Annotated in this window: 45 protein-coding genes, 1 tRNA gene and 1 pseudogene (1 of these 47 running past the window's edge); 35 read left to right on the plus strand and 12 right to left on the minus strand. The window is 37.8% G+C overall.

Annotated features, from left to right (window positions below; all coding sequences use genetic code 11):
* The 13 genes and pseudogenes from ACFIMI_RS05810 to ACFIMI_RS05870 form a co-directional block, all read left to right on the plus strand.
* Positions 1 to 65: pseudogene (locus ACFIMI_RS05810) on the plus strand (elongation factor Tu); the annotation flags it as partial.
* Between the two features lie 47 nt (positions 66 to 112).
* Positions 113 to 188 (plus strand) — tRNA-Trp (locus tag ACFIMI_RS05815).
* Between the two features lie 199 nt (positions 189 to 387).
* Complete coding sequence (gene secE / locus ACFIMI_RS05820) at positions 388 to 600, plus strand: preprotein translocase subunit SecE (RefSeq protein WP_273790652.1); 213 nt, start codon at positions 388 to 390, stop codon at positions 598 to 600.
* Positions 601 to 620: 20 nt separating this feature from the next.
* The gene (gene nusG / locus ACFIMI_RS05825) at positions 621 to 1151 is read left to right on the plus strand and encodes a transcription termination/antitermination protein NusG (RefSeq protein ID WP_273790740.1); all 531 of its coding nucleotides are present in this window, start codon (positions 621 to 623) and stop codon (positions 1149 to 1151) included.
* A 150-nt stretch (positions 1152 to 1301) separates the two neighbouring features.
* Positions 1302 to 1730 (plus strand): 50S ribosomal protein L11, encoded by a 429-nt coding sequence (gene rplK, locus ACFIMI_RS05830; protein WP_273723157.1) that lies wholly within the window; start codon positions 1302 to 1304, stop codon positions 1728 to 1730.
* A 4-nt stretch (positions 1731 to 1734) separates the two neighbouring features.
* Entirely contained in the window at positions 1735 to 2439 is a 705-nt protein-coding gene (rplA, locus tag ACFIMI_RS05835; RefSeq protein ID WP_375613460.1) for a 50S ribosomal protein L1, read from the plus strand.
* Positions 2440 to 2793: 354 nt separating this feature from the next.
* Positions 2794 to 3312, plus strand: a complete 519-nt coding sequence (rplJ, locus tag ACFIMI_RS05840; protein WP_012755027.1) for a 50S ribosomal protein L10 — start codon at positions 2794 to 2796, stop codon at positions 3310 to 3312.
* A 101-nt stretch (positions 3313 to 3413) separates the two neighbouring features.
* Positions 3414 to 3785 carry a 50S ribosomal protein L7/L12 gene (gene rplL / locus ACFIMI_RS05845; protein WP_273790654.1) on the plus strand — a complete coding sequence of 124 codons (372 nt, stop codon included), beginning with the start codon at positions 3414 to 3416 and terminating at the stop codon, positions 3783 to 3785.
* A 289-nt stretch (positions 3786 to 4074) separates the two neighbouring features.
* The gene (gene rpoB, locus ACFIMI_RS05850) at positions 4075 to 8223 is read left to right on the plus strand and encodes a DNA-directed RNA polymerase subunit beta (RefSeq protein WP_375612113.1); all 4149 of its coding nucleotides are present in this window, start codon (positions 4075 to 4077) and stop codon (positions 8221 to 8223) included.
* Between the two features lie 172 nt (positions 8224 to 8395).
* Positions 8396 to 12607, plus strand: coding sequence for a DNA-directed RNA polymerase subunit beta' (gene rpoC, locus ACFIMI_RS05855; protein WP_375638422.1), 4212 nt, complete (start codon positions 8396 to 8398; stop codon positions 12605 to 12607).
* A gap of 714 nt (positions 12608 to 13321) precedes the next feature.
* The gene (locus tag ACFIMI_RS05860) at positions 13322 to 13525 is read left to right on the plus strand and encodes a hypothetical protein (protein ID WP_375638423.1); all 204 of its coding nucleotides are present in this window, start codon (positions 13322 to 13324) and stop codon (positions 13523 to 13525) included.
* Between the two features lie 205 nt (positions 13526 to 13730).
* Positions 13731 to 14420 (plus strand): nitroreductase, encoded by a 690-nt coding sequence (locus ACFIMI_RS05865; protein ID WP_375612167.1) that lies wholly within the window; start codon positions 13731 to 13733, stop codon positions 14418 to 14420.
* A gap of 340 nt (positions 14421 to 14760) precedes the next feature.
* Positions 14761 to 16152, plus strand: coding sequence for an L-serine ammonia-lyase (locus tag ACFIMI_RS05870; RefSeq protein WP_375692341.1), 1392 nt, complete (start codon positions 14761 to 14763; stop codon positions 16150 to 16152).
* Positions 16153 to 17982: 1830 nt separating this feature from the next.
* Here ACFIMI_RS05870 and ACFIMI_RS05875 read toward each other — a convergent pair.
* Complete coding sequence (locus ACFIMI_RS05875; RefSeq protein WP_375612117.1) at positions 17983 to 18261, minus strand: hypothetical protein; 279 nt, start codon at positions 18259 to 18261, stop codon at positions 17983 to 17985.
* 32 nt (positions 18262 to 18293) lie between these two features.
* Positions 18294 to 19643, minus strand: a complete 1350-nt coding sequence (locus ACFIMI_RS05880; protein WP_375613466.1) for a D-alanyl-D-alanine carboxypeptidase — start codon at positions 19641 to 19643, stop codon at positions 18294 to 18296.
* A gap of 234 nt (positions 19644 to 19877) precedes the next feature.
* Between ACFIMI_RS05880 and clpS the strand changes: the two genes are divergently transcribed.
* Positions 19878 to 20249 carry an ATP-dependent Clp protease adapter ClpS gene (clpS, locus tag ACFIMI_RS05885; RefSeq protein ID WP_375613467.1) on the plus strand — a complete coding sequence of 124 codons (372 nt, stop codon included), beginning with the start codon at positions 19878 to 19880 and terminating at the stop codon, positions 20247 to 20249.
* 6 nt (positions 20250 to 20255) lie between these two features.
* Positions 20256 to 22607 carry an ATP-dependent Clp protease ATP-binding subunit ClpA gene (gene clpA, locus ACFIMI_RS05890; RefSeq protein ID WP_375613468.1) on the plus strand — a complete coding sequence of 784 codons (2352 nt, stop codon included), beginning with the start codon at positions 20256 to 20258 and terminating at the stop codon, positions 22605 to 22607.
* Between the two features lie 7 nt (positions 22608 to 22614).
* Here the strand turns inward: clpA and ACFIMI_RS05895 are convergent, their stop codons facing one another.
* Positions 22615 to 23037: an HIT family protein gene (locus ACFIMI_RS05895; RefSeq protein ID WP_375607220.1), complete on the minus strand. Its 423-nt coding sequence runs from the start codon at positions 23035 to 23037 to the stop codon at positions 22615 to 22617.
* A 134-nt stretch (positions 23038 to 23171) separates the two neighbouring features.
* A complete protein-coding gene (locus ACFIMI_RS05900) occupies positions 23172 to 23633 on the minus strand; it encodes a RidA family protein (protein WP_375607219.1) in 462 nt (153 codons plus the stop codon).
* Between the two features lie 145 nt (positions 23634 to 23778).
* On the opposite strand from ACFIMI_RS05900, the gene ACFIMI_RS05905 reads away from it, so the two are divergent.
* The 13 genes from ACFIMI_RS05905 (at position 23779) to lpxB (ending at position 37866) form a co-directional block, all read left to right on the plus strand.
* Positions 23779 to 24615, plus strand: a complete 837-nt coding sequence (locus ACFIMI_RS05905) for a cell envelope integrity EipB family protein (RefSeq protein WP_273790664.1) — start codon at positions 23779 to 23781, stop codon at positions 24613 to 24615.
* A gap of 167 nt (positions 24616 to 24782) precedes the next feature.
* Positions 24783 to 25562, plus strand: a complete 780-nt coding sequence (rpsB, locus tag ACFIMI_RS05910; RefSeq protein WP_273788135.1) for a 30S ribosomal protein S2 — start codon at positions 24783 to 24785, stop codon at positions 25560 to 25562.
* Positions 25563 to 25664: 102 nt separating this feature from the next.
* Positions 25665 to 26588 (plus strand): translation elongation factor Ts, encoded by a 924-nt coding sequence (gene tsf / locus ACFIMI_RS05915; protein WP_375612122.1) that lies wholly within the window; start codon positions 25665 to 25667, stop codon positions 26586 to 26588.
* Between the two features lie 156 nt (positions 26589 to 26744).
* On the plus strand, positions 26745 to 27464 hold the full coding sequence (gene pyrH, locus ACFIMI_RS05920; protein WP_273790666.1) for a UMP kinase: 720 nt from the start codon (positions 26745 to 26747) through the stop codon (positions 27462 to 27464).
* A gap of 37 nt (positions 27465 to 27501) precedes the next feature.
* The gene (gene frr / locus ACFIMI_RS05925) at positions 27502 to 28062 is read left to right on the plus strand and encodes a ribosome recycling factor (protein ID WP_273790667.1); all 561 of its coding nucleotides are present in this window, start codon (positions 27502 to 27504) and stop codon (positions 28060 to 28062) included.
* Between the two features lie 731 nt (positions 28063 to 28793).
* Complete coding sequence (locus ACFIMI_RS05930; RefSeq protein WP_375613469.1) at positions 28794 to 29609, plus strand: phosphatidate cytidylyltransferase; 816 nt, start codon at positions 28794 to 28796, stop codon at positions 29607 to 29609.
* A gap of 15 nt (positions 29610 to 29624) precedes the next feature.
* The gene (locus ACFIMI_RS05935) at positions 29625 to 30773 is read left to right on the plus strand and encodes an RIP metalloprotease (RefSeq protein ID WP_375613470.1); all 1149 of its coding nucleotides are present in this window, start codon (positions 29625 to 29627) and stop codon (positions 30771 to 30773) included.
* Positions 30774 to 30975: 202 nt separating this feature from the next.
* On the plus strand, positions 30976 to 33372 hold the full coding sequence (gene bamA / locus ACFIMI_RS05940) for an outer membrane protein assembly factor BamA (RefSeq protein ID WP_375613471.1): 2397 nt from the start codon (positions 30976 to 30978) through the stop codon (positions 33370 to 33372).
* 65 nt (positions 33373 to 33437) lie between these two features.
* A complete protein-coding gene (lpxD, locus tag ACFIMI_RS05945; RefSeq protein ID WP_375612127.1) occupies positions 33438 to 34484 on the plus strand; it encodes a UDP-3-O-(3-hydroxymyristoyl)glucosamine N-acyltransferase in 1047 nt (348 codons plus the stop codon).
* A 1-nt stretch (position 34485) separates the two neighbouring features.
* Positions 34486 to 34953 carry a 3-hydroxyacyl-ACP dehydratase FabZ gene (gene fabZ, locus ACFIMI_RS05950; RefSeq protein WP_375629629.1) on the plus strand — a complete coding sequence of 156 codons (468 nt, stop codon included), beginning with the start codon at positions 34486 to 34488 and terminating at the stop codon, positions 34951 to 34953.
* Between the two features lie 24 nt (positions 34954 to 34977).
* Entirely contained in the window at positions 34978 to 35802 is an 825-nt protein-coding gene (gene lpxA, locus ACFIMI_RS05955; protein WP_375609506.1) for an acyl-ACP--UDP-N-acetylglucosamine O-acyltransferase, read from the plus strand.
* A gap of 2 nt (positions 35803 to 35804) precedes the next feature.
* Entirely contained in the window at positions 35805 to 36677 is an 873-nt protein-coding gene (locus tag ACFIMI_RS05960; RefSeq protein ID WP_375692342.1) for an LpxI family protein, read from the plus strand.
* Positions 36670 to 37866, plus strand: a complete 1197-nt coding sequence (lpxB, locus tag ACFIMI_RS05965; RefSeq protein ID WP_375692343.1) for a lipid-A-disaccharide synthase — start codon at positions 36670 to 36672, stop codon at positions 37864 to 37866. The genes ACFIMI_RS05960 and lpxB overlap by 8 nt, the downstream gene beginning before the upstream one ends.
* 20 nt (positions 37867 to 37886) lie before the next feature.
* Here lpxB and ACFIMI_RS05970 read toward each other — a convergent pair whose 3' ends face one another.
* The 7 genes from ACFIMI_RS05970 to gltX (ACFIMI_RS06000) form a co-directional block, all read right to left on the minus strand.
* A complete protein-coding gene (locus ACFIMI_RS05970; RefSeq protein ID WP_375613474.1) occupies positions 37887 to 38660 on the minus strand; it encodes an amino acid ABC transporter ATP-binding protein in 774 nt (257 codons plus the stop codon).
* 79 nt (positions 38661 to 38739) lie between these two features.
* The gene (locus tag ACFIMI_RS05975) at positions 38740 to 39447 is read right to left on the minus strand and encodes an ABC transporter permease (RefSeq protein ID WP_375612132.1); all 708 of its coding nucleotides are present in this window, start codon (positions 39445 to 39447) and stop codon (positions 38740 to 38742) included.
* Positions 39444 to 40166, minus strand: coding sequence for an ABC transporter permease (locus tag ACFIMI_RS05980; RefSeq protein ID WP_375612133.1), 723 nt, complete (start codon positions 40164 to 40166; stop codon positions 39444 to 39446). The genes ACFIMI_RS05975 and ACFIMI_RS05980 overlap by 4 nt, the downstream gene beginning before the upstream one ends.
* 79 nt (positions 40167 to 40245) lie before the next feature.
* Positions 40246 to 40998 carry a transporter substrate-binding domain-containing protein gene (locus ACFIMI_RS05985; RefSeq protein WP_375612134.1) on the minus strand — a complete coding sequence of 251 codons (753 nt, stop codon included), beginning with the start codon at positions 40996 to 40998 and terminating at the stop codon, positions 40246 to 40248.
* A 464-nt stretch (positions 40999 to 41462) separates the two neighbouring features.
* Positions 41463 to 42215: a transporter substrate-binding domain-containing protein gene (locus tag ACFIMI_RS05990; RefSeq protein WP_375612135.1), complete on the minus strand. Its 753-nt coding sequence runs from the start codon at positions 42213 to 42215 to the stop codon at positions 41463 to 41465.
* A gap of 707 nt (positions 42216 to 42922) precedes the next feature.
* Entirely contained in the window at positions 42923 to 44218 is a 1296-nt protein-coding gene (gltA, locus tag ACFIMI_RS05995) for a citrate synthase (RefSeq protein WP_375612136.1), read from the minus strand.
* Between the two features lie 261 nt (positions 44219 to 44479).
* Entirely contained in the window at positions 44480 to 45910 is a 1431-nt protein-coding gene (gene gltX / locus ACFIMI_RS06000) for a glutamate--tRNA ligase (RefSeq protein WP_375613476.1), read from the minus strand.
* A gap of 111 nt (positions 45911 to 46021) precedes the next feature.
* On the opposite strand from gltX (ACFIMI_RS06000), the gene ACFIMI_RS06005 reads away from it, so the two are divergent.
* From ACFIMI_RS06005 to gltX (ACFIMI_RS06035), 7 genes are all read left to right on the plus strand, one after another.
* A complete protein-coding gene (locus ACFIMI_RS06005; RefSeq protein ID WP_375613477.1) occupies positions 46022 to 48280 on the plus strand; it encodes a ComEC/Rec2 family competence protein in 2259 nt (752 codons plus the stop codon).
* A gap of 482 nt (positions 48281 to 48762) precedes the next feature.
* A complete protein-coding gene (gene rpiA, locus ACFIMI_RS06010) occupies positions 48763 to 49467 on the plus strand; it encodes a ribose-5-phosphate isomerase RpiA (RefSeq protein ID WP_375613478.1) in 705 nt (234 codons plus the stop codon).
* Between the two features lie 106 nt (positions 49468 to 49573).
* Complete coding sequence (locus tag ACFIMI_RS06015; RefSeq protein ID WP_375612140.1) at positions 49574 to 50143, plus strand: DUF2059 domain-containing protein; 570 nt, start codon at positions 49574 to 49576, stop codon at positions 50141 to 50143.
* Between the two features lie 203 nt (positions 50144 to 50346).
* On the plus strand, positions 50347 to 51738 hold the full coding sequence (gene gor, locus ACFIMI_RS06020) for a glutathione-disulfide reductase (protein WP_375692344.1): 1392 nt from the start codon (positions 50347 to 50349) through the stop codon (positions 51736 to 51738).
* Between the two features lie 68 nt (positions 51739 to 51806).
* Positions 51807 to 53186, plus strand: coding sequence for a class II 3-deoxy-7-phosphoheptulonate synthase (locus tag ACFIMI_RS06025; RefSeq protein WP_375620795.1), 1380 nt, complete (start codon positions 51807 to 51809; stop codon positions 53184 to 53186).
* 119 nt (positions 53187 to 53305) lie between these two features.
* Positions 53306 to 54967: an NAD+ synthase gene (locus tag ACFIMI_RS06030; protein ID WP_375629641.1), complete on the plus strand. Its 1662-nt coding sequence runs from the start codon at positions 53306 to 53308 to the stop codon at positions 54965 to 54967.
* Positions 54968 to 54977: 10 nt separating this feature from the next.
* Positions 54978 to 56351 carry a glutamate--tRNA ligase gene (gene gltX / locus ACFIMI_RS06035; protein WP_273790689.1) on the plus strand — a complete coding sequence of 458 codons (1374 nt, stop codon included), beginning with the start codon at positions 54978 to 54980 and terminating at the stop codon, positions 56349 to 56351.
* A gap of 59 nt (positions 56352 to 56410) precedes the next feature.
* On the opposite strand, the gene ACFIMI_RS06040 is transcribed toward gltX (ACFIMI_RS06035), so the two are convergent.
* A protein-coding gene (locus ACFIMI_RS06040) for a DEAD/DEAH box helicase (protein ID WP_375620798.1) crosses the window boundary here: on the minus strand, positions 56411 to 57671 show its 3' portion. The gene runs 143 nt beyond the window's last position; only the last 1261 of its 1404 coding nucleotides appear in the window; its start codon lies beyond the right edge, outside the window; its stop codon occupies positions 56411 to 56413.

Below are 57671 nucleotides of genomic sequence, written 5' to 3' on the forward strand. Positions count from 1 at the left end.
GTTTTGCTATTCGTGAAGGTGGTCGTACTGTTGGTGCCGGTATCGTCTCTAAGATCATTGAATAAATAATGCTTGTTAAAGGGGTGTTAAAAGTGTTTTAGTTTTGAGAGTTAGGGGTATAGCTCAGTTGGTAGAGCGGCGGTCTCCAAAACCGCAGGTCGCGGGTTCAAGTCCTGCTGCCCCTGCCAAAGGGGGATTTTACATATAAGGGAGTGGATTTTGCTGCCTTTTTCGCTTTTTTTGATATGGGGCTTGTTTTTTTGTGTGTGAAACGGTATTGAATAGAAAGTAAAGAAATTGCATAAGTCTGAAAGTTGGCTTTTGCATTTTTTCCTGTTTATTTTGTTCTATAAAACACAATAGGACTAGAGAGAGTATAGTGTGACGATGGCATCTAAAACCAATCCGATTACCTTTTTGAAGCAGGTTTATGCAGAAACAATTAAAGTGAAATGGCCTACACGTCGTGAGACGGTTATTTCTACTATTATGGTTTTGTTGGTAACTGCATTGGCTTCAGCTTTCTTTTTTATTGTGGATCAGGTTATGCATTTTGGTGTTTGGCGGGTTATTGATCTTCTGAAATATCTTTTTAGTTGAGAATGTAAGGAAGTGTGACTGTGGCAGCTCGTTGGTATATTGTTCAGGCATATTCAAATTTTGAAAAGAAAGTAGCGGAAGCTATTGATAAGGAGGCAAAGCAAAAGGGACTTGATCATCTTTTTGAAAAGATTTTTGTTCCAACAGAGCGTGTTGTAGAGGTTCGTCGTGGACGCAAAGTTGATACTGAGCGAAAATTTTTTCCTGGTTATGTTCTTGTTCGTGCTGAGTTAACAGATGAAGTTTATCATCTTATTAAGAATACGCCTAAAGTGACAGGTTTTTTAGGGTCGGATGCGCGTCCTGTTCCTATTTCTGATCGAGAGGTTGAGCAAATTCTCAAACAAGTTCAGGAAAGGGTTGAGTCTCCAAAGTCCTCTGTATTGTTTGAGGTTGGAGAGCAAGTTCGCGTTGCTGATGGTCCTTTTGTTTCGTTTAATGGAATTGTTCAAGAGGTTGAAGAAGAGCGCTCTCGTCTTAAGGTTGAAGTGCTTATTTTTGGGCGTCCTACGCCTGTTGATTTGGAATTTGGTCAGGTTGAAAAACTCTGATTAAACTTAGAGTAGTTTTAATTACTTTAAGGAAGGAGTGGGAGGTGATTTATAGCTTTTGTCGGCTTAATGATCCGAACCACGTGACTGCAAGCGGGTAACGGGCAAGATGAATTGTCAGTATACCAGTGAAATTAAAGGCAGATTGTTATGGCAAAAAAAAGTATAGGTCAGCTTAAGTTGCAGGTTCCTGCAGGAGCTGCTACTCCATCTCCACCAATTGGTCCAGCTCTTGGGCAGCGTGGTATTAATATCATGGAATTTTGTAAGGCGTTTAATGCAGCGACACAAGAAATGGAAAAGGGGGCACCGATTCCAGTTGTTATTACGTATTACCAAGATAAGTCTTTCACCTTTTCTCTCAAGACGCCTCCTGTATCATTCTTTTTAAAGAAGGAAGCAAACCTGAAATCTGGCTCAAAAGAGCCTGGTAAAGTGTCTGTAGGAAGCATTTCTCGCGATAAAATTCGTTCGATTGCGGAATCAAAGATGAAAGATCTTAATGCGAATGACATTGAGGCAGCAATGCGTATGGTTGAAGGTTCTGCTCGCTCGATGGGCTTGGAAGTGGTGGGCTAATATTATGGCAAAAGTAGCAAAAAGAATAAAAAATATCCGAAAGGATATTGATTTTAATGAACTCTACGCTTTAAAAGATGCCGTTTCAATGGTTAAGGAGCGTGCCGTTGCTAAGTTTGATGAAACAATCGAAATTTCAATGAACTTGGGTGTTGATCCTCGTCATGCTGATCAAATGGTTCGAGGCGTTGCTCATTTGCCTAATGGAACAGGGAGAAATATTCGTGTTGCCGTTTTTGCTCGTGGGGATAAGGCTGAGGAAGCTAAGGCGGCAGGAGCTGATATTGTGGGTGCCGAAGATTTATTTGAAAGCGTTAATAGAGGGACTATAGATTTTGATCGTTGTATTGCAACGCCAGACATGATGCCTCTTGTTGGTCGTCTTGGTAAGATTCTTGGTCCACGGAGTTTGATGCCGAATCCGAAAGTTGGTACTGTAACACTTGATGTCGCCGGTGCTGTCAAAGCTTCTAAAGGTGGTGCTGTTGAGTTTCGTGTGGAAAAAGCTGGTATTGTGCATGCTGGTATTGGTAAGGCTTCTTTTGGTGTTGAAAAAATCGTAGAAAATATAAAAGCCTTTGCAAGTGCAGTTATTAAAGCTAAACCGCAAGGTGCAAAAGGTGAGTATATTAAGCGCGTTGCTGTTTCGTCGACTATGGGAATTGGTGTTAAAGTTGATCCAGCAACGGTTCGTTCAGAGCTAGTATAAGCTGATTTATAATTTTGTTTTGGGGTATGGGAATATCAAAATTGTATTTAAAATGCTGATTTTGATCAGCTCGCTATCTAAGCTTTATAGGGCTTAGGTTGTACCGGGAGAAATTCCGGAATATCCTGTCCGAGATTGTAGGTGATGCTTTTAAGTATCTTAATCAAAAAAACCTGCATGAGACTGGGGTAAAAACTGAGAGTTAAAAGACTTAAAGGGTTTGAGCCAAGGTTGCCTTTGAACGCTGTGCGTGAAAAAGGGGACAGGATCCTCATCGGTGACATGAAGTATTTTATGTTATCAAAGGTAACCAACAGGTTTGTTTTAAGCAAATCTGTTAAATGGAGAGAGACAGTGAATAGAGCGGAAAAACGCGAATTTGTTACATGGCTTAACGAGGCTTTTCGGAAGTCTGGTTCTGTTGTTGTTGCACATTATTCCGGTCTGACAGTTTCACAGATGAATGATCTGCGTTCGAAAATGGGTGAAGCTGGCGGTGCCGTTAAGGTCGCCAAAAACCGTCTTGCTAAAATCGCTCTTCAGGGCACGGAATCTGAATCGATAGTGGGTTTGTTTACTGGACAAACACTTATTGCTTATTCAGAAGATCCAATCACAGCACCGAAAGTTGCTGTTGATTTTGCGAAAAGCAATGACAAATTTGTCATACTTGGCGGTTCAATGGGTGCAACAAGTTTAACTGTAGATGCTGTGAAGTCATTGGCTTCATTGCCTTCATTAAACGAGTTGCGTGCAAAACTTGTGGGTATGATTTCTACCCCTGCGACCCGTATTGCACAGGTTGTTAATGCCCCTGCTGGTCAGGTTGCACGTGTCATTGGAGCATATGCTCAGGAGGATAAGGCGGCTTAAGGCTGTTTGTATTCACGTTTATGGAAGAGCTTTAATGCTTTTCTGTTTTTTTGAATAAGATTTAATAATGGTTCAAATCTTTTAATTGAAGGAATTTAAAAATGGCTGATCTAGAGAAGATCGTAGAAGACCTTTCTAATCTAACCCTTTTGGAAGCCGCTGAGCTTTCTAAGTTACTTGAAGAAAAGTGGGGAGTTTCGGCTGCTGCTCCTGTAGCTGTCGCTGCTGTTGCTGGTGCTGCTGCTCCAGCTGCTGAAGAAAAAACAGAATTTGATGTTATTCTTGTTGAAGGTGGCGCACAAAAAATTAATGTTATTAAGGAAGTTCGTGCTCTTACTGGACTTGGTCTTAAAGAAGCTAAAGATCTGGTTGAAGGTGCACCTAAGCCTATTAAAGAGGCTGCTTCTAAAGAAGAAGCAGAAAAAATTAAATCTCAACTTGAAGCTGCCGGTGCTAAGGTGGAACTTAAGTAAATTTAATTTTATCGGCGGGCATTTATGTTCGCCGATTTTCTTTCTCTTAATACAAAGAGGGAAAATAATGAGTAAAAAACTTTTCCCAATGGTTTCGTAACAGGAATGGGATAGGTTTGGATTACTTACCCCTTCATCATAGAGTCAAAGAGATAAATGGCTTATGTTGGTGGGGAAAGTTAATGATGCTCATTATTGAGTGTCAAGTGAACTGGTCTGCATATGCAGGTTAATGGTATAAGGCTTTCAAGGTTGGTCTACCTTGAAGAGTAAAGATCAAGGAGCGACGATGGCTCAGACTCACGCAATGATGTCTCAATTCAATGGTCGTAAGCGCGTACGGAAATTTTTTGGTAAGATTCCTGAAGTAGCAGAAATGCCGAATCTTATTGAGGTTCAAAAAGCCTCATACGATCAATTTCTCATGGTTGAGGAACCGAAAGGTGGGCGACCAGATGAAGGTTTGCAAGCTGTTTTTAAATCGGTTTTTCCTATTTCAGATTTTTCCGGTACAGCTATGCTTGAGTTTGTAGGTTATGAATTTGATTTACCAAAATTTGATGTTGAAGAGTGCCGTCAACGTGATTTAACTTATGCTGCCCCATTAAAGGTCATATTGCGTTTGATTGTTTTTGATGTTGATGAGGATACTGGCTCCAAAGATATCAAAGACATTAAAGAGCAAGGCGTTTATATGGGCGATATGCCTTTAATGACGACGAATGGTACCTTTATTGTTAATGGTACGGAGCGTGTTATTGTTTCTCAGATGCATCGTTCTCCTGGTGTCTTTTTTGACCATGATAAAGGAAAGTCCCATTCATCAGGAAAGCTTCTTTTTGCTGCTCGTGTTATTCCGTATCGTGGTTCTTGGCTTGATATTGAGTTTGATGCTAAGGACATCATTTATGCGCGTATTGATCGACGGCGCAAGATTCCTGTTACTAGTCTTTTGATGGCATTAGGTATGGATGCGTCGGATATTTTATCGACGTTTTATGATAAAGTGACTTATGAGCGTGATGGAGAAGGATGGCGAGTTCCTTATTCTGTGGATCGCTTTAAAGGAATGAAGCTCATTTCTGACCTTATAGATGCAGATAGTGGTGAAGTCGTTGCGGAGGCTGGTAAAAAATTAACAGTTCGTACTGCGAAGTCTTTGGTAGAAAAAGGACTTAAAGCGGTTAAAGTTAGTGAAGATGATTTATTAGGTTGTTATCTAGCCGAAGATATCGTCAATTACGAAACAGGTGAAATCTACCTTGAAGCTGGTGATGAAATTGACGAAAAAGTATTAAAAGTTCTGCTCGATGTTAGTGCTGATCAAGTCAATATTCTTGATATTGATCACATGAATATTGGCGCTTACATCCGCAATACTTTGAAGGTGGATAAAAATGAAAGTCGGCAGGATGCGTTATTTGATATTTACCGGGTGATGCGTCCAGGTGAACCTCCAACAATCGATACAGCAGAAGCAATGTTCCATTCATTGTTTTTTGATCCAGAGCGTTATGATCTTTCAGCTGTCGGGCGTGTTAAGATGAATTTACGTATGGATCTTGATTGTCCAGACACAGTTCGCATTTTACGCCAAGAGGATATTCTTGCTGTTGTTAAGATGTTGGTTGAATTGCGTGATGGACGTGGTGAAATTGATGATATTGATAATCTTGGCAACCGTCGCGTTCGTTCCGTCGGGGAGTTGATGGAAAATCAATATCGCATTGGTCTTCTTCGTATGGAACGTGCGATAAAAGAGCGTATGTCATCGGTTGAAATTGATACAGTTATGCCACAGGATTTGATCAATGCAAAGCCTGCGGCAGCAGCAGTCCGTGAATTTTTTGGGTCTTCACAATTGTCGCAGTTTATGGATCAAACCAATCCATTGTCAGAAATTACCCATAAGCGCCGTCTTTCTGCTCTTGGTCCAGGTGGTTTGACTCGTGAACGTGCGGGTTTTGAAGTCCGTGACGTACATCCTACGCATTATGGTCGTATTTGTCCGATTGAAACACCAGAAGGCCCCAATATTGGTCTGATTAACTCCTTAGCAACATTTGCGCGAGTTAACAAATATGGCTTTATTGAAAGCCCATATCGAAAAATTATTGATGGAAAAGTCACAAAAGAAGTTATTTATCTTTCAGCGATGGAAGAAGCAAAGCATTATGTCGCTCAGGCTAATTCTTCATTAGATAACGAAGGTCGTTTTATAGAAGAGTTTGTTGTTTGCCGTCATGCTGGTGAAGTTTTAATGGCGCCGCGTGATCATGTTGATTTGATGGATGTTTCACCAAAACAGTTGGTTTCAGTTGCAGCAGCGCTTATTCCTTTTTTGGAAAATGATGATGCGAATCGTGCGCTTATGGGATCGAACATGCAGCGTCAAGCAGTTCCTCTTGTACGCGCTGAAGCGCCATTTGTTGGGACGGGAATGGAATCTATTGTTGCGCGCGATTCAGGAGCTGCTGTGAGTGCAAAACGTAGTGGTGTTGTTGATCAAGTCGATGCTACCCGTATTGTTATCCGTGCAACAGAAGATTTAGATCCTTCAAAATCAGGCGTTGATATTTACCGCTTACAGAAATTTCAGCGTTCTAATCAGTCCACTTGTATTAATCAGCGTCCTCTTGTACATGTCGGTGATAGGGTAGAGAAAGGTGATATCATTGCAGATGGTCCATCCACGGATCTTGGTGATTTGGCTCTTGGGCGGAATGTTCTCGTAGCCTTTATGCCTTGGAATGGATACAATTATGAAGATTCTATTTTGTTATCCGAGCGCATTGTTGCTGATGATGTGTTTACTTCAATTCATATCGAGGAATTTGAAGTTGCGGCACGCGATACAAAACTTGGACCTGAGGAAATTACGCGCGACATTCCTAATGTTGCGGAAGAAGCGTTAAGAAATCTTGATGAAGCTGGCATTATTTATATTGGTGCTGAAGTTCAACCAGGTGATATTTTAGTTGGAAAGATTACCCCGAAAGGTGAAAGTCCCATGACGCCGGAAGAAAAGCTTCTGCGTGCAATTTTTGGGGAAAAGGCATCCGATGTTCGTGATACTTCTATGCGTATGCCTCCTGGGACTTTTGGTACTGTTGTTGAAGTTCGCGTTTTTAATCGCCATGGCGTGGAAAAAGATGAACGTGCGATGGCAATTGAGCGTGAAGAAATTGAGCGTTTAGCAAAAGACCGTGATGATGAACAGTCTATTCTTGATCGCAATGTTTATGCGCGCCTCACCGATATGTTGACAGGTAAAGTTGCTGTAGAAGGTCCGAAAGGCTTTTCGGGTAGTAAAAAGCTTGATAGTACAGTAATGGGGCATTATCCGCGATCCCAGTGGTGGCAATTTGCTGTTGAGGATGAAAAGCTTCAAAATGAAATTGAAGCTTTGCGCAAGCAATATGATGAATCAAAAGAAGCATTACAACGTCGCTTTATGGATAAGGTTGAAAAGGTCCAAAGAGGTGATGAAATGCCTCCTGGTGTCATGAAAATGGTGAAAGTTTTTGTGGCTGTGAAGCGCAAAATCCAACCAGGTGACAAGATGGCGGGACGTCACGGGAATAAGGGTGTTGTTTCACGTATTCTTCCCGTAGAGGATATGCCATTTCTTGAAGATGGGACCCATGCTGATATCGTCTTGAATCCGCTGGGTGTGCCTAGTCGTATGAATGTTGGACAAATTCTTGAAACGCATCTTGGTTGGGCATGTGCGGGGATGGGCAAGAAGATTGGTGCTTTGTTAGAGTTATATCAAGAGACTGGGGATATATTGCCGTTGCGTCAGCGTATTGAAAATCTTATGCCTGATGATAATCATAATGAACCAGTTCGTCAGTATGATAATGAAAGCCTTTACAAATTGGCATTGCAGATGAAGAAAGGGGTTTCAATTGCAACGCCTGTTTTTGATGGAGCACATGAGTCTGATATTAACATGATGCTGGAAGACGCAGGCTTAGATAGTTCAGGGCAGGTTACGCTTTATGATGGTCGTACTGGGGAGCCTTTTGATCGTCCAGTAACGGTGGGATATATTTACATGTTGAAATTGCATCACCTTGTTGATGATAAGATTCATGCGCGTTCTATTGGTCCCTATTCACTTGTTACGCAGCAGCCATTAGGAGGTAAGGCACAATTTGGTGGTCAGCGTTTTGGTGAAATGGAGGTATGGGCGCTTGAAGCTTATGGTGCTGCATACACTTTGCAGGAGATGCTAACAGTAAAATCAGATGATGTGGCTGGTCGAACAAAAGTCTATGAGGCAATTGTGCGTGGTGATGATACATTTGAGGCAGGTATACCCGAAAGCTTTAATGTGTTGGTAAAAGAAATGCGCTCACTTGCTCTTAATGTGGAGCTTGATGATGCGCGTGAACTTATTGCACAGCGGGCATTGTCTGATACGGCAGAATAATAATTCAAGGAGCGCACTAGAAAAGGGCTGCGCTCTTATTACTTTAAGAGGCTCAATAACCTTATTAAGGCTATACAGGTCATTTTTAAAAGTAAATGTATTTTAAAGAAGATCTGTTATAAAATAAATGAGATATTACAACAGGTTCTAAGAATCTTTGAAGGAGAACAGCATGAACCACGAGGTCATGAATCTTTTCAATCCTCAAGCGCCAGCGCAGACATTTGACTCTATTCGTATTTCTATTGCGAGTCCTGAGAAAATTTTGTCCTGGTCGTATGGTGAGATTAAGAAGCCTGAGACTATTAATTATCGGACTTTTAAACCAGAACGTGATGGTCTTTTTTGTGCACGTATATTTGGCCCTATTAAGGACTATGAATGTCTATGTGGCAAATATAAACGCATGAAGTATAAGGGCATTATTTGTGAAAAATGTGGTGTAGAGGTTACTCTTTCGCGCGTACGTCGTGAGCGTATGGGGCATATTGAACTTGCGGCACCCGTTGCGCATATATGGTTTCTTAAATCATTACCAGGCCGTATTTCTACACTTTTAGATTTAACTTTAAAAGATATTGAACGGGTTCTTTATTTTGAGAATTATATTGTAACCGAACCAGGGTTAACATCTCTTAAGCTCCATCAGCTTCTTTCTGAAGAAGAATATATGCTTGCTATTGATGAATTTGGAGAAGATCAGTTTACAGCTATGATTGGCGCTGAAGCTATTTACGAGCTTTTAGCTAGTATGGAGTTAGATAAAATCGCTAATGATTTGCGTCTTGAATTAGCTGAAACAACTTCAGAGTTAAAGCAGAAAAAATTGATTAAACGACTTAAAATCGTTGAAAATTTTCTTGAATCTGGAAATAAGCCAGAGTGGATGATTATGAAAACAATTCCGGTTATTCCACCGGATTTGCGTCCATTGGTTCCGCTTGATGGTGGGCGTTTTGCGACATCAGATCTGAATGATCTTTATCGGCGTGTTATCAATCGTAATAACCGCTTGAAGCGGCTGATTGAATTGCGAGCTCCTGGAATTATCGTACGCAATGAAAAGCGTATGGTACAAGAAGCTGTTGATGCATTGTTTGATAATGGACGGCGTGGGCGTGTGATTACTGGAGCCAATAAACGTCCTCTTAAGTCTTTATCAGATATGTTGAAGGGCAAGCAAGGGCGTTTTCGTCAGAACTTACTTGGGAAGCGTGTTGATTACTCGGGGCGTTCTGTTATCGTGACGGGTCCTGAATTAAAATTACATCAATGTGGTCTTCCCAAAAAAATGGCTCTTGAATTATTTAAGCCTTTTATTTATGCGCGGCTTGATGCAAAAGGCTATTCATCAACGGTAAAGCAGGCAAAGAAGCTTGTTGAAAAAGAACATCCAGAAGTTTGGGATATCTTGGATGAGGTTATTCGTGAACACCCTGTTTTGCTCAATCGTGCACCAACATTGCACCGTTTGGGAATTCAAGCTTTTGAGCCTATCTTGATTGAGGGAAAAGCTATACAGCTACATCCATTGGTGTGTACTGCTTTTAATGCGGATTTTGATGGTGATCAGATGGCGGTTCATGTTCCGCTTTCTCTTGAAGCACAACTTGAAGCCCGTGTTTTGATGATGTCCACCAATAATATTCTTCATCCGGCCAATGGTGCTCCCATTATTGTTCCCTCACAGGATATGGTTCTTGGTCTTTATTATCTTTCAATTGTTTCTGAAAAAGAACCAGGTGAAGGAATGGCCTTTTCTGATATAGGTGAGCTTCATTATGCCTTGGAAAATAAGGTTATAACGCTTCATACGAAGATTAAAGGCCGTGTTAAGAATATGGGGAAGGATGGAAAAGAAGTCTCTAAACTTTATGATACGACACCTGGTCGTTTGATTATCGGTGAGCTTTTGCCAAAAAGTGCGGATATCTCATTTGATATTGTCAATCAAGAGATGACGAAAAAGAACATTTCTAAAATGATTGATCATGTTTATCGGCACTGTGGACAAAAAGAGACGGTTATTTTTTGTGACCGTATTATGCAGCTTGGCTTTTCTTATGCTTGTCGTGCAGGAATTTCATTCGGTAAGGACGATATGGTTATTCCTGATAGTAAGTCGCGTTTAGTCGCAGAAACAGAAGCTTTGGCTAAGGAGTACGAACAGCAATATAATGATGGTTTGATTACACAAGGTGAAAAATACAATAAGGTTGTAGATGCTTGGGGTAAATGTACAGATCGCGTCGCTGATGAAATGATGAAACGTATTCAAGCTGTGGATTTTGATCCTAAAACAGGTCGTCAACGGCCGATGAATTCTATCTATATGATGTCGCACTCTGGTGCTCGTGGTTCTGCTAACCAGATGAGACAATTGGCCGGTATGCGTGGATTAATGGCAAAACCATCGGGTGAAATTATTGAAACACCCATTATTTCAAATTTTAAAGAAGGTCTAACTGTTAATGAATACTTCAATTCCACGCATGGTGCACGTAAAGGACTTGCTGATACTGCGTTAAAGACGGCGAACTCTGGTTATTTAACACGGCGTCTTGTTGATGTTGCACAGGATGCTATTATTTCAGCAGTTGATTGTGGTACCGCAAAAGGGCTTACCATGCAGCCGATTGTTGATGCAGGACAAATTGTTGCCTCCCTTGGGCAAAGAATTCTTGGTCGTACAGCGCTTGTTGATATTCTACATCCTGTCTCTGGAGAGGTTATCCTTGAAGGTGGAGCAATGATTGAGGAAGCTGATGTCGCGAAGATTGAAGCAGCTGGGATTCAATCTGTTCAAATTCGTTCTGCATTAACATGTGAAACACGTCTTGGTGTTTGTGCAAAATGCTATGGTCGTGATTTGGCGCGTGGAACACCTGTTAATCAGGGAGAAGCGGTTGGTGTTATTGCTGCTCAATCCATTGGTGAGCCGGGAACACAGCTTACTATGCGTACTTTTCACTTAGGAGGAACTGCGCAGGTTGTTGATTCATCGTATTTAGAGGCATCTTATGAAGGTAAGGTGGAGATTCGTAATCGTAATGTAGTTCGTAACTCTGAAGGCCATTTGGTTGTTATGGGGCGTAATATGGCTATCCTTATCAAGGATGAGTTAGGAAAAGAGCGCGTTGTACATCGTGTTAGCTATGGTGCTCATATTTTTGTTGATGATGGTGATGTGGTTAAACGTGGCCAACGTATAGCAGAATGGGATCCTTATACACGTCCAATTTTAACGGAAGTTGAAGGCTATGTGGGTTTTGAAGATATGATTGATGGTTTATCTGTCACTGAAACAGCTGATGAATCTACGGGTATTACGAAGCGTTTGGTGATTGATTGGCGCGCTAATCCACGTGGTGCGGATCTTAAACCAGCTATTATTATTCACACGGATAAAGAAGGTGAATCCATTGCTAAATTGTATAAGGGAGGTGAAGCCCGTTATATGATGTCAGTGGAAACTATTCTTTCTGTTGAGCTTGGTGCTCATGTTAAGGCTGGTGATGTTATTGCTCGTTTGCCAATGGAAAGTGCCAAGACGAAAGATATTACGGGTGGTCTTCCTCGTGTGGCTGAGCTTTTTGAAGCGCGTCGTCCAAAGGATCATGCGATTATTGCTGAAGTTAGTGGTACAATTCGATTTGGCCGTGGTTATAAGAATAAACGTCGTATCATTATTGAACCAAATGATAAAACTCTTGAGGCAGTAGAATACTTGATTCCAAAAGGTAAGTTGTTCCACTTCCAAGAAGGCGATCAAATTGAAAAGGGAGATTATATCCTTGATGGTAATCCAGCACCTCATGACATCTTGGCGATTAAGGGGGTTGAAGCTTTGGCATCTTATCTTGTTAATGAGATTCAGGAGGTTTATCGTCTGCAGGGAGTTCTTATTAATGATAAGCACATTGAAGTGATTGTTCGTCAAATGTTGCAAAAAGTTGAAATTACTGAATCTGGAGATTCTGGTTATATTCCAGGTGATAATGTTGATCGTATTGAACTTGATGAAATCAATGATAATTTGATTGCAGAAGGGAAGAAACCTGCATCTGGTAATCCCATTCTTCTTGGAATTACAAAAGCTTCTCTTCAAACACCTTCTTTCATTTCGGCGGCATCGTTTCAGGAAACAACACGTGTTCTTACTGAAGCAGCAGTTTCTGGTAAAATTGATACTTTGCAAGGACTTAAAGAGAACGTTATTGTCGGTCGTCTTATTCCAGCAGGTACGGGTGGTACAATTTCTCAAATCCGTCGTATTGCTGCAGTTCGTGATGATTTGATTGTAGATGAGCAGCGTAAGTCTAGTAATAACGAAGTGGCTAAGGCTATGTTGACAAATATGACAACTGGGGCCGTTACTGAATAATTTAAATACAACACCACATAATATAAAAACGTCTGAATAGAAAGTTCAGACGTTTTTTATTTCGAAATGCAGAAGTTGTATATTTTCTTGAAAAATATCAAAAATTATAAGGCGATAGTTATTTTAAACATCTTTAGTAGCTTATTATTTTGTAATGATGCTTATCTTTTTTGTTACTTTATTTTAAAGTTTCTTAATTTCTAAAAGCAGTATAGAATTTTTCCAAAATATGTGAAACTCAAAAATCATATTCAAGGAAAAGAGTTGATTATCTACAAATCAAATAAGATTGATTTTGAACTTTAGGAAAATTTTTGATTGATATCTTCTATAAAAATTTAAAAGGACTTATGATGAAAGATCAAGAGTCTTTTCTATAATCTAAAAAATAATTGATTCTCTACTATACAATGTTTGTGAATGTATTTTCTTCTAAATTAGAATGCAGAAAAGTAGAGATTAAGGTGCTCACTAAGTTTTATAAAAAATAGACATATTTCTTATAACAATGTGATCTATGCAGACAGAATAATAAAATGTACGAATATTATTCAATTGGAAAATTAACACGTGAGTTTTCAATAATAGCTCGAACTTTGCTATGAAGAAGAGGGACTTCTTATCCCTTTTCGGTGTGGAAGTACACGGCTTTATACATAAACGGATCGTCATAAGTTAAAACAAATCCTGTATGCTAACAGAGTAAAATTTTCGTTGTCTGAAATATCTGATATGTTGACAATGGTTGGAAAACCACCTGATGATGAGAAAAAGCTTAAGAAATTAATTGCAGGAATTCATAAAAAACAAACTGATTTAAAGCAGATGCAGCATGATGTTGATGATCTTCTACAGGATTTAGAACGAATTGAAGAGAGTTTTTTTGAGAGCTTAGCGGAGTTGGGGGGTAGTCATTGATTATAAATTTATTTTGTCTTCTTTTAGACTAATTTCTTTCTCTTAAAAGAAATAGATTATACCGTCTCTAAGGGGAATATTTACCACTGCGTGAAATGTGTAAGTCATTTAAAGAAATAGAGTGTTTGAAAAAGCTGCAAAGGTATTTTCGCAGTATATTATTCTTGATAAGAAAAAACTATTTTTCATAAAGAAAGTAAAAACAATGACAGTTTCTCCTATGAGTGTTTTTCAATCTATATTGTCACGAAAGTCAATTCGCGCTTTTACTGATCAGCCAGTTAGTTTGGAAACAATCAAAGAAATCTTAAAACTTGCAGCACGTGCACCATCTGGAACAAATATTCAGCCATGGCAAGTAATTGTGCTTACAGGAAGTGTATTACAGAAAGTAGGGCAAGAGCTTTCACAACTTGTGCTTTCAGGTGTAAAAGGAGAGCGTGAATATAGTTATTATCCACGTCAGTGGCGTGAGCCCTATATTTCAAGGCGTCGAAAAGTTGGTTTGGATCTTTATCAGAGTCTTGGAATTCAAAAAGGTGATGAAGAAAAAATACTTCATCAAAAGGCGCGAAATTTTTTATTTTTTGATGCACCTGTAGGACTCTTATTTACAATGGATCACGACATGGAAATGGGGAGTTGGCTTGATTTGGGTATGTTTATGCAGACCATTATGTTAGCTGCACGTGGATTTGGATTAGATACCTGTCCTCAAGCTGCTTTTGCTGATTATCATAAACAGATTCGTACGCTTTTATCTATTCCTTCTGATCGCCATATTATCTGTGGTATGGCACTTGGTTATCGCGATATGAGTGCTCCAGAAAACAATTTTGAGACAGAACGAGAATCGTTAGAAAAATTTGTACGTTTCATTGAAACATACCCATAAAATATTTTATACAATTAAGCATATGTTTTGAAGAACTTAGTGCATTATGAAAAATATTTCCGATAAGATTTCTCATCCTTATTGAATTTTAATATTGCATATTAACACTTATTTTACTACGTTTGGAACATTGGGAGTGGTGACTCTAGGGGCATTGTCCGTTTTAAAGGTTGGCTAATGGAAAACACTATAGAAAGAAAGTGTTGGGTGGTAGCAAGGCGAGCGACATTCGTGTTTATTGTTGTCATTTTTTTAGTTTATCTCGCAATTTGATTTTAAACGGAAGAAACGTTATGAAAAAGCATATATGCTCAAGCTGTACTATAGTTTAAGGTGATACGTGTTTCTATCTGTTTTTGAACTTTTTAAAATTGGGATTGGTCCTTCTAGCTCACATACGATGGGACCAATGACTGCTGCTAATATGTTTTTGCAAAAGATAGGAGATTTTTCTCAGTCGTCTGATGTTCAAGTTTCTCGTATACGTGTTTATCTTTATGGTTCTTTAGCTTTCACGGGTATTGGTCATGCAACAGATAGAGCTATCATATTAGGACTTTTAGGAGAAAAAGCTTCTACTGTTGATCCTGATAGCATGGGGTTTTTGTTAGAAAAAGTTATACGTGAAAAAAAAGTGCAACCAGAAGGTCATCCCGCTTATCAGTTTGATGTGCAACGTGATCTTATTTTTGAACGAAAGCAAATCCTCCCTGGACATACAAATGGACTAGCCTTTGAAGGACTTGATACTGATGGGAATGTTCTGTTGCGGCAGATTTATTATTCTATCGGTGGTGGCTTTGTTGTGACTGAGGATGAATTAAGCCATATGAATGATAATATACAACCAGAAGCATTTGAGGTACCATATCCATTCGATTCTGCTTGTACAATGTTATCAATGGCAGAAAAATCAGGGCTTTCAATTGCTGAAATGAAGCGCTTAAATGAAGAAACAAAGATAGAGCGTTCTTCTCTTGATGTAGGGCTTGATGAAATTTTTTCAGCGATGACAAATTGCATTGATAGAGGTCTTTCACAAGAAGGTGAGTTGCCTGGTGGATTGCGTGTTTTAAGGCGCGCTAAAAAGCTGCATGAAACGCTTTTGGAAAAACAAAAGAAAAATTACAATTATCCACTTTGGGCAAATGATTGGCTTTCGGTATATGCTATAGCAGTCAATGAGGAAAATGCAGCAGGTGGTCGTGTTGTTACAGCACCAACAAATGGAGCAGCCGGTGTCGTCCCAGCCGTTTTGCGTTATTATCTTCAGTTTAATGATGATTCAGATCGAGAGGGAATACATAATTTTCTATTAACGGCAGCAGCTATAGGTGGTGTTATTAAACATAATGCCTCTATTTCTGGTGCAGAAGTTGGGTGTCAAGGTGAAGTTGGAACGGCATCTTCAATGGCCGCAGCAGGGTTGACCGCAGCGTTAGGTGGAACACCAGCTCAAATTGAAAATGCGGCAGAAATTGCGCTTGAACATCACTTGGGAATGACATGTGATCCTGTTGCAGGTCTTGTACAAGTGCCTTGTATTGAGCGTAATGCAATGGGAGCTGTTAAGGCGGTAACGGCTTCTTCTCTTGCATTATATGGTAATGGAGATCATTTTGTTTCTCTTGATGCTTGTATAGAAACAATGCGCCAGACTGGTCATGATATGAGTGAACGCTATAAAGAGACAAGTAAAGGTGGTCTTGCAGTCAATACGATATCTTGTTAAGAGCTGGAACATTTTTCAATCCATAACTGGACTTTTTGGAGAGAGATCGTATTTCCTAATAAAGCTTATGTTTTTTGTTCCTTATAAATCAAAATTCCACTTTAGTGCAGCAGTAGTTTGAAATAAATCTGAGATGATTCAGTGTTTTCTTAACGAATAATAGGTGTTGCATGCAAGCTTGGAGGGGAGAGTGTTGTACATCTGTTTGATTTGTCTCTAAAGTGGGGAAAAGTGTAATTTGGAAAAAATAAGAAAGCGTAAAGTAAAATTAGTGATCAATCTGCCATTATTTTTAGCTGGGTTTTATGGCTTTAAAAAGTTTCCATAGCCATATATCTTTTAAGTAATGGAAGATTATGCCTGAGTATCCAAGGAAAATTTGTTTTAAGTCTGAATAATTATGATGAAGAAAGTAGAATTTTAAAGGTTTTAATTTTTTAAAAGTGAAGTTTTTTCTACCTAGTATGGTAAAAAATGCCTTGAAAAAAAACACTAATTTACAATAATTAAGAGATATATTGGAAATATCTTTTTTATTTATAAATTTTGTACCGACAAAAAAATTAAAATAAATAATAACGTATACATTAAGAAATATTTATAAAAATTCTCATGAGAATAGAATGCACACGATAGAACATTGTCGTGTTACGCGTTCGTGAGTTCGTTTTAAAAAAATATCTCTCAGGCCTCCCCCCAAGCTCATTTCGCGATGGTACCTGTGAATGATATAACGGTAAATCCATTGAGCTGTCTCTATCTTTATGCTTAATAAAAAGAAGTACGCTGGCATGGTTACACACTTTACCAGAGCCCCCCTCTGTACAGGGGGACTAAAGCACTTGGCATTTGAAACGGTTCATTATAGGCATTTTTAGTCTTTTTGGGACAGTTTCACGCTACACACTAATCTCGCTCATAACATGCAAGAGACGGTTTTGATTGATTCAACATAAACAGATTTTAAATGAGAGAATCTTACGATATTCGAGATTCTCATCTAACAAACAAAATAATTAATTATCTTTATAAATCAGTATCTTGCATATGAATAATATAATGTAAGTTTTCCATGAATGGTATAAAATCTATAGAGTATTAGCATCTTTATTTATAAAGGGAGAAAACCAGCACTATCATCCTTTTTTCAACTTTCAATATTACAAAAGATCCTAGTACTTGAAATGATTCATAAGGGATACTTTGATTCCTTTTGTAAATGCTTTATATGTCAATTTTGCTCGTGATGAGCAAGCGAGCGATTTTGACTGATTCAATATAAGAAGTAAAATAAGAGTATTTTACGAAAATCTCTTGTTCAATATACAAAAAATAAATTATAATTATAAATTAAAATCTTATGGAAATCGTTATCATAATATTTAATCTGATAATTTATTTACGTTTTTTCATCGATAGTATTTGTATTTTCCAATTTTCTGTGCCTGTTGACATAAATACAAGTAAGAGAAGTGAGATTGTTTTTTTTTACAGCGTTTATGTTGTATAGGGAGCGTTATTAAGAGGGATTTTCTTTATTGAACTTTTACAATAATCCCACCAAATGATAAGCTTTCATCTAATGAAGCTATTCATTTTTTCCAGAAAGATATCAAGGATAATTTTTTATATTAAATCCAAAAAGTGGAAAAATATTGGGTATTTTTATGTCCTTAACAATGTTTTATTGAAAGCTTGGAGATATTGGATAGTTGGAAAAGCTGTCAGAAAATTCAACAATTTAAGAAAAAAGTATGTTTATCAAAAGGTTTTCTAAGGCTGTAGATAATGGTTAATAATAAAATAATTTTTTAGAGAGGGTCTGTAGAATTAAATATTTGTTGCTCCTAAACGGATTTTAATAGGCACATTACCAGTTTGGCTCGCAACGCGTAAATGAATGCGTACAGGAGGCATTATGAGACGACGGTTGCGCATTGTTTGGCAAATGAGAAGGTTAACAAGAGACTGTGTATCTAATGCAGTAGAATTATATTTTAAACCAGTAAGTTTTGCGGCAGCATCGTGAAGAGAACGCAATGAAAGGAGGGATGATTGCTTCAATAAAACTTCTTTTTTATGGAATGAAGCAAAAGCATTATCTGTCATAATACTATCCTTAACGCAGAATTCAAAAATTTTTAGTAGGCTACAGTATAGCAGTTAAAATTTGCTTTCTTTAATGTAGAGCAAGCGTCAAATGCAGCTTTTTTTGATTGAAACCCTGTAAAGCGCGCTCGGTAATAACGCCGCCCATTTTTTTCAAACAGTTGCATGTGTGAAGATGCGTGCTTTAAAGTAGAAAAAGCTATATTTTTTGCTTTTAAAAGTAGAGTTTTTGCTTGTTCTTCACTAGGAAGAGAACCAATTTGGATAGCCCATCCGGCATTTTCGGACAAAGAGACTGTTACAATTTTATGAGTCTCAGCCGGTATAGTTTTTTGAGGATTCGGTATTGGTATAATTACCTTATTGACAGCCGTTATTGCGATATTGGAGTTTTTAGGTTGTTCTGCAAATGCTGTCAACATAGTCGAAATTTCATCGTCAAAATTACTTGAATCAGCTTTAATGGTCGGTATAGGAGTATTGGCCCCAGTGGGTAAGTGATAGCGTACAGAAGCTATTAAACGTTCACCACTTTTCATTTGGCTTGCTTTGGGCAAATATTGATTCAATAAGCTAGCCATATGCTCGTCACGTGCAGTAGATGATTTACCTCCCATAACAACAGCGACAATAGAGCGCCCCTCAAGACGCATCGAAGTTGCTAAATTAGAACCTGACATTTGTGTGTAGCCTGTTTTAATTCCATCGACACCTTTCATTATTTTAACAAGTTTATTGTGGCTGTTAATTTTATGTCCACGGAAATTAAAACTTTTTGTTTTGAACAATTTATATTGTTTGGGAAAATGTTTACGTAAAGCTAATGACAAAGTCGCTATATCTTGTGCTGTAGAATAATTGTGCACATCCGGAAGTCCTGAAGCATTTGCAAAATGTGTATGTTTCATGCCAAGTTTACGAGCTTTTACTGTCATCATTTGAGCGAATTTTTTTTCACTACCTCCAAGATATTCTGCAATGGCAGCAGCAACATCATTTGCGGATCTTGTAATGAGTGCTTTAGCTGCTGATTCTGCAGAAATTGTTTGGCCTGCTTTAAATCCAATTTTTGTCGGTGGACGCATTGCTGCATAATGTGAAACAGGAATTGGTGTATTTGGTGTCACACGACGCATCTGCATAGCTTCAAAGAGTAAGTACAATGTCATCATTTTTGTTAAAGAAGCAGGATAACGTTTCAGTGTTGCATTGGCTTGAAATAAAGTTTTTCCCGTAGTAGCATCTATAACAATAGCCGCATACTTATCAGGATAGGCGCCTTGAGGTGTGGCGGATGCCCAACAGTAAGAAAAAGCTAACATAACAAAAGAAATTGCTATTGTTTTACAGTAGCGCATAATTTTTTGATAATTAATATACACTTGCAGTATCCTATTTCTCCATTTATCCTAAAAAACTTCTATAAAGCTTCCTTTTCTGTAATTTATTGATGCAGTTTAGACGAATGGTATTACTAATTTGTTTACAGAAGTTATTTTATGAGTGAGTGATTGAAGTCTAACCATAGAGGGAAATTTTTTTCTAATACAAACAGGTATTGCAATAGTTATGAAAGAATTTAAAATTAATAAAAATGTGCTGCATGGAAAACGATAATGGAACAGATGCTCATAATAAACTCTATAGCTCATATTATGCATAATGAAAAGGGCAAGAATTGGGATGAAGGTAGGCATGGTGCGGTTATAATGCCTAAGGCTAGAGAAAAACTCGAAAAACCTAAATTATGTCGAGTTTTTTTGCTTAACGATGATTACACACCTATGGATTTTGTTGTTTTCGTTTTGAAGAACTTTTTTAAAAAAAGTTTCGAAGAGGCAACGCGGATAATGTTAAATGTTCATCACAATGGGATAGGAGAATGTGGGACTTACACTTATGAAGTCGCTGAAATGAAAATATTACAAGTGAGGGAATGTGCGCGTCAAAATGAACATCCGTTACAATGTGTAATGGAATGGAAGTGAGGAGCTATGCCATCTTTTACACCTAGTCTTGAAGAGGTTTTGCATCGTGCATTAACAATTGCTACTCAAGCACGGCATGAATATGCAACACTAGAGCATCTTCTACTTGCGCTGTTAGATGATGCCGATGCAAATTCCGTTATTCAGGCTTGCCAAGTAGATGTGGAGGAATTGCGAGAGCGCTTAACCAATTATCTTCGCTCAGAGTTAGATGAACAGATTAGAGCTGATGAGGATACAAAGCCTACAGCTTTTTTCCAGCGTGTTATCCAACGTGCGGTGATTCATGCACAATCAGCTGGAAAAGATGAAGTATCGGGGGCAAATGTTCTTGTTGCAATTTTTTCTGAACGTGAAAGCCATGCAGCATATTTTCTTCAAGAGATGGGAATGACACGCTACGATGCTGTACGTTTTATTTCACAGGGTGTCACGCGTGATGATGGGTTATCCATGTTACTTGAAGGACTTGAAGAGCAATTAGATCAGCAGATTTCGGATAATGGTGAAAGAGGAACAAGTGCTTTAACGAATTATTGTGTTGATCTCAATTGTAAAGCACGTAATGGAAAAATTGATTTATTAATTGGCCGTGAAATAGAAATTTCACGCATGATACAGATTTTATGTCGAAGGTCAAAAAACAATCCGCTTTTGGTTGGTGATCCTGGAGTAGGGAAAACAGCTATAATTGAGGGGTTGGCAAAGCGTATTGTTGATGGGCAAGTGCCTGAAGTTTTATCAAATGCAACAATATTTTCTCTTGATATGGGGGGACTTGTTGCAGGTACACGTTATCGCGGTGATTTTGAAGAACGCTTAAAACAAGTTATTAAAGAGTTTGAGCTGTATCCAGATGCTATTTTATTTATTGATGAAATTCATACCTTAATTGGAGCAGGAGCGACATTAGGGGGAAATATGGATGCAGCAAATCTTTTGAAACCTGTGTTATCTTCTGGAACTATGCGATGTATTGGTTCGACGACTTACAGAGAATATCGCAAATTCTTTGAACAAGATCGTGCTTTAGAGCGTCGTTTTCAGAAGATTGATATTAATGAACCTTCTGTTACAGATGCGATTAAGATTTTGCAGGGGATGAAGCCTTACTTTGAAGATTTTCATCAGATTAAATACACAGATCAGGCGATGAAGGCATCTGTAGAATTATCTTCACGTTATATAATTGACCGTAGGTTACCTGACAAAGCAATTGATATTATTGATGAAAGTGGCGCAGCGCAAAAGCTTTTGCCACAAAAACAACGCAAGAAGAGTATAGGTGTTAAAGAAATTGAAGCGACTGTTGCTACAATTGCAAGAATTCCATCAAAAACAGTTTCCCGGAATGATCAGAAGATACTGAGTAAGCTTGAAAGAGAACTCAAACATGTTGTTTATGGTCAAGATCAGGCAATTTCCGTCTTAGTTTCATCCATAAAATTGGCGCGAGCAGGTTTACGCGAACCGGATAAACCAATAGGAAGTTATTTATTTTCAGGACCAACAGGTGTAGGAAAAACTGAAGTTGCAAAACAGCTTGCATCATCTTTAGGCATTGAATTATTGCGTTTTGATATGTCAGAATATATGGAACGGCATACGGTAGCACGTTTAATCGGAGCACCTCCAGGTTATATAGGGTTTGATCAAGGAGGTCTCCTTACAGATGCCGTTGATCAGAAACCTCACGCAGTTCTATTGCTAGATGAGATTGAGAAAGCGCATCCAGAGTTATTTAATATTTTATTGCAGGTAATGGATTATGGTAGATTAACAGACCATAATGGTAAGAAAATTGATTTCCGCAATGTTATTTTGATTATGACAACCAATGCTGGTGCTTCAGATATGGCAAAATCAGCTATTGGATTTGGGAAAGTACATCGTGATGGTGAGGATATAGAAGCAATCAATCGGTTATTTACACCAGAATTTCGTAATCGGTTAGATGCAATTATTCCGTTTGCACCTTTATCTCATTTAATCATCAATCAGATAGTGCAAAAATTTATTTTTCAGCTTGAAGCACAATTAGCTGATCGGGGAATTTGTTTTGAATTAAGCCCTTCTGCAACTTTATGGCTTTCTAATAAAGGATATGATTCTCAGATGGGAGCACGCCCATTAGGGCGTGTTATACAAGAATATATTAAAAAGCCATTAGCTGATGAAATTTTATTTGGAAAGTTACGCAATGGTGGTACCGTTCGCGTATTGACACAAAAATCAAATGGTAAAAAAGAAAGCTTACAGTTAGAAATTTCATCTTCCGATATATCTGTAAGTTCAAAGAAAAGTAAAATGGAAAACTTTACAAAAAAACGTGTAGGAAAAAAAAGCACAACAACTTAAGAGTGTGTTATAAAGCTGCACGAATTTTTTTTGCATTCTCTTCAAGTATTTCTGGAGGCGTTACCATATCATTATGAGGGGTAAGCTCTATTCCCTCCATACGTGGTATAATATGAAAATGAAGGTGATAGACGGTTTGTTGACTAGCTGCTTCATTAAATTGCATGACAGTTATGCCATCTGCTTGAAAGGCTTTTTTGACAGCATTTGCAATTTTTTGAACAGCTTTAATAACAGGAAATAATGTTTCAGGATCTGCATCAAGTAAGTTTCTAGAGCCTTTTTTAGGAATGACCAGCGTATGACCTGGTGCCTGTGGCATGATATCCATAAATCCAATAACATCATCATCTTCGTAGACACGAACAGAAGGGATTTCATTGCGAATCAATTTAGCAAAAATATTGTTATTGTCGTAAGCTTGTTTCATACAAATATTTCCTTTTATTGTAAGTTTAAGATTCTAATTTAAAAACGAAAAAATGCAAGGTTTATCAGAGTGTAAGACAAAGAAGTATTTTGACTTCAGTTATATTTAGGATGGTGCACTGTCTTAATGAAGGTTTAGATTTCTATGATAGCTTCAACTTCTACAGGAACATCCATAGGAAGAGAGGCAACACCAATAGCAGAACGGGCGTGTTTTCCAATTTCACCAAGGATATTGACGAATAAATTAGAAGCTCCATTGGCAACAAAAGGAATATCGGTAAAATGAGAATCTACAGCCACAAAAACAGTAATTTTTACCACACGTTTTATTTTATTTAAGTCACCCAGAGTTGCCTTGAGTTGCGCGAGAATATTGAGAGCGCAAGCTTCGGATGCTTTTTGGGCTTGTTCGGTATTCACAGTTGCACCAACTTTACCGATGGCTATTGGTTTTCCATTAATAAGGGGGAGTTGTCCAGAAATAAAGAGCTGATTGCCACTTTGTGAAGTGGTGATGTAATTGGCAAGGGGGGAGATTACTTCAGGAAGAGTGATTCCGAATTTCTCTAAGTTTTTTTCAATCATATTGGTCATAATGTTAACTCCATAGCTACTCTATAATATATTCATTGCATAATCTATTTTTTGATTTAAGAAAATGTGTGGTTAATTGAGAAATTAGCCTTTTTTGCCTTATTGTATGATGTTATGCAACTGGGATAAAGTTCGGAAGTTGGGAATGATTAGATCATTATTTATAATAATTTTATATATTGTTTTTTTATGTACTGCGAGAGCTGAAGAACCCATTTTTATTGTGCCTCATCGAGCAATTTATGATTTTCATCTCGATAGTGTTTCTCATGAAATGACAATTTCTGCGATGTCAGGACGAATGGTTTACGAGCTTACTGGTTCGGCATGCCAAGGCTATAGCACACGTTTTCGTTTCATTAGCCGTGTTCACATTGAAGATATGCCAGTACGTTTGACTGATCAACAGACGACGAGTTATGAGACAGGAGACAGCCGTACATTTCGTTTTAATATCACAGATCAAGAGGGAGAAGAGGTTGTGCATCGTGCCGAGGGGGTTGCAGAGCGTACTCAAGATGGTATTACAGTTACCTTAAAAAAGCCAAAGGAAAAAGAGTATAAGCTTGCAATGGCTGAATTTCCAATAATGCAACTAAAAAATATTATCCGCCATGCAAAAGCAGGAGATCATTTTTACAATGTTACTGTATTTGATGGGACAAATAAAGCAGATAAAGTTATAAAAGAAAGTATCGTCATAGGGGAAAAGAAGACGCTTTTATCTGATAGCGAAACGGAAAAAGTAAGAAAATTGGATGAAGAAGAATATTGGCCTGTTACAATTTCTTATTTTGATGATGGAGAAAATAAAGATGGTTTGCCGGTTTATCGTAGCAGTTTTCTCTTACATGAGAATGGTGTCATGCGTGATCTTCATATAGATTATGGAACTTTTTCAGTGCGTGCAAAATTGAACAGTCTCGAATTCTTGGAACTTGGAAAAGATCTTAATCAATGCGAAAATGCAAATATTAAATGATTAAAGAAAATAACTTGAAAAAGAATCAAATATTAGTATGTTTGCGCTATTCCACACGCGGAGTCTGGGTGTTTGCAAATGATCTGTGAGAAACTTCTAGCAAGCATCCGCCGGTAGCAGGTCTTCCTGCTTTTTCCGCGGAGGTTGAACCGGAAAGGATAAGATTTATGGCACTACCCGATTTTACTATGCACCAGCTTTTAGAAGCCGGTGTGCATTTTGGTCACCAGACTCATCGCTGGAATCCCAAAATGACTCCCTATATTTATGGCCAGCGTAATAATATCCATATTATTGACCTTGCTCAGACCGTTCCACTTTTACACCAAGCACTTAAACTTGTTTCAGATACTGTAGCGCGTGGTGGTCGTATTCTCTTTGTTGGTACGAAACGGCAAGCATCTGACATTATCGCAGATGCGGCGAATCGTTCCGCTCAGTATTACGTTAATGCACGTTGGCTTGGCGGCATGCTCACAAACTGGAAAACGATTTCCAATTCGATCCATCGTTTGCGGAAGCTTGACAAAATTCTTGCTGCTGAAGCGCAAGGCTTTACTAAAAAGGAACGTTTAAATCTTGAACGTGATCGTGAAAAGCTTAATCGTGCGCTTGGTGGTATTAAAGATATGGGTTCTGTTCCAGATCTTATCTTTGTTATCGATACGAATAAAGAAAATATTGCACTCCAAGAAGCAAAGCGTTTAGGTATTCCAGTGATTGCTATTATTGATACCAATTGTGATCCCGATGACGTAACACATCCAATACCAGGTAATGACGATGCTTCACGTGCAATTTCTCTTTATTGCGATCTTTTTGCCCGTGCTGCTCTTGATGGTATTGCACGCCAGCAAGGAGCAATGGGTATCGATTTAGGAGCTCAAGTTGATGCACCTGTGGAGCCTATTTTGGAAGAAAATGCAGTTTCAGAAGTTTCTGAATAATATAAAATGCCTAATTAAGGTACTTTTATTGTCTAAAGAAGAAGTTATAGGCGTGCAGAGGGATTTTGCACGCTTTCACTGTTATAAAATAAAGAGGCAAATATGAGCATTACTGCTGCACAAGTAAAAGAACTTCGAGAACTATCTGGCGCTGGTATGATGGACTGTAAAGCCGCCCTAGCAGAGACCAATGGTGATATGGAAGCTGCTGTTGATTGGCTTCGTAAAAAAGGAATAGCTAAAGCAGATAAAAAGGCTGGTCGTACAGCAGCTGAGGGATTAATCGGAGTCGTATCAAAAGATTCACATGCAGTTTTGGTTGAGATTAATTCTGAAACAGATTTTGTTGCGCGCAATGATGGATTCCAAGACATCGTGCGTAAAGTAGCAACTGCTGCCTTAGATACGCTAGGGGATGTTGAATCTGTTTCTGTTTCTCTTTATCCAGGTTCTGAGAAGACTGTAGAGCTTACGATTAAAGATGCAATTGGTACAATTGGCGAAAATATGACATTTCGTCGTTCCGCTAAATTGTCTGTTGAGAATGGTGTTGTTGCGACTTATATACACAATAGTGTGGCTGATGGGCTTGGAAAACTTGGTGTTTTGGTTGCGATTGAAACAACAGGAAATAAAGAGGCTGCTCTTGCTTTTGGTCGGCAGGTCGCGATGCATATTGCGGCAACCAATCCATTAGCACTTACAGCACAAGATGTTGATGCTGCTGCTGTTGAGCGAGAAAAAGAAATTTTTTCAGATCAAGCACGTCAGTCTGGAAAACCTGAAAATATCATTGAAAAAATGGTAGAAGGACGTATGCGTAAGTTTTTTGAAGAGGTTGTTTTGCTTTCTCAAGCTTTTGTTATGAATCCTGATATAACTGTTGAGGCCGCTTTAAAGGATGCTGAGAAATCAATTGGTGCTCCAGCAAAAATTACAGGCTTTATTCGTTTTGCATTAGGTGAAGGTGTGGAAAAAGAGGAGTCTGATTTTGCTGCAGAGGTTGCTGCTGCTGTAAAAGGCTAGTTATTGCAAACTCTTGAACAGAGATTTAAAGTCATATCGTTGGTTGTAGAATCTCTGAGGGGAACAATGTAATTGTTGAGAGGGCGTCACGTGAAAAAAGTGGTGCCCTTCGTGGTGTCAAAAGCGAAAATAAATGTGCTTTTGGGGAGATTATGAATGGCATTAGCACTTCCGTATAAACGTATTCTTTTAAAGGCTTCTGGTGAAGCTCTTATGGGAGGGCAGAATTTTGGCATTGATGTTTCTGTTGTAGACCGTATTGCCGCTGATATTGCAGAAGTGCGCACAATGGGGATAGAAGTTGCGGTTGTTATCGGTGGGGGAAATATTTTTCGTGGCGTTGCTGTTGCTTCGCATGGTGGGGACCGAGTGACAGGTGATCATATGGGAATGCTTGCAACTGCTATTAACTCTTTAGCATTGCGAACATCTTTGACAAAATTAGGGGTTGAAACTGTTGTACTCTCTGCGATTGCTATGCCACAAATTTGTGAAAGCTTCTCGCAACGTAAAGCAATAGCTTATATGAATCAGGGAAAAGTTGTTATTTTTGCAGGTGGTACAGGAAATCCATTTTTTACCACTGATTCTGCTGCTACTTTACGTGCAGCAGAAATTGGTGCGGATGTCCTTCTTAAAGGAACACAAGTTGATGGTATTTATTCAGCAGATCCAAAAATAGACCCTACGGCTAAGCGTTTTGACCAATTAACACATGTTGAAGTTTTGCAATGGGGATTATCTGTTATGGATTCAACGGCGGTCACTTTAGCACGTGAGAACAATGTACCGATTATTGTGTATTCCATTCATGAAAAAGGCGGTTTGGCTAAGGTCTTGAATGGAACAGGACGCTTTACAATAGTATCGGAATAAGGGTAAGCTTCAAAGGACAATTGAAGGAGACAGAAATATGAATGTTACATCAATTATGGATGATCTGAAACGTCGCATGGATGGTGCCATTACGGCTTTTAAACATGAATTAGGTGGTTTGCGGACTGGACGTGCATCGGCCAGTTTATTAGAACCGTTGACCGTTGAATCTTATGGTTCTGTTGTGCATATAAATCAGGTTGCTAATATTTCTGTTCCCGAACCTCGGATGCTTTCTGTTTCTGTATGGGATAAAACGATGGTCGGAGCTGTAGAGCGCGCTATTCGCGATTCTGGTCTTGGTTTAAATCCCATAACTGATGGTACGAATCTACGTATTCCTTTGCCTGAATTGAATGAAGAGCGCCGTAAAGAACTTGTAAAAATTGCGCATCACTATGCAGAGCAAGCGCGTGTTGCTACACGTCATGTTCGTCGGGATGGTCTGGACAATTTGAAAAAGTTAGAAAAAGATGGTGAAATTGGACAAGATGAAGCCCATAGTTTGTCTGAAAAAGTTCAAAAACTCACGGATGAAACTATTGCTGATATTGATAAAATTTTAGCCGTAAAAGAATCTGAAATTATGCACGTTTAAGACGATTTTGTCACTAGAAAAAGGATATTTACTCCCAGCCTGTAAATTGTTTCTAGGGATAATTGTGGGGAGTGGTGTGCTCTGTGGTAGCAAGGTGTGATGCAGGAAGGTGTTCTATCATTTTGATATGGGAGAGACTGATTTGAAAGGGCAGATGTTTTAATTTTTTAGTCTGCGTGATAAATCATGCCCTTTGCTGGGAGACACTATTTAACAGCATGGTGCGGGTTTTTAGTTGAGCACGTCTTTGTTAAAATGCATAATGAAAGCATTATTAGAAATTATTCAAATATTCTAAGATGAAGGTTGAGGAAAGAATATAATGCAAAAAAACAAGTCTAACCTTTCTCTTATTTCTCATTATAAAACATGTGAGTATAATTGATCAAGCAGATGTTATGTGGCGTAATTCATTTTTTAATGACGAATAGTTGATAGAAAAGTGTTTTTATACGAAACCTATATTAGTTAATTTGTATGGGGCAGAGGTAACTGCTTTTTCATTTTATATTGAGAAAATATTAAAAAAATATTTTATAATTTTGACGGAGATTTTTGAAGCTGTTTTCATTGATTATTAGTTTCATAAGCGCTATCTTAGTAGACTGAATTATTTATGATAAATTATAAGAGAAATTATACAGGTATGAGATAAAAATACTGCGTAGGGGAGTTTTTCTTGCGTTAATTTTAGAGCTTGTATTTTCTATTTTTATTGTTTGGATGTTGTTTTGTCTAATTTGGTTTATCGTATTCTGACAGCTTTTGTTTTTGGCATTATTGCGTTGTATCTAACATGGTTGGGAGGAAACTTCTTTTTTTTATTTGTATGGTGTATTGGCGGTTTTGTTCTTTATGAGTGGATGAGTATTACTAAAGAGAAATGGTGTATTTTACAAAAAATATTAGCAAGTATCTTTTATTTAATCTTTGGCTTTTTTTTAGTATTGAGTGTATCTGCTTCATTGATTTTTTGTGTTTTAATCGTTTTAGCTACAGTGTTAGCTATTATATCTATAAAAAAGAGTGGTTGGGTTTTTTGTGGTTTTTTATATGCATCTTTTCCTGTTGTTGCTTTATGCTTTCTACGGGATCATGAAATGTTGGGGTTCCAAGTTGTTATTTTCTTATTTACGATAGTGTGGGGAACAGATATCGGTGGTTATTTTATCGGACGTGCATTAGGGGGCCCTAAATTAGCACCACAATTTTCTCCTAATAAAACATGGTCAGGAGCACTTGGTGGTACATTTGTCGGAGTTTTCGGTGGTATATGGGTTGCTTTTGGATTTTTTGATATAAATTTAGCCAGTTTTTTTGTGCCACTCCTTACACTTGTTTTGTCAATTGTTTCACAATTGAGTGATTTAGGGCAATCATGGCTCAAAAGACGGTTTTCTGTTAAAGATTCTAGTTCTTTATTGCCTGGACATGGTGGTTTTATGGATCGTATAGATGGATTGGTAGGGGCAGCTTTTCTTCTTTATTTAATTGGTTCATTTATGTCTGATATGGATGCGCCTTTTAATCTTTTTAGTATGATCTAATTGGGAGAAGATAGTTTGGAACTTTTAAATCATATCGTCACTATGGGTGATTTTCTTTTAAGAAGTTTGAGTATTCTTTTCATCATTATGATTATCATTTTTGTGCACGAATTTGGGCACTATCTCATTGGTCGGTGGTGTGGTATTAAGGCGTTAATTTTTTCGCTTGGATTTGGACCAGAAATAGCGAGTTATACAGATAAGCATGGCACGAAGTGGCGTTTAGCACTTATCCCCTTAGGAGGTTATGTAAAATTTGTTGGGGATGAGGAAAAAATCGATACGGAATCATCCCAATCATCTCTGATTGTCGATGGTTCATTTGCTAGTGCGCATGCTTGGAAAAAAGCAGCAACTGTTTTTGCCGGTCCTTTCTTCAATGCCCTTTTTACTGTTGTTATTCTAACATTTTTTTTCTTTATCTATGGTCGTGTAGCCATTGAGCCCGTTGTTGGTTCTTTGGTAAAAGATAGCCCTGCTCTTCAATCCGGTTTGGAATTAGGTGATCGTTTTGTTGAAATGGATGGACGACGGGTTGAAAGCTTTGAAGATTTGATGAATTATGTAGCTTTTCACGGAAGAGAACCCATAGAGTTTAAAATAGAACGCATGGGGCGAGTCTTTACAACGATGATTACCCCGAAAGTCGTTGAGCGAGATGATGGATTTGGTAATCGAACACGAAGTGCTATGATAGGTGTAGGTGTTCCTGTTGATTTAAATAATCCTGCACGTTTAGATCCAACTTATATAAAACATATTCGCTATGGTTTTGTAACAGCTGTAAGAAAAGCGTCAGACCGTACTGTGTTTATCGCCACTCAAACCGTTCTTTTTATGAGTCGTTTAATAGGAGGCAAAGAGGATCGTTGTCGGCTAAGTGGACCTTCTAAAACCGTTAAAATTGCTTGGAAAGTGAGCGAGACAGGTTTTATCTCTTTGTTGAATTTGGCAGCTTTTCTTTCAATAAGTGTTGGGCTTATTAACCTTTTTCCGATTCTACCGCTTGACGGTGGGCATCTTTTATTGCATGTCATTGAGGTCATTACTGGGAGGAAAATATCTGCTAAAATTCAGGGAATCGTTTTTCGTTTAGGTTTTTCCATTCTTCTCCTTTTTATGATCTTTGTCTTTTTTAATGATTATTTTTGTTGGTTTAGCTAATTAAATTATGGAAAACGCTTTATAAATTAAGTAATAATAGCAAAAACAAATTGAAGGTTGTTTACCATGTCTACAAAATGTTGTGGCGTTGTACATTATAATGAGTAATTAAGGAATGAAAAGTCTCGCTGTAAAAAGGTTGTTATGGCAGTTAGCTTTTAAGGCATCATGTCCAAGGAACGAGAGTAAGGTAAAAAAGCCAATGACTACGAATTCAAAGTTTTTAAATGCAGCATCTGTATTGGTGTTAAAGATGGGGATGTTTGCCCCAGCAACGGTTTTTATGTCAATTGCTGCGGTCGGAGAAATACAAGCGTCTGTAGTCCGCTCTATTGAGGTTCGTGGGAATAAGTTTGTAAGTTCTCAGGCGATTCGAGACAATATGGGGATTAAGGTTGGGCAAGGTGTTTCCAGTGGTGATGTTGATAGTGCTGTGAAGAACCTTTTCGAATTGGGTTTATTTTATGATGTTAAAATAAATCCGGTGGGTGATAAATTGGTTGTATTCGTAAAAGAATATGAGGTTGTCAATCAAATATTGTTTCAAGGAAATAAATCTTTTAAAGACCCAGATCTTAAGCGGTTTATTTCTTTAAAACCGAATGAGCCTTTTAATTCTGCTAAGCTTTCTGCTGATATAAATACAATTCGTGAGGCTTATAAAACTCTTGGTCGTAATAATATCACTGTTAACGTTCAAACGATTAACCTTGGAAAAGGGCGGGTTAATGTGGTATTTAATGTCGTTGAAGGGAAAAAAACAAAGATTGGTGATATCACTTTTAAGGGAAATAATGTCTTTGGAAGTCGTCGTTTGCGTGATGTGATTTCAACAAAAACTTCAGGAATTTTTTCGAAGTTGTTGGGAGGTGATGTTTACAGTGAAGAGCGCCTCGCTGTTGATGAAGAAGCTTTACGTCGCTTTTATTATAACCGTGGTTATGCAGATTTTCGTGTAGTCTCTTCTAAAGCAACTTTTGATGCAGCAAGCAATACGTATAAAATTTCTTTCGTTCTTGATGAGGGTGCGCTCTATAAAATTAGCGATATTCAGGTTGAAAGTGATGTTGATGGAATTGACGTTCAATCTGTGAAAAGGATGCTTAAAACCCAGCCAGGTAATGTTTATAGTGCAGAAGATATTGAACAGTCTGTTGCAACTATTAATAACAAAGTTGCTGATTCGGGATATGCTTTTGCTAAAGTTGAACCGCGGGGAAATCGTAATTTAGCAAATCATACAATTTCAATTTTATATAATATTGAACGGGGTACACGTGCTTATATTCAACGTATTGATATACGTGGCAATGAGAAAACGCGTGATTACGTCATTCGCCGTGAGATTGATTTAAACGAAGGAGATGCTTACAATCAAACTTTATTACAGCGGGCAAAACGTCGTCTAGAAAGTTTAGGTTTCTTCAAAGCCGTTAATATTTCAATGGTTCCTACAGATCAATCTGACCAAGTTGTTTTGGTAATAGATGTCGTTGAAGCTTCAACAGGAGATCTTTCTCTTTCTGGAGGGTATACAACAGGGGGAACAAGTCCTGGTATGTCACTTGAAGTTTCTGTTACTGAACGTAATCTTGGGGGACGTGGTCAATATGTTCGTTTAGGATTAGGTGCGGGGCAAGAAAAATCTCGTAATTATAATTTATCATTTGTTGATCCTTATTTCTTAGGGTATCGTTTATCTGCTGGTGTTGATGTTTTTCGTAGTACTTATCGTGCTGATAAAGCCTATGATGTACGGCAGACAGGTGGATCGCTGCGGTTTTCGTTACCTATTAATAATCAATTATCTGCTAATGTAGCTTATTCTTATGTGCAGGAAGAATATGATTTTGGCGGAGAGTATGATTTTGACAAAGAGAGTGACATAATAGAATTATATGGGAAATATTCTGGTGCGATTGTTCAAGCTGCAAAACACAGCCCTTGGAAACGTTCATCAATTAGTTATGGTTTCACCTATAATACGATTGATGATATGAGATCCCCCCATGATGGGTGGTACGTGCATCTGCTTCAGGAATATGCAGGGCTTGGTGGGAGTGCAAAGTTCTTGAAGACCACGGGTAAGGCGATGATGTACAAGACTCTTTCTGACCAGAAGGATATCGTTGGTTTGCTTTCCTTTGGGGGTGGTTATATCCACGGAATGGGCCGAGATGGTGTTCGTATTTTCGATATGTTTAAAGTAAATTCTGATATGATTCGAGGGTTCAAATATAATGGAATAGGTCCGCGTCAGGTTTCCAGTAAGGGTGAGGTTTATTTCTTGGGGGGAACGACATATATGAATGCGACTGCTGAAGTACAGTTCCCTATCCCTGTCGTGCCTGAAGGATTTGGGTTGCGCGGTGCTTTATTTGCGGATATTGCCACGCTTTATGGCAATAATTATAAAGCCGTTTTTAAGGGTGAACCGTCTGTTACCAATACCAAAAGTGCTTGGCGTTCATCTGCAGGTGTGAGTTTGATGTGGGATTCTCCGTTTGGTCCTTTGCGTTTTGATTATGCTTGGCCAATAACGAAGCAGGAAGGTGATCGTTTGCAACAATTGAACTTTGGTATTTCTACGAAGTTCTGATTTGAGCGATTTTAAGAAGGAAAAACTTGAAGAGAATAGCTTAAGCTGGGAGAGAAAGTGTTTTGATGGCGGATACATTTTTTTTTACGCCGTCCCGACGATTGACAGTTGCAAATGCTGCTGAGTTGACGGGTGCAAAGCTTCTTAATCCAGAGTTTTCTCATAAAGTTATCAATACTCTTTCTTCACTTGAGAGTGCTGTGGAAGGTTCGCTTGTTTTTGTAGAGCATCGGAAGTTTTCTGATGCTTTACTGGACAGTTCTGCTGTTGCTGTTTTGTGTACGAATGAGATTGTTTTTAAAGTTCCCGAAACTATGGCAATTTTGGTGACATCCACACCACAGCGTGACTTTGCTCAGATTGGTCGTATTTTGTTTCCAGATTCTGTCAAGCCAATGCCTTGGTTGGGGCAGAAGGGGATTTCATCGCATGCGCATATTCATCCAACGGCTAAGTTGGCACATGATGTGTGTATTGAAGCGGGAGCTGTTATTGGTAAAAATGTTGAGATTGGTGCAGGAACTCTTATTTCATCCACAGCTGTTATCGGTGAAAATTGCCGTATTGGATGTGACTGCTATATTGCTCCTAAGGTAACAGTTCAGTGTTCTATAATAGGTGATAAGGTTCAGCTTTATCCTGGTGTTTGCATTGGGCAAGATGGTTTTGGTTATGTTGGGGGCGTTTCTGGAATCGAGAAAATTCCACAGCTTGGTCGCGTTATTATTGAGGATGGTGTAGAAGTTGGTGCGAACACGACAATTGATCGTGGAACATTTCAAGATACTGTTATTGGTGAAGGAAGCAAGATTGATAATCTTGTACAAATTGCCCACAATGTCAAAATTGGACGCTATTGTCTTATTGCCGCTCAATGTGGCATTGCGGGAAGTACATCTATAGGGGATATGTCTCAGCTTGGCGGAAGTGTGGGAGTAGCGGATCACATCATAATAGGTAAATCTGTTCAGATTGCTGCTCGTAGTGGTGTTATGAATGACATTCCGGATGGCGAAAAATGGGGAGGTAGTCCAGCGCGACCATTTAAACAATGGTTTCGTGAAGTAGCGGCATTGCGCAGTATGGGAAAAGTTAAAAAGGAGAAACGCTGATATGATCAGCAGTGAAAAAACTAAAAACTTAGAGGCTGTCGATATTGAAAAACTATTATCAATATTACCGCACCGTTATCCATTTTTATTAATTGATCGTATCGTTGATATTGATGGTGAACAAGAAGCGATTGGTATTAAAAATATAACGATTAACGAGCCACATTTTATGGGACATTTTCCCTCAAAGCCTGTTATGCCTGGAGTTTTGATTTTAGAAGCTATGGCACAAACGGCAGGAGCAATAGCACTTTTAAATTTAGGCAATAAGCAAACAAATTTAGTTTACCTTATGACGGTTGATAATGCGAAATTTCGTAAGCCGGTTATGCCTGGTGATCAGCTCAAGATTCATGTTCAGCTTTTGAAAAAAAGATCTGGTATGAGACGTTTTTCATGTGTTGCAAAAGTAGAAGATGTCCGCGTCGCTGAAGCAGAAATTGCTGCGATGATTGTTGAAAAAGAATAAACGATATTTGATGGGGATTTAAAAATGTCCGGTACGAAAATCCATCCAACTGCTCTTGTGGAGAAGGGAGCGCAGCTTGGTGAGAATGTACGCGTTGGACCATTTTGCCATATTAGTTCAGAGGCTGTTATTGGTGATGAATGTAGTTTGACAAGTCATGTTGTAATAATGGGAAAGACAACGTTAGGAGCCAAGAGTAAAGTATTTTCTCATGCCGTTTTGGGGGCAGATCCGCAAAATAATAAACATAAAGGAGGGGCTACAACTCTTTTTATTGGTAAGAATTGTACGATTCGTGAAGGTGTAACAATGCATAGGGGTTCCGATTCGAGTGTAGGAATGACAGTTGTTGGTGATAATTGCCAATTTTTTTGTTATGCGCATATCGCTCACGATTGTTATGTAGGCAATCATGTAACATTTGCCAATAACGCAATGATTGCTGGTCATGTTACTATTGGTGATTATGTGATTATTGGTGGTGGTGCTGCTGTTCATCAATTTGTTCGTGTTGGACACCATGCATTTATCGGCGGCGTATCTGCACTGGTTGGTGATCTGATACCTTATGGAACAGCTGTTGGTGTGCAGGCAAAACTTGCTGGACTCAATATTATTGGCATGAAGCGTGCAGGACTTGAGCGTCAAGATATTCATGCACTCCGTCATGCGGTTGCTATGCTTTTTGATCATAGCAAACCATTTAAAGAGCGTGTCAGTGATGTTGCTTCTTTCTATTCTTCTTCTCAGTCTGTTTCTGAAGTTGTTAATTTTATTAAAGAAGAAGGAAAGCGTTTTTATTGCACACCAAAATTTGAAGGTGTTAGAATAAAAGAACATAAGGATTAAAAATGCCTATTTGGGGAGCCAGAAGTTTTCTTTCCGGCCGTACTGCTATTATAGCAGGAAATGGTATTCTACCGATTACTGTTGCGCAGACTCTTGAGAAGAATGGAGAAAATCCTTTTCTTGTGCTTTTGCATGGTGAGGCAGATTCTGTTCTTTATCGCTATGAGCATTGCGAGCTATCAATTGTAGAGTTAGCACGACTCGTTAAAATTTTAAAAGAGGCTGGTGTATATAATGTTGTTTTGGCAGGTGGTGTGAAAAAGCGTCCACTTCTTAAACAATTGCGACTGGACTGGACAACATTTTTAGCTCTTCCTAAGTTAATCGGAGCTTTGAGGAGGGGAGATGATGCGTTATTAAAAGCTTTTATACGGGTTATTGAAGCACACGGTTTTTGTGTTATCGGTGCTCACGAAATAGTCCCAGATCTTTTAGCTCCCATAGAATTTAATTTAACAGTACGGCGCGCTACTCCAAAAGAGAAAAAAGATATTTTTTTAGCAGTAGAAGCAGCAAAGCTTTTAGGTCAATTAGATATCGGGCAAGCCGTTGTCGTTGTCCAAGGAAGGGTGGTTGCTCTAGAGGGCGCTGAGGGAACTGATAATATGTTGTGGCGTATTTGTGAAATGCGAGAAAGAGGGCAAATTCCCCTTAAAGGTGGCATTCTTGTAAAATGCGCAAAACCACAACAGGATAATCGCGTTGATTTGCCATCAATTGGGCCCGCGACAATAATGAATATTGCAAAGAGTGGTTTATCTGGTGTTGCGGTGGAGGCAAATAGAAGTCTAATATTATCAGTGAAAACAACAATAGAAAAAGCCAACAAATATTCTTTATTTATAGAGACATTTGAAAAGTTTGGTCATGAATAATTGTTCCTTAAAGATTGCAGTGGTTTCAGGTGAGGAATCTGGTGATTTACTTGGGGCCGATCTAATTTCTTGTTTATCACAACAGATAGGATGCAATATTCATTTGATTGGTGTTGGGGGGAGCCATTTAAAGGCATTAGGCTTAAAAAGCTTTTTTGATTCCCATGATATTGCTTTAATAGGTTTAAAGGAGGTGTTGAAAAAACTACCATTGTTGTTGCTACATATTCGCAATTTATCCAAATTTATTGCACAAGAACAACCTGATTGTTTAATTATTATTGATAGTCCTGATTTCACGCATCGTATTGCAAAAAAGGTACGTGCTTTAGCGCCTTCTATTCCTATCATTAAATATATTGCACCAACCGTTTGGGCATGGAGGCCAGAGCGTGCAAAAGCTATGTGTGGATTTGTTGATCATGTTTTAGCGGTTTTTCCTTTTGAAGAAAAGATTATGCAAGATTTGGGAGGCCCTGCCACGACTTATGTTGGACATCGTCTTTTGACATATCCTCCCCTTTTGAGAGTTCAGTCAGAAAAAAAAAGCCAATTAGAACAAAGAAATTTGATCGATACACAAACATTATCGCCTACATTAGTTATTTTGCCAGGATCACGCAATTCAGAAATTCGTTCCTTAATGCCTATTTTTCGAGAAACAGTAGAGATTCTTGTACAACGTATTCCTCATTTACGTATTATTTTACCAACCTTACCTCATTTGGTAGATAGAATCCGGGACTTTGTGCAGGGCTGGAAAAGCAAGATAGAAATTGTAGTTGGTGAAGATGAAAAATGGCGTGCTTTTGCACAAGCAAATGTTGCTCTTGCTGCACATGGAACTGTTTCACTTGAATTAGCCTTAGCAAAAGTTCCTATGGTTCTTTGCTATAAACTTGATTTCTTTTCTAAATTATTTATTTTTCCTAAAATGATGTTATGGAGTGCTGCTCTTCCAAATATTATTGCTGATAAGCCTATTGTTTCGGAATATTTGAATGAATTAATCCGTCCTGGCATGTTAGCAAGACAGGTAGAACAACTTTTGGCTAATCCTTTATTGCGACAGGCACAACTTGATTCCTTTGAGATGGTAGAACAGAAAATGAAAACTGAAGTACCATCGGGGGTTGTTGGCGCACAAACAATTATCACTCTTTTAAAAAGCAGGAATAAAATTGTATAAATAAAGCAATATTTTAATGATTAATATTTAATTTTAGCAAGAAAATTACAAGCACGTTGGCTTTTAGGATTAGTAAAAAATTCTTCAGAGGCTGCATCTTCAACAATTTTTCCATTTTCTAGAAAGAGTATTCTTTCTGAGACTTTACGTGCGAAGCCCATTTCATGGGTAACACAAAGCATTGTGATCCCTATATCGGCTAATCGAGCCATCACTTCCAAAACTTCTCCCACACTTTCTGGATCAAGAGCAGAGGTTGGTTCATCAAAAAGCATGACTTCGGGTTCCATACAAAGTGCACGGGCAATCGCAACACGTTGTTGTTGCCCACCAGAAAGTTGTAAAGGATATTTTTCACAGTGTTTTTCAATACCAACATGCGTTAAGTAACGAATTGCCCGTTCTTGTGCTTGTTGTTTGGAAAGCCCTTGAACGGTCATAGGTGCTAAAATACAATTTTGTATAACGCTCATGTGGGGAAATAAATTAAAGTTCTGAAAGACCATTCCTATCTTACGAAGAACATTTTTTTGCTGTTGTATAGGTGCAGTATGGATATCAACGTTATGGATACAGATTGAACCTTTTTGTGCTTGTTCTAATTGATTAATACAACGAATTAACGTTGATTTTCCTGATCCGGATGGTCCACAAATAACGATATGTTCACCAGCTTGAACATTAAAGTTGATATCATGTAGGACCTGAAAGTTTCCATACCATTTATTTAGATTTTGGATAGAGATCACAGGGTTTTTACTGGGAGAGATCGATTTATTATTTTTCAAATTCATCTTATTTTATTCTTTCATTGATGAAGAACTTGATTAATTCAACATTTTGATTTGATACTGTTTTTTATGATCATTTTATTTACCGTAAATATCGAGTGAGGCGCTGCTCGATAAAAACAATAAAACGATGAATGAGTTCAACGATAAAGAGATAGATAAGAGCAGCCCAAACGTAAACTTGAAAATCGAAAGTCCGTGAATAAGCGAGTTTAGCAACCCCCATTAAATCATAAACAGTAATAAGTGAGGCAACAGCACTGGATTTAATCATTAAAATCAACTCATTTCCTAAGGGGCGTAATGCTACAATCATTGCTTGTGGAAGAATAACTCTAAAAAATGTGACAGAGTTGCTTAAACCTAAAGCTTTTGATGCTTCGCGTTGTCCAGTTGTTACGGATAGAAAACTTCCTTTAAAGATCTCAGATTGATAGGCAGCAGAATTGAGTGTAAAAATAAAAAGACAACAATACCACGCGTTTTGAAAAAACCACCATAGCCCCACTTGTTGCCAAAAACTGTTCATTGAACCAAGCCCATAATAAAAAAGAAAGAGTTGAGCTAATAAAGGAGAGCCACGGAAAAAATAGACATAAGCATTTGCAAAATATTGTAAAAATGTATTCTCTGATAGACGTGCAAAAGCGATAATCATACCAAGAAAAAGGCCTAGAGAACAAGAAATAGAAACAAGTTCAACAGTAACAATAAAGCCATTAATAAATTTGGGTCCATAATGACTTAAAAGATCAGGATTAAAAAGAAAATAAAGCCACTCAGGAATCATTGACTTAGCACCTTTTTATAGCCTATTTGAGTGTATGTTTCCAAATGGCGTAAGATTGCAGTAAAAACCGCTGAAAATAACAAATAGAGTAAGCATGCTACAAAATAAAATAGCATGGGTTTATTGGTAGCAGCGACAGCTAGATTCGTTTGTCGCATGAGGTCAACAAGCGCGATGGTAGAAACAAGGGATGTATCTTTCAGTAAAGTAAGCCAATTATTAGAAAGTCCTGGCAAGGCATTTCGGATGAGCTGAGGGAAGACAATACGAAAAAATGTGGTTGACCGTGAAAGTCCTAAAGCTTTAGCTGCTTCATATTGACCTTTATCAAAAATATTAAATGCTCCAAGCCAAACTTCACAAGAAAAAGCTGCAAGAACCATACTAAGGGCAAGAACACCAGCAACAAAAGCATTGATACTGAACATGATTTCAAAACTAAAATAGTCAAATAAATTTTGAATAAGGCTTTGTAATCCGTAGTAAACTAAAAACAAAGTTAAAAGCTCTGGTAGCCCACGAAATATCGTTGAAAAGAGGCGTGCCATAGCTTTGGCCATCTTAATATTGGATCGAATCATCACTGCATTGAGAAGCCCTAGAGGAAATCCTAGAAGTCCACAACATAATGCCAATGACAAAGTCATTCCTGCACTGGAAAGTATAACTGCTCCCCATCCACCATTGCTAAATGATAGCAATGCTAAATTTTCAATCATTCTTGTATTCCTCATGAAAGAGTTAGATAATATTTTTTAGCAATAACCAACGGGTTTCATTAAAATATCATATTGATATTTAATAAACATCACTTGTAAAATATTTTCTCATAATTTTTTCATAAGTTCCATCCAAACGGATTTCTTTTATAGCTTCATTGAACTTATTTTTAAGATCATTATTATTTTGACGGACTGCAATTGCAACAGGAAATCTTGTTTCTTCTAGAGTTCCCAAGAGGAGACAACAATCTTTTCCTTCATTTTTAAGCCAATTTAATGCTTGTAATTTATCAACAATGATCACATCAAGTCGATGATTTAAAAGATCACGATTCACTTCTATTGTGGAAGGATAGAGTTTTATTTTCACCTCTTCAGAGGCAAAATGATCTTCTGCATAGAAAGCTTGTGTTGTATTTGATTGCACACCAAGATTTTTACCTCTAAAGTCTTTTGTCGAGATTTCTTTAATTCCCGAAGCTTTGGTAACAATAACAGCCAGTGCTGTATCGTAGTAAGGATCTGTAAAGTCAATTTTTTGTAAACGCTCTTGTGTGAGAGAGAGGGAAGCAATGATAGCATCATATTTTTTTGCAATAAGTCCAGGGATCATTCCCTCGAAGTCTTGTGTAACAATAGTACACTCAACATTCATTTTTTTACAAAGTGCATAAGATATATCAATATCAAGTCCCTGCAATTTATTATTTGAGTCAATATAACTGAAGGGAGGATAGGTGCCTTCACTCGCAATTTTTAATGTTTTCGCATCAGCCAATTGGGTGAATAGTGCGGCGCTTATTATAAGAGCTCCTGCTAATAGTTTCATGATGTTCTCCTATTGGATAAGCGGGCAATATGAAATCATTATGTTTTTATAATCTGTAAGCTTTTTGGGAGCAATTCAAAAATTTATTGATGTTTATTTTAGATCATTATGTTGGGCATTATTGATAAAAAAAGAATAAATATCTTATTGCTTGTATGATAGCTTAATTTTCACGAAATGATTGATTTGAATCATTTCATGAGTAAAAACTGAGGATTTTTCTTGAAAATAAGGCTATTAAATTTGAACATAAAAAAATTAGATTTTGATACGGTAAAAATACAACCTTATTGTTGTCATTAGATTCTACAAAATATTTAGATCTCAAGGAGCAATTAAAAGTTATTTTGATAAATGTAAATTTTCTTATAAAAATGCCGAATTTCCAATTATACCTGCATGTTCAATAAAGAGTTAAAGATACCCCTTAAATATACAGATTGAGTTTTAATTCATAGTACTATCTAATTGATATCGAAAGTAAAATATTTTCTCATAATTTTCTCATAGGTTCCATCGGCGCGGATTTCTTCTATTGCTTTATTAAAACTGTTTTTAAGATCATTATTATTTTGACGGAGTGCAATTGCAATAGGAAAATTTGTTTCTTCTAGAGTTCCCAAGAGGAGACAGCAGTCTTTTCCTTCATTTTCAAGCCAATTTAATGCTTTTAATTTATCAAAGATGATGATATCAAGCCGATGGCTTAAAAGATCACGATTAACTTCTGTTGCTGTAGGATAAAGTTTGATATTAACTCCTTCAGAGGCATAATGATCTTCCGCATATGCAGCTTGTGTTGTATTTGATTGTACACCAAGGTTTTTACCTCTAAAGGCTTGTGTTGAGATTTCTTTAATTTCCGAATTTTTGGTAACGATAACAGCGAGTGCTGTGTTGTAGTAAGGATCTGTAAAATCAATTTTTTGTAAGCGCTCTTTTGTAGGAGAAAGGGAAGAAACGATAGCATCATATTTTTTGGCAAGAAGACCGGGAATCATCCCCTCAAAGTCTTGTGTGACAATAGTACATTCAACATTCATTTTTTTACAAAGCGCATAAGATATATCAATATCAAACCCTTGCAGTTTGTTATTTGAGTCAATATAACTAAATGGCGGATAAGAAGCATCGCTTGCAATTTTCAGCGTTTGAGAATTGGCCGATAGGGTAAACAGTGTCGCGCTTATTATAAGAGCTCCTGCTAATAATTTCATTATGTTCTCCTATTAGATAAGCTGGCAAATATGAAACCATCATGAATTTTTATAATCTGTAAGCTCTTTTGGAGCAATGTAAAAAATTTATCTGTGTTCATTTTGCTATCATTATGCTGAATATCATTATCAAAAAAATAATTTCTTTTTATAAAGTATGGGAATAAAAAATATAGGAAAGAAAGTCACCTCTTATTGGTTATAGGGTGATTTTTAATAATTTTATTTAAAAATCAATAATTTATCTTTAAAAGAAAAACTATCAACTTAAATACAAAGAAAATTTCAGCTTTTAACAGGACAAAATGTAAAAGTGTTTTTATTCTAATTAGAGAAGCACTTAATGTAAGCTTTTTGCAATTTTATCTGAAGAAGATAGAAAGAAAAATTCTGACATTGCTAGATTTTAATATGTAATAAGGCTTTTAAACATGGGGGAATGATAGGGAATACATTTCCATTAAAGATAATGAGGATTATAAGGTAAAATTTTCAATTTCTTTTTGCTAAATGTTTGGCTAATTTGCAGAAGAGTATTCTCAATTTCTTTACAGAGCTAAAACTTAGAATTTTTTAGTAAATTTTTATGATGATGTTATCTCTGTAGAAAGAGTTTTAAAATCACGTTTTATAAAAATTTTTAAAGGATGTTTTTTGATTACTCTCAATAAAGCTTCAGTAAATTGAAGCTTTATTGATTTCTTTTTTTAATTTGCACGTTCATCTATAGGAACATAGTCACGCATAGCATAGCCTGTGTAGAGTTGTCGAGGACGACCAATTTTTTGTGCAGGGTCTTCAATCATTTCTTTCCATTGTGCCACCCACCCGACACTGCGCGCCAACGCAAAAAGGACAGTAAACATTTCAGTTGGAAAACCTAGAGCTTTTAATGTAATGCCGGAATAGAAATCAACATTGGGATAAAGCTTTTTCTCAATAAAATATTCATCACTTAAGGCAATTCTTTCAAGCTCTATTGCAATATCAAGAAGAGGGTCATCTTGAATGTTGAGTTCTTTTAAAACTTTATGACAGGTTTTTTGCATGATTTTTGCACGTGGATCATAATTTTTATAGACACGGTGCCCAAAGCCCATAAGGCGGAAAGGATCATTTTTATCTTTTGCACGTGCAATAAATTCAGGAATTCTTTTAATAGAACCTATTTCTTGTAGCATTTTTAGGCATGCTTCATTGGCACCACCATGTGCTGGTCCCCAAAGGCATGCAACACCTGCTGCAATACAGGCAAACGGATTAGCACCTGAGGATCCAGCAAGACGTACCGTAGATGTAGAAGCATTTTGTTCATGATCTGCATGAAGGGTAAATATTTGATCCATCGCCCGAGCAAGCACAGGGTTTGTTTTATATTCTTCACAAGGAACAGCAAAACACATATGGAGGAAATTTGCAGCATAACTAAGATCATTACGTGGATAAACAAATGCTTGTCCAATACTGTATTTATAGGCCATAGCAGCAAGCGTTGGAACTTTTGAGATAAGACGAACAGAAGCAATCATTCTCTGGTGAGGATCTGTAATATCAATAGAGTCGTGATAGAACGCAGACATAGCGCCAAGGCAGGCAACCATGACGGCCATAGGATGAGAATCACGACGGAAGCCATGGAAGAAGCGTGCAAATTGTTCGTGGACCATGGTATGCTGCATAATACATCGATCAAATTCATTTTTTTCTTGCTGTGTTGGGAGTTCACCATAAAGTAAAAGATAACAACTTTCGAGAAAGTCTCCTTTTTCAGCCAATTGATCAATAGGATAACCACGATAAAGCAATATGCCTTTATCACCATCGATATAAGTAATTTTTGATTCACAAGAAGCTGTTGAAGTAAAACCAGGATCATAAGTAAAAATATCGGTTTTTTTATAGAGAGAAGCAATTTCAATGACTTCAGGTCCACTCGTGCCTTTACGCAAGGGAAGCTCTACTTTTTTATCATTCACAATAATATATGCGTTATTCTCAGACATTCGGTATTCCTTTCAGATCCTTCACTTCTAAAAATTAAGACTCTGCTTCATCAGAGTGGGGGATGTATAACTGAAGCTTTTCTTACTTATTTAAGGGTAGATTGCCTCTAAAAGTGAGTACATGCAATCTAAAAATATTTCCTTATTGATCATTATTACTCAATAAGAAATGTATTTCAATGATATAACATAAAAAACTCTTTTAGGGCGCGTTGAGATATCTGTATAGATCCTTATTTGAGGAAATATACTCAGTGCACATCATGGGCATATTGTTGTGATAAGTTGGTCCTTGATGCGATGAAGGGATTCATTGCGTCCTAATAAAATAAGAATATCCAAAACACCTGGTGATGTTGCACATCCTGTAAGAGCTGCGCGAAGTGGTTGGGCGATAGATCCAAATTTGAGATTCTGTGTTTGGACAAAAGAGCGAAGTGTTTCATCTAGAGTTTTTGTATCCCAAGAGGGGCACGCTTTCAGAGCAAGATAAAGATCGTTTAAAATGGTTCGTCCATTTTTATCTAAGAGCATTTGAGCTTTTTCATCAAGTTGTAAAGGTCGTTGCGTAAAAATGAAGGAGGCATTGTCAATCAGTTCGCACAGTGTTTTTGAACGTTCTTTCAAATGCGGGATTGCTTTTAAAAATTGAACACGGCGTTTTTCATCAAGTCTTTCAATAATTTGTGCTCCCCTATCGGTTTCTGGTAGAATATTAAGAGCGGCATCAAAAAGTTCTTGATCATTACTCATACGCATATAGTGTCCGTTGATGGAATCGAGCTTTTTGAGATCAAAACGAGCAGCACCTTTGTTAATATCCTCAATATCAAACCAAGAAATCATATCTTTAAGTGACATCAGTTCGTCATCACCATGACTCCAACCTAAACGGACAAGGTAATTGCGCAAAGCAGCAGGAAGATATCCCATTGTTCGGTAGGCATCAACACCGAGCGCACCATGTCGCTTTGATAATTTTGCACCGTTTTCACCATGGATAAGAGGAATATGGGCCATAACAGGAATGTCCCATCCCATTGCTTTAAAGATAATCGTTTGTCGGGCTGCGTTGGTAAGATGATCGTCACCACGTATAATATGTGTGATGCCCATATCATGATCATCAACGACAACAGCATGCATATAGGTAGGCGAACCATCAGAACGCAAAATAATGAAGTCATCGAGATCTTTATTAGGAAAACGGACATCACCTTGAACACGATCATGTACAATCGTTTCTCCATCTTGAGGGGCTTTGATGCGAATAACAGGCTTAACACCTTTAGGAGCTTCAGAACTATCACGGTCACGCCAACGTCCATCATAACGTGGTGGGCGCCCTTCTGAACGGGCTTTTTCACGCATTTCAGCTAACTCCTCAGGTGAAGCATAACAATAATATGCTTTGCCATTCTTGACCAACTGTTCAGCGATTTGGCGGTGACGTTCTGCTCGTTCGAATTGCGAAATAGGGGCGCCATCATAACTAAGACCCATCCAGTGCAAGCCATCTATAATGGCTTTTACAGCTGCTTCGGTTGAACGCTCTCGGTCTGTATCTTCAATTCGTAAAAGCATTTTTCCACCGGTATGTTTTGCATAAAGCCAATTAAAAAGAGCAGTACGAGCACCACCAATGTGAAGGAAGCCAGTGGGTGAAGGGGCAAAACGAGTAATAACAGACACGAATATTTTCCTTTAAACTAAGATATTACTTATGGAATTTTATAGAAAAGTCATGTTAGCATAAGTGATGGGGCGTGCAATAGCCGTATTGCGAGTTAAAGTGGGGGACTGATGTTTTATAAAAGTAAAGAGGGTTTATCCGAAAAATCTGTTACAGAAAGAAAAAAGCCATGTCAGATAGGGCAGAGTGTTTTTTCTAGGTATGATGATGCAAAGAACAGTAGCTATAATCAACAAAAACTTTTTTTATTGACACTCTTAAAAGAAGTAATCATTTTTTTTCGCAAATGGTTAGAAGATTGTATTAATAAAGAAGTTTCTTTTGGTATCCTTTTTTCGCTGATTTTAGTCTTTTTTGCCCTAGGAATCATTTTCTATTTTCATTTAGAGTGGGAACCAAGTTGGGGACAATTGGGGGCGTTGGTCAGTATTTTTCTGGGAATATTCTATGTAGCACGTTTTTATCGAAAAATATCGATTCCCGTGGGGTTTCTGTTTTGTATTATATTGGGTGCTTTAGCGGCAAAAATAGAAACGTGGCGTATTGCAACACCCATGCTAAGCAGTGACATTGTCACTACATTGACGGGAAGAATTGTTTCTATTGAGTCAGGTGCCAAAGGAGGATTTCGTTTAGTTTTGGATATTTTGAATACAGAAAATCCCGTATTACGCCATAGTCTTCATCGTGTTCGTTTATCGGCAAGATATTTGCCATCTGGCTTAGCGATTGGTGATGGATTGCATGGAAAAGTTAAGATTCGTGCATTCTCTGGGCCGGTGCGTCCAGGAGGCTACGATTTTAGTTTTCATAATTATTTTAAAAGAATTGGAGCACAAGGCGTTTATTTAGGAAAACCAAGAAAAATATCCGTTTCGCAGCCTGATGGAATATTCGCTATCATTCTACAGAAAATTGAAAATTTACGCACGAAGATGACACAAAGAATCCGTATAGCCCTTGAAGGAGAAAAGGGGAGTGTTGCAGCTGCCCTCATAACAGGGCAGCGTGCTGGTATTTCAAATGAGACAAATGAAGCATTACGTACAGCTGGATTAGCTCATATTTTATCAATATCAGGTTTACATATGGCGTTGTTAAGCGGCATAGTTCTTTTGAGTATCCGTAGTTTTTTAGCATTTTTTCCAGTTTTTTCTTCCTATTATTCCAGTAAAAAATTTGCTGCTATCGTTGCTTTTATGATAACAGCTTTTTATTTGTTATTGTCGGGCTTAGCAATATCAGCGCAAAGAAGTTTTGTGATGATTGCTGTTATGTTGGTTGCTATATTGTGTAATCGCTCTGCTATAACAATGCGTAATTTTTCCATTGCAGGGTTGATAACTCTGGCGATGACACCCCATGAAATATTAGGTCCTAGCTTTCAAATGTCCTTTTCTGCGACTGCTGCTTTGATCGCTTTTTTTGATTGGTGGAGTGGAAGATCATTTTTTCGTAAAAGAAAAACAACTCCCTCTTATGTTGGAGGGGGAGTGATAAATTTTGTTTTCTTATCGATTCTTTCAACATGTGCTTCTTCCTTTGTTGCAGGGAGTGCAAGTGGAATTTATGCTGCTTATCATTTTTCTAATATGGCATCTTTGAGCATTATCAGTAATGCCTTTGCTTTGCCTGTCATCTCAATTTTTGTCATTCCCTTTGGATTAATCGCAGTTCTTGCAATGTTAGGAGGATTCGAATGGCTTCCTCTTCAAATTATGGGTTTTGGAGTTGATCTTGTAATAAAGATTGCACATGCTATCAAGGCTATTTCTCCTGATTTGAATCCTGGTTTTATGCCGTTATCAGCGTTAGTTTTATTGAGCATAGGCTTGGTTGGACTGACTTTTTGCAAAACACCCATCCGGCTCTTTTTTAGTTTGTTTATTTTGGCAGGTGTTTCTATTTGTGTATTGCATTCACCTGTACAACTGATTATAGCAGATAATATGCGCCTCGTGGGCGTTATTCATGATAAAAAATTATATATTGATCGTTACCATATTTCTAAGTTCACGACATCCATATGGAAAAAGTCATTTCGTGTGAATGAAACGATTAAACCAACAAAATATGGTCCTTCGTTACACGGACAATTTATTTGTGATTATCATGTATGTACATCTTTATTGGATAATGGATTAAAAGTGATCGTTTTACAGAGAGAAACAGATCAATGTGTAGAGGCAGATATTCTCATTCAGACATTTGTGATGCATAATCCAACTTGTTACAAGAAGGCAAAAATAGTATTTATACCTCAACAATTGTTATCACGAGGAAGCGTTATGATGACCAAAGGTGGAGATATTATTTGGTCTTCGCTAGGATTTCATAGACCATGGAATATGCACAGACAGCATTCATAAAAACATATAATCAGTCATATTTTGCTTCACATTTGGATAATGACAAAACAAAAAATAACAGAAGACTTTTCTCATAATATTTTACGGTATTTAAATTCGTAAGTTTATCAACGTCATTGAAACGAGATAATAATCTACAGTTTTCTAGAAATAGATGATTTTTTATATCTGATCATTTTAATTTTTTCAAAAAAATTGATATGTGCATCTTTGTGCATCCTATTGATAGCACAAAATAAATCAAAAATTCTTATTGAATGAGAAAAATGCTAACAAATATTCTCAAAGAAATAAAAAAGATAATTGTTGATTATTCTATTTTATTCTTATCATATATTTCTATAACGAGTAACATCTCTTCAAGCAAGAGATGATGGTCAATTTAAATAGATTGCGTCAAGAGGTTATCTTTTATTATCATTATTATCGGTGGTAATAGGGGTGATAAATGCTGCTTATACGGATAGAAGGCAAAGTCATTCATGAATGTTCAGCAGTTAAAAAAAATGGCAGCTATTAAAGCGCTTGAGTTTGTTGAAGATGGTATGCGGCTTGGTATCGGATCTGGTTCGACAGTCAATGAATTTATTCATCTTCTAGGTGAGCGTGTTGCGGATGGTTTGCGGGTGACTGGTGTTGCTACTTCAAAATATTCTGAACAACTCTGTCATAAGTTTGGAGTGCCTGTTAGCACTTTAGAACAAATACCTGAGCTGGATCTTGATATTGACGGAGCAGATGAAATTGGTCCTGAGATGATGCTCATTAAAGGGGGAGGGGGAGCATTGTTGTATGAAAAAATTGTAGCGTCGGCATCTCGTGCAATGCTTGTCATTGCGGATGAAACAAAGGTGGTAAAAAGACTTGGTGCTTTTGCACTACCAATTGAAGTTAATCCATTTGGTATCCACACAACATGCAGAGCCATTGAAAAAGTCGCTGATGATTTAGGGCTTTCTGGAAAAATTGCATTGCGAATGAATGGAAAAAATCCTTTTGAAACAGATGGTGGCCATTTTATTCTTGATGCATTTTGGGGCTGCATTTTGCAACCAAAACCATTATCGGATGCACTTCTTGCTATTCCTGGTGTTGTTGAGCATGGCCTTTTTTTGGGGTTGGCTTCACGTGCAATTGTCGCTATGGCTGATGGTCAAATAAAAGTTTTAGAACCGTTTGATTTTTAGAAAAGGCATTTACATGATGATATGTTAGCACAGTAAAAAAGGGTCTTAAAGATTTTAGGTAGAATAACGAATTAAAATTATAATTAGCGATCGGGGTAATCATTAAATGAAAATAATATTTTCTTTTCAGCGTTTTGTCGTATATTTTAGTGCAATTGCTATTTTTGTTGTGAATGTTGGCATGGCTTATGCACAAGGTGTGAGTGATCAACATTTAGATTCAGCGCGAAAGGCAATCAGAGCTATTCATGCAACGGATCAATTTGATAGCTTTTTACCAAATGCGGTCCATGATTTCAAAAATGAACTGATTAGCGATGATCCGAATTTGGCAACAGCTATTTCTGATATTGTTGATAAGCAGGCGCTTGCTTTAATTAAAAGGCGCTCTGATCTAGAAAAAGAGATTGCTCATGTATATGCAAAATATTTTACTCAAAAAGAGCTTGATGCGATAACAACATTTTATAATTCTGATACCGGTAAAAAGTTTTTGACAGAAGTCCCCAATATTGCACGTGATTCTTATTCAGCATTTGATATATGGCGTACTGCTCTTATGCGGGATCTTGTAGAAAATGTGAAAAAAGAGATGTCTGAAACACTTAATTTGAATAATTCTACTATGCCTACAAATATGCCTATAAAATCAGAATCTTCAGAAAATAAAAAATAGCTTGATCGATATCATGACAACAATGGGCAATTTCTGATTTTTTTTATAGCGGCGGTTTTCCCGCCGTTTTAAATATTTTAATGAGAATAAGTCTTTTTAGAATACTGCTTTATAAAAAAGGCTTCTTCAAAAGAAAAAAAGACTTTCATTTGATAATAAAAGATCTTAGCCTACTCTTGCAGATGTATAAGAAGGAATAATTCGTGGGCTCTTTTGACTTTGATTTATTTGTTATTGGAAGTGGTTCTGGTGGAGTGCGTGCAGCACGGCTTGCTGGAGGTCTTGGCAAGCGGGTCGCTATAGCAGAGGAATATCGTATAGGGGGCACTTGTGTTATTCGTGGTTGCGTTCCCAAAAAACTTTATGTTTATGCATCACAATATGTAAAAGAATTTAAGAAAAGTGTTGGTTTTGGGTGGGAATATGCGGATCCAATTTTTAGCTGGGAAAAGTTGGTTGCAGCTAAAAATAAAGAAATATCAAGGTTAGAAGGGGTGTATCGTAAGGGATTAGAAAATAACAATGTGCATATTTATGAAAGTCGTGCTACTTTTATAGATGATCACACATTAGAGCTTTCTGCCACGGGTGAGCGGGTAAGTGCAGAAAAAATTTTGATTGCAACAGGGGCAAAACTTGCACCAAATACGTCCATAGAAGGCGGTGAATTTTGCCTTACTTCTAATGAGATTTTTGACCTTAATCAACTCCCAAAATCAATAGTGATTGTTGGTGGAGGGTATATTGGTGTTGAATTTGCTAATATTTTTCATGAATTAGGTGTAAAAACAACACTCCTTCATCGTGGTGATTTAATCCTTCGTAATTTTGATCATGATTTGCGGCAATTGCTCAGCGATGCAATGATTGAAAAAGGGATTTCTATTCTTTATGGCATAACAATTTCTAAAGTGCAGGCTGCAGAAAATTGTTATGAAGTTGTTTTATCAAATGGGAAAATAATCAGAGCCGATCAGATTATGTTGGCTACGGGGCGTGTACCAAATACAACGGGTTTAAGACTTGAGCGGGCAGGTGTTAAGGTGAATGAATTTGGTGCAGTTGTTGTTGATGAGAAAATGACAACAAATATCCCCCATATTTGGGCTGTTGGTGATGTAACAGGTCATATTCAATTAACACCCGTTGCGATTCATGATGCAATGTGTTTTGTTAAGACAGCATTTGAAAATATTCCAACAACACCTGATTATGATTTAATTACAACAGCAGTTTTTTCACAGCCAGAGATTGGAACGGTTGGTCTTTCAGAAGAGGAGGCGGTAAAGCGTTATAAGCGTCTTGAAATTTATCGTACAGTTTTTCGTCCTATGCGTAATGTTCTTTCTGGTAGTTCAGAGAAAATGCTTATGAAACTCATTGTTGATGGTGAAAGCCGTATTGTTGTGGGCGCTCATATTTTAGGGGAAAATGCTGGTGAGATGGCTCAGCTTATAGGGATATCTCTCAAGGGTAAGCTGACGAAGGATATCTTTGATGAGACGATGGCAGTGCATCCAACGATGGCAGAAGAATTGGTAACGATGTATAAACCAAGTTATATATATGAAAATGGGAAGAAAATAGAAAGTTAAACAGCATATATTGCGGTAAAAAGCTTTTGATATGCTAATCTGTAAGATTAATCTTTAGAGAGAGTGTAATGATAAAAGAATGGGCGCCTGACACTTGGAGAACAAGGCCAATTAAACAAGTTCCGACTTATCCGGATAAGTCTATGTTAGAAGATGTTGAGCGAAAACTGAGAAGGTATCCTCCTTTAGTTTTTGCCGGTGAAGCACGTGATTTAAAAAATGAATTAGCAGCCGTTGCGAAAGGCCAAGCTTTTTTATTGCAAGGTGGTGATTGTGCCGAAAGCTTTGCAGAACATGAAGCTGATAATATTCGTGATTTTTTTCGTGTATTTTTGCAAATGGCGATTGTTTTGACCTTTGGTAGTTCTAAACCGGTTGTTAAAATTGGTCGTATTGCTGGTCAATTTGCAAAGCCTCGCTCTTTTGATATTGAAAGAAAAGAGGGAGTTGAATTTCCTGCTTATCGTGGGGATATTATTAATGGCATTGAATTTGAAGCCGGTTCTCGTATTCCAGATCCGCAACGGATGTCTATGGCTTATCGCCAATCTGCGGCAACACTTAATCTATTGCGTGCTTTTTCACAAGGTGGCTATGCTAATTTAGAAAATGTTCACACATGGATGTTGAGTTTTGTTTCTAACAGTCCGCAGGGAGAACGTTATGAATTATTGGCAGAGCGTATTTCTGAAGCAATTGATTTTATGCGTTCTATAGGGATTACATCCAAAACACATTCTTCATTGCGTGAAACATCTTTTTATACCAGTCATGAAGCACTGTTGCTTGGTTATGAAGAGGCTTTGACTCGGATTGATTCAACTTCAGGAAATTGGTATGCAACATCTGGTCATATGTTATGGATTGGTGACCGTACGCGTCAGATTGACCATGCTCACGTTGAATATTGTCGCGGCATTAAGAATCCTATAGGATTAAAATGTGGTCCTTCCATTGAGCCTGATGAGCTTTTAAAATTAATTGATATTTTAAATCCTGAAAACGAGTTGGGGCGGCTTACTCTCATTACGCGCTTTGGTTATGATAAAGTTGAAAGTTATCTGCCTAAACTCATCCGTGCTGTTGAACGCGAGAAGCGTGCGGTTATATGGTCATGTGATCCAATGCATGGCAATACAATTACTGCCAATGGTTATAAGACGCGTCCTTTTGATTATGTTTTAAAAGAAGTAGAGAATTTTTTTGCAGTGCATCGTGGAGAGGGAACTTATCCAGGAGGCATTCATATTGAGATGACAGGTCGTGATGTTACTGAATGTACAGGAGGGGCGCACGCCATTTCTGTGGACGATTTATCTGATCGTTATCATACGCAATGTGATCCACGGTTAAATGCAGATCAAGCGTTAGAATTGGCTTTTCTTGTTGCTGAACTCCTTAAAAAAAATCGCGTGACTGAATCGTTAGCAATTGCTGCTGGGGGGTAGGCAAAAATTTGCCTAATATTTTTAGGTCATTATGGCAGAAAAGAATTTTAAAAAATGATGTTTCCGATGATGAAGAATAAAGTTGTGGTTGCTAAACTGATGAAATGATACAAAGGCTTATGAAAAATGATTTTCGGGTATCAATTGCCCAATTAAATCCTATTGTCGGTGATATTGAGGGGAATTTTTCTTTAGCTGTCATGGCGCATCAAAAGGCCAAAGAAGAGGGGGCTGATCTTGTTTTATTCACGGAACTTTTTATAAGTGCTTATCCGCCGGAAGATCTTGTTCTAAAACCTGCTTTTACAAAAACATGTGAAGAGACTGTTGAGAAATTAGCAAAGATAACCGTAGGCGGACCAGGAATTGTCATTGGTCTTCCATTAAGGCGCAATGGTAATATTTACAACGCTGTCATGGTTCTTGATGAAGGGAGAGTCATTGCCGAATGTTTGAAGTTTGATTTACCTAATTATGCTGAATTTGATGAAAAGCGTTTATTTTCTTCAGGTCCACGTCCTCAGCCTATTGTCTATCATGGAATTAAATTAGGAATAGTCATTTGTGAGGATCTTTGGAATGATTCCTCTCTTAGTACAGAGCTTAAAGATAAAGGAGCGGAAATTATTCTTGTCCTTAACGGATCTCCTTATTATCGTAATAAAACATTAAAACGTATAGACGTTGTTCATACACAGGCTCTACAATCTGGAGTGCCAATTATCTACGCTAATCAAGTAGGTGGTCAAGATGAGCTCGTTTTTGATGGTGGGTCTTTTGCCTTGAATGGACAAGGCAAAAAGATATTTCAAATGAAACACTTTGATAGCCATATTGCTTTAAGCCATTGGCAAAAAACAACGACGGGATGGCACTGTATTTCAGGTCCTAATGAAAGACTTCTCAATGGATTAGCGGCTGATTATCAAGCTTGTGTTTTGGGGTTGAAAGATTACGTTAATAAAAACGGCTTTAAGGATGTTATTCTTGGTCTTTCAGGAGGAATTGATTCAGCCCTGTGTACGGCAATGGCGGTGGATGCTCTTGGTGCTGAGAGGGTTCGCACCATTATGATGCCCTATCATTATACTTCGCAAGAATCATTAAAAGATGCCAAAGAATGTGCTGATCTTTTGGGATGTCGTTATGAAATCATACCGATTGCACAACCTGTTGAGGCTTTTTTAAAGACAATGGCACCTGTTTTTTCAGGGTTACCCTCTGACGTCACAGAGGAAAATCTTCAAAGTCGTATACGCGGTACACTTTTAATGGCGCTTTCAAATAAATTCGGCTCAATGGTGGTAACGACAGGCAATAAGTCAGAAATGGCTGTGGGATATGCAACACTGTATGGGGATATGAATGGCGGGTTTAATCCTCTTAAAGATATTTATAAAATGCAGGTTTATGCATTAGCGGAGTGGCGCAATAAAAATCACTTGCACAATTTGAGAGGACCAGAAGGAATGATCATTCCATCCAATATTATAGAAAAAGCACCCTCTGCAGAGCTGCGGGAAAATCAAAAAGATGAAGATTCTCTTCCGCCTTATCCTATTTTAGATGATATATTACAATATCTTGTAGAAAATGACATGAGTATTTGTGATATTGTTAAACGTGGACATTCACGAGAAACTGTTGCGAAAGTTGAACAGCTTCTTTATGGTGCCGAATATAAAAGGCGTCAATCTGCGCCTGGTGTAAAAATCAGTTACAAAAATTTCGGACGCGATCGTCGCTATCCTATAGTCAATCATTTTCGCGATAAAAATTGAGTATTATTTTATGGTTAAAGTTCGTTTTGCTCCCTCTCCAACAGGTTATATTCATATTGGCAATATCCGTATTGCGCTTTTCAACTGGCTTTATGCGCAAGCGTATAAGGGAGAATTTATTTTACGCTATGATGATACAGATATTGAACGTTCTAAACAAGAATATATCGATGCTATTGCTGTTGACCTTGAATGGCTTGGTATTCAACCAGATGCAATTTATTACCAATCCAAGCGATTTAATCGATATGATGAAGTGGCAGAAATTCTCAAACAACGTGGCCTTCTTTATCCTTGTTATGAGACAACAGAGGAATTAGAGCGGCGTCGTAAAATCCAGCTTTCACGCAAATTGCCTCCTGTTTATGACCGTGCAGCATTGAAGTTGACAACAGAAGAGAGAAAAAACTTTGAATCACAAGGTCGTAAACCCCATTGGCGTTTTCTTCTTCCTAATTTTGAAAGTGATCCTTTACACACAAAGCGAACAGAAGTTTGCTGGAATGATGCAATAAAGGGAAAGCAGACGATTGATTTAGCTTCTCTTTCAGATCCTGTTCTTATTCGTGAAGATGGAACCTATCTTTATACATTGCCGTCTATTGTTGATGATGTAGATATGGCTATTACGCATATTATTCGTGGGGATGATCATATTACAAATACAGGCGCTCAAATTGCTCTTTTTAAAGCTCTTAATGCAGAATTACCGGTTTTTGCTCATACCAATTTATTGGCGACAGTTTTAGGAAAAGGATTTTCAAAACGTAATAATGATCTTTCTATTCGTTCTCTACGGGAAGAAGGATTTGAATCTATAGCTGTTCAATGCCTTGCCGTTTTGATTGGGACATCGCAAAATGTGCATCCCTATCCCAATCAAGCTGCGCTTTTAGAGCATTTTAATCTCCAAGATACGTCAAGATCCGTTGCAAAATTTGATATTGCTGATCTTCTTGCTTTGAATAGTCATCTTGTCCATGAGTTAACCTATGAGGAAGTAAAAATGCGCCTTAAAAAACTTTCTATTGAGGGAGATAAGGCGGAATATTTCTGGAACGCGATAAGAAGCAATATTAATAAAGTCAATGATGCTGTTTTTTGGTGGAAAATCATTCATGATGAACAGAATTTTGATACAGTAGCACTAGAGGATCGTGCTTTTGTGCACCAATCACTCGATTTCTTACCTGAAGGTGCTTTGAATGAGGAAAGTTGGAAAATTTGGACAACAGCATTAAAAGAAAAAACAGGTCGAAAAGGAAAAGCTTTATTTATGCCATTACGTCAGGCACTTACGGGCATGGATCATGGACCTGAAATGGGAAAAATTTTGCAGCTTTTAGGGCGTGAAAAGGTAACGGAAAGGCTCTCTAGGAAATAAGAGCGGATTTTTTAAAAGTATTTCGTTCATTTCACTCTAAAAGAGAGTAGAGAACGGGTTTATTTACACGTTTTTATAAGCATGAAAGCAGGAATATCATCACCAAATCCAATAGGTGTGTAATTCTTATTTTTTCGTGAGCGTTGTTGCTCAGATGGCTTCTCCTTATTATTTGCATTTTTGATATATTCTGTTTTATTCTCTTCTACAGATTTTTTAGTGTGAGCAACAGTCTCTTTTGGAGCAGTTTTCTTTGATGGTTTTGAAGATTTTTTCTTTACAACAATATCTTCTGTTTGATCATCGGCTATTAAAGTTGAGAGATCTCCATTGAGCCATTCAATTTTTTCATTACTCATTTCCTCGATGGCATTGATATATTTTTGATCAGCTTTTGTAACGATTGTAAAGGCTTTTCCGCTACGATTTGCACGCCCTGTACGACCAATTCGATGGATATAGTCTTCAGCATGTGTAGGAACATCATAGTTAAATACATGACTTACAGCTGGAATATCGAGTCCACGGGCAGCAACATCAGAAGCAACAAGAAGTGTAAGTTTATTATTTTTAAAATCAGCTAGGGTGTTCATGCGCGAATATTGGTCCATATCTCCATGAAGTGCCCCTACATTAAAGTTATGTTTGATAAGCGATCTAAAAAGTTCAGAGATATCTCTCTTTCGATTACAGAAAATGATTGCATTTTGAAGCTCTGCACCTTCATTTTGGATAAGCTCTCGTAAAACCGCTCTTTTATCCCATGATTTATTTCCAGATTTGACAAGCCGTTGTGTAATTGTGGTAGCTGTTGAGGAAGCTTTTGTAACTTCAACAGATACAGGAGAATGTAAAAATTGTTTCGTTAGCTTTGTAATTTCTGGCGCCATTGTTGCAGAAAAGAACAAAGTTTGACGCGTAAAAGGGGTTAGTTTACAGATGCGTTCAATATCAGGAATAAAGCCCATATCCAACATGCGATCAGCTTCATCAATCACAAGGATTTCAACGCCCATCAGGAGCAGTTTACCGCGCTCGCAATGATCAAGAAGGCGCCCTGGTGTTGCTATAAGAACATCAGCTCCCCGTTCAAGTTTGCGATCTTGGAGTTCAAAAGATACCCCACCAATCAAAAGAGCAACATTTAAACGATGATTTATGCCGTATTTATCGAAATTTTCTTCAACTTGAGCTGCAATTTCTCTTGTTGGTTCTAAGATAAGCGTACGGGGCATTCGTGCTCTTGCACGACCTTTTTCAAGGAGAGTGAGCATAGGCAATACGAAAGAGGCGGTTTTACCTGTTCCCGTTTGGGCGATT

The sequence above is a fragment of the Bartonella sp. AP4SXKL genome, from assembly GCF_042195845.1.
GTDB lineage: Bacteria > Pseudomonadota > Alphaproteobacteria > Rhizobiales > Rhizobiaceae > Bartonella.

Coding starts and splice junctions, on each gene's coding strand:
- rpiA (WP_375613478.1), top strand. CDS start 48,763: ATGAATGTTCAGCAGTTAAAAAAAATGGCAGCTATTAAAGCGCTTGAG.
- ACFIMI_RS05980 (WP_375612133.1), bottom strand. CDS start 40,166: ATGATTGAAAATTTAGCATTGCTATCATTTAGCAATGGTGGATGGGGA.
- ACFIMI_RS05905 (WP_273790664.1), top strand. CDS start 23,779: ATGATTAGATCATTATTTATAATAATTTTATATATTGTTTTTTTATGT.
- rplK (WP_273723157.1), top strand. CDS start 1,302: ATGGCAAAAAAAAGTATAGGTCAGCTTAAGTTGCAGGTTCCTGCAGGA.
- ACFIMI_RS06015 (WP_375612140.1), top strand. CDS start 49,574: ATGAAAATAATATTTTCTTTTCAGCGTTTTGTCGTATATTTTAGTGCA.
- rpoC (WP_375638422.1), top strand. CDS start 8,396: ATGAACCACGAGGTCATGAATCTTTTCAATCCTCAAGCGCCAGCGCAG.
- ACFIMI_RS05990 (WP_375612135.1), bottom strand. CDS start 42,215: ATGAAATTATTAGCAGGAGCTCTTATAATAAGCGCGACACTGTTTACC.
- pyrH (WP_273790666.1), top strand. CDS start 26,745: ATGGCATTAGCACTTCCGTATAAACGTATTCTTTTAAAGGCTTCTGGT.
- rpsB (WP_273788135.1), top strand. CDS start 24,783: ATGGCACTACCCGATTTTACTATGCACCAGCTTTTAGAAGCCGGTGTG.
- ACFIMI_RS05975 (WP_375612132.1), bottom strand. CDS start 39,447: ATGATTCCTGAGTGGCTTTATTTTCTTTTTAATCCTGATCTTTTAAGT.
- ACFIMI_RS05960 (WP_375692342.1), top strand. CDS start 35,805: ATGCCTATTTGGGGAGCCAGAAGTTTTCTTTCCGGCCGTACTGCTATT.
- gltA (WP_375612136.1), bottom strand. CDS start 44,218: ATGTCTGAGAATAACGCATATATTATTGTGAATGATAAAAAAGTAGAG.
- fabZ (WP_375629629.1), top strand. CDS start 34,486: ATGATCAGCAGTGAAAAAACTAAAAACTTAGAGGCTGTCGATATTGAA.
- ACFIMI_RS05970 (WP_375613474.1), bottom strand. CDS start 38,660: ATGAATTTGAAAAATAATAAATCGATCTCTCCCAGTAAAAACCCTGTG.
- ACFIMI_RS06025 (WP_375620795.1), top strand. CDS start 51,807: ATGATAAAAGAATGGGCGCCTGACACTTGGAGAACAAGGCCAATTAAA.
- rplA (WP_375613460.1), top strand. CDS start 1,735: ATGGCAAAAGTAGCAAAAAGAATAAAAAATATCCGAAAGGATATTGAT.
- lpxD (WP_375612127.1), top strand. CDS start 33,438: ATGGCGGATACATTTTTTTTTACGCCGTCCCGACGATTGACAGTTGCA.
- ACFIMI_RS05985 (WP_375612134.1), bottom strand. CDS start 40,998: ATGAAACTATTAGCAGGAGCTCTTATAATAAGCGCCGCACTATTCACC.
- ACFIMI_RS05900 (WP_375607219.1), bottom strand. CDS start 23,633: ATGACCAATATGATTGAAAAAAACTTAGAGAAATTCGGAATCACTCTT.
- lpxA (WP_375609506.1), top strand. CDS start 34,978: ATGTCCGGTACGAAAATCCATCCAACTGCTCTTGTGGAGAAGGGAGCG.
- rplL (WP_273790654.1), top strand. CDS start 3,414: ATGGCTGATCTAGAGAAGATCGTAGAAGACCTTTCTAATCTAACCCTT.
- ACFIMI_RS05865 (WP_375612167.1), top strand. CDS start 13,731: ATGACAGTTTCTCCTATGAGTGTTTTTCAATCTATATTGTCACGAAAG.
- lpxB (WP_375692343.1), top strand. CDS start 36,670: ATGAATAATTGTTCCTTAAAGATTGCAGTGGTTTCAGGTGAGGAATCT.
- rpoB (WP_375612113.1), top strand. CDS start 4,075: ATGGCTCAGACTCACGCAATGATGTCTCAATTCAATGGTCGTAAGCGC.
- frr (WP_273790667.1), top strand. CDS start 27,502: ATGAATGTTACATCAATTATGGATGATCTGAAACGTCGCATGGATGGT.
- ACFIMI_RS05895 (WP_375607220.1), bottom strand. CDS start 23,037: ATGAAACAAGCTTACGACAATAACAATATTTTTGCTAAATTGATTCGC.
- secE (WP_273790652.1), top strand. CDS start 388: ATGGCATCTAAAACCAATCCGATTACCTTTTTGAAGCAGGTTTATGCA.
- ACFIMI_RS06005 (WP_375613477.1), top strand. CDS start 46,022: ATGTTTTATAAAAGTAAAGAGGGTTTATCCGAAAAATCTGTTACAGAA.
- gltX (WP_273790689.1), top strand. CDS start 54,978: ATGGTTAAAGTTCGTTTTGCTCCCTCTCCAACAGGTTATATTCATATT.
- ACFIMI_RS05875 (WP_375612117.1), bottom strand. CDS start 18,261: ATGACAGATAATGCTTTTGCTTCATTCCATAAAAAAGAAGTTTTATTG.
- ACFIMI_RS06030 (WP_375629641.1), top strand. CDS start 53,306: ATGAAAAATGATTTTCGGGTATCAATTGCCCAATTAAATCCTATTGTC.
- clpS (WP_375613467.1), top strand. CDS start 19,878: ATGGAACAGATGCTCATAATAAACTCTATAGCTCATATTATGCATAAT.
- bamA (WP_375613471.1), top strand. CDS start 30,976: ATGACTACGAATTCAAAGTTTTTAAATGCAGCATCTGTATTGGTGTTA.
- clpA (WP_375613468.1), top strand. CDS start 20,256: ATGCCATCTTTTACACCTAGTCTTGAAGAGGTTTTGCATCGTGCATTA.
- tsf (WP_375612122.1), top strand. CDS start 25,665: ATGAGCATTACTGCTGCACAAGTAAAAGAACTTCGAGAACTATCTGGC.